The 47182-nt window shown below is 71.9% G+C and carries 39 protein-coding genes and 1 other RNA gene; 21 read left to right on the top strand and 19 right to left on the bottom strand.

Annotated elements, in window-relative coordinates:
• The 5 genes from ACZJYS_RS04980 to ACZJYS_RS04960 form a co-directional block, all read right to left on the bottom strand.
• Positions 1 to 730, bottom strand: a 730-nt coding sequence (locus ACZJYS_RS04980; RefSeq protein ID WP_493176238.1) for a TIGR00282 family metallophosphoesterase, incomplete at its 3' end; no start/stop codon positions are given.
• A gap of 6 nt (positions 731 to 736) precedes the next feature.
• On the bottom strand, positions 737 to 1348 hold the full coding sequence (locus ACZJYS_RS04975; RefSeq protein ID WP_493176236.1) for a 5-formyltetrahydrofolate cyclo-ligase: 612 nt from the start codon (positions 1346 to 1348) through the stop codon (positions 737 to 739).
• Positions 1335 to 1489, bottom strand: a non-coding RNA gene (ssrS, locus tag ACZJYS_RS04970) — 6S RNA. The genes ACZJYS_RS04975 and ssrS overlap by 14 nt, the downstream gene beginning before the upstream one ends.
• A 9-nt stretch (positions 1490 to 1498) precedes the next feature.
• A complete protein-coding gene (locus ACZJYS_RS04965; protein ID WP_109515259.1) occupies positions 1499 to 1828 on the bottom strand; it encodes a cell division protein ZapA in 330 nt (109 codons plus the stop codon).
• A 2-nt stretch (positions 1829 to 1830) separates the two neighbouring features.
• Positions 1831 to 2133 carry a hypothetical protein gene (locus ACZJYS_RS04960; protein WP_146201811.1) on the bottom strand — a complete coding sequence of 101 codons (303 nt, stop codon included), beginning with the start codon at positions 2131 to 2133 and terminating at the stop codon, positions 1831 to 1833.
• A 97-nt stretch (positions 2134 to 2230) separates the two neighbouring features.
• Here ACZJYS_RS04960 and ACZJYS_RS04955 point away from each other — a divergent pair, with 97 nt between their 5' ends.
• The 3 genes from ACZJYS_RS04955 (at position 2231) to thiE (ending at position 4453) form a co-directional block, all read left to right on the top strand.
• Positions 2231 to 2755, top strand: a complete 525-nt coding sequence (locus ACZJYS_RS04955; RefSeq protein WP_493176233.1) for a hypothetical protein — start codon at positions 2231 to 2233, stop codon at positions 2753 to 2755.
• A 116-nt stretch (positions 2756 to 2871) separates the two neighbouring features.
• Positions 2872 to 3795, top strand: a complete 924-nt coding sequence (locus ACZJYS_RS04950) for a class I fructose-bisphosphate aldolase (protein WP_379650191.1) — start codon at positions 2872 to 2874, stop codon at positions 3793 to 3795.
• A 1-nt stretch (position 3796) separates the two neighbouring features.
• Positions 3797 to 4453 carry a thiamine phosphate synthase gene (gene thiE / locus ACZJYS_RS04945; protein WP_109515255.1) on the top strand — a complete coding sequence of 219 codons (657 nt, stop codon included), beginning with the start codon at positions 3797 to 3799 and terminating at the stop codon, positions 4451 to 4453.
• A 28-nt stretch (positions 4454 to 4481) separates the two neighbouring features.
• Here thiE and ACZJYS_RS04940 read toward each other — a convergent pair whose 3' ends face one another.
• The 10 genes from ACZJYS_RS04940 to ACZJYS_RS04895 form a co-directional block, all read right to left on the bottom strand.
• Entirely contained in the window at positions 4482 to 4967 is a 486-nt protein-coding gene (locus ACZJYS_RS04940) for a cupin domain-containing protein (RefSeq protein ID WP_109515254.1), read from the bottom strand.
• Positions 4968 to 5039: 72 nt separating this feature from the next.
• Entirely contained in the window at positions 5040 to 6194 is a 1155-nt protein-coding gene (locus ACZJYS_RS04935; protein WP_493176230.1) for an ABC transporter substrate-binding protein, read from the bottom strand.
• A gap of 113 nt (positions 6195 to 6307) precedes the next feature.
• Entirely contained in the window at positions 6308 to 6997 is a 690-nt protein-coding gene (locus ACZJYS_RS04930; protein WP_493176228.1) for a glutathione S-transferase family protein, read from the bottom strand.
• 214 nt (positions 6998 to 7211) lie between these two features.
• Positions 7212 to 8198: an ABC transporter ATP-binding protein gene (locus tag ACZJYS_RS04925; protein ID WP_493176226.1), complete on the bottom strand. Its 987-nt coding sequence runs from the start codon at positions 8196 to 8198 to the stop codon at positions 7212 to 7214.
• A complete protein-coding gene (locus ACZJYS_RS04920; protein ID WP_493176224.1) occupies positions 8195 to 9217 on the bottom strand; it encodes an ABC transporter ATP-binding protein in 1023 nt (340 codons plus the stop codon). The genes ACZJYS_RS04925 and ACZJYS_RS04920 overlap by 4 nt, the downstream gene beginning before the upstream one ends.
• Complete coding sequence (locus ACZJYS_RS04915; protein WP_493176223.1) at positions 9214 to 10098, bottom strand: ABC transporter permease; 885 nt, start codon at positions 10096 to 10098, stop codon at positions 9214 to 9216. The genes ACZJYS_RS04920 and ACZJYS_RS04915 overlap by 4 nt, the downstream gene beginning before the upstream one ends.
• Entirely contained in the window at positions 10095 to 11099 is a 1005-nt protein-coding gene (locus ACZJYS_RS04910; RefSeq protein ID WP_109515248.1) for an ABC transporter permease, read from the bottom strand. The genes ACZJYS_RS04915 and ACZJYS_RS04910 overlap by 4 nt, the downstream gene beginning before the upstream one ends.
• Positions 11100 to 11159: 60 nt before the next feature.
• A complete protein-coding gene (locus ACZJYS_RS04905; RefSeq protein ID WP_493176221.1) occupies positions 11160 to 12719 on the bottom strand; it encodes an ABC transporter substrate-binding protein in 1560 nt (519 codons plus the stop codon).
• 49 nt (positions 12720 to 12768) lie between these two features.
• On the bottom strand, positions 12769 to 13533 hold the full coding sequence (locus ACZJYS_RS04900) for an SDR family NAD(P)-dependent oxidoreductase (RefSeq protein WP_493176219.1): 765 nt from the start codon (positions 13531 to 13533) through the stop codon (positions 12769 to 12771).
• Entirely contained in the window at positions 13530 to 14318 is a 789-nt protein-coding gene (locus ACZJYS_RS04895) for an IclR family transcriptional regulator (protein WP_493176217.1), read from the bottom strand. Before ACZJYS_RS04895 ends, ACZJYS_RS04900 begins: the two co-directional genes overlap by 4 nt.
• Positions 14319 to 14425: 107 nt before the next feature.
• Between ACZJYS_RS04895 and ACZJYS_RS04890 the strand changes: the two genes are divergently transcribed.
• From ACZJYS_RS04890 to ACZJYS_RS04875, 4 genes are all read left to right on the top strand, one after another.
• On the top strand, positions 14426 to 15169 hold the full coding sequence (locus ACZJYS_RS04890; RefSeq protein WP_109515244.1) for an SDR family NAD(P)-dependent oxidoreductase: 744 nt from the start codon (positions 14426 to 14428) through the stop codon (positions 15167 to 15169).
• Positions 15147 to 16397: an MFS transporter gene (locus tag ACZJYS_RS04885; protein ID WP_493176215.1), complete on the top strand. Its 1251-nt coding sequence runs from the start codon at positions 15147 to 15149 to the stop codon at positions 16395 to 16397. Before ACZJYS_RS04890 ends, ACZJYS_RS04885 begins: the two co-directional genes overlap by 23 nt.
• A gap of 194 nt (positions 16398 to 16591) precedes the next feature.
• Positions 16592 to 18823: a two-component system response regulator gene (locus tag ACZJYS_RS04880; RefSeq protein WP_109515242.1), complete on the top strand. Its 2232-nt coding sequence runs from the start codon at positions 16592 to 16594 to the stop codon at positions 18821 to 18823.
• A 7-nt stretch (positions 18824 to 18830) separates the two neighbouring features.
• Positions 18831 to 21404: an ATP-binding protein gene (locus tag ACZJYS_RS04875; RefSeq protein WP_109515241.1), complete on the top strand. Its 2574-nt coding sequence runs from the start codon at positions 18831 to 18833 to the stop codon at positions 21402 to 21404.
• A 63-nt stretch (positions 21405 to 21467) separates the two neighbouring features.
• Here ACZJYS_RS04875 and ACZJYS_RS04870 read toward each other — a convergent pair whose 3' ends face one another.
• Positions 21468 to 22427, bottom strand: coding sequence for a crotonase/enoyl-CoA hydratase family protein (locus ACZJYS_RS04870; RefSeq protein ID WP_109515240.1), 960 nt, complete (start codon positions 22425 to 22427; stop codon positions 21468 to 21470).
• A gap of 214 nt (positions 22428 to 22641) precedes the next feature.
• Between ACZJYS_RS04870 and ACZJYS_RS04865 the strand changes: the two genes are divergently transcribed.
• Entirely contained in the window at positions 22642 to 23211 is a 570-nt protein-coding gene (locus ACZJYS_RS04865; protein ID WP_109515239.1) for a sigma-70 family RNA polymerase sigma factor, read from the top strand.
• 85 nt (positions 23212 to 23296) lie between these two features.
• Here ACZJYS_RS04865 and ACZJYS_RS04860 read toward each other — a convergent pair whose 3' ends face one another.
• A complete protein-coding gene (locus tag ACZJYS_RS04860) occupies positions 23297 to 23704 on the bottom strand; it encodes a PRC-barrel domain-containing protein (RefSeq protein ID WP_109515238.1) in 408 nt (135 codons plus the stop codon).
• Positions 23705 to 23867: 163 nt separating this feature from the next.
• On the opposite strand from ACZJYS_RS04860, the gene ACZJYS_RS04855 reads away from it, so the two are divergent.
• From ACZJYS_RS04855 to ACZJYS_RS04835, 5 genes are all read left to right on the top strand, one after another.
• Positions 23868 to 24071: a hypothetical protein gene (locus ACZJYS_RS04855; protein ID WP_109515237.1), complete on the top strand. Its 204-nt coding sequence runs from the start codon at positions 23868 to 23870 to the stop codon at positions 24069 to 24071.
• A 184-nt stretch (positions 24072 to 24255) separates the two neighbouring features.
• Positions 24256 to 24546 carry a con-10 family general stress protein gene (locus ACZJYS_RS04850; RefSeq protein WP_245906048.1) on the top strand — a complete coding sequence of 97 codons (291 nt, stop codon included), beginning with the start codon at positions 24256 to 24258 and terminating at the stop codon, positions 24544 to 24546.
• Positions 24547 to 24608: 62 nt separating this feature from the next.
• Complete coding sequence (locus tag ACZJYS_RS04845) at positions 24609 to 24821, top strand: hypothetical protein (protein WP_493176210.1); 213 nt, start codon at positions 24609 to 24611, stop codon at positions 24819 to 24821.
• 19 nt (positions 24822 to 24840) lie between these two features.
• Complete coding sequence (locus ACZJYS_RS04840; protein ID WP_493176208.1) at positions 24841 to 25143, top strand: hypothetical protein; 303 nt, start codon at positions 24841 to 24843, stop codon at positions 25141 to 25143.
• A gap of 205 nt (positions 25144 to 25348) precedes the next feature.
• Positions 25349 to 25987, top strand: a complete 639-nt coding sequence (locus ACZJYS_RS04835; protein WP_181377962.1) for a PA2169 family four-helix-bundle protein — start codon at positions 25349 to 25351, stop codon at positions 25985 to 25987.
• 58 nt (positions 25988 to 26045) lie between these two features.
• Here the strand turns inward: ACZJYS_RS04835 and egtD are convergent, their stop codons facing one another.
• Both egtD and egtB read right to left on the bottom strand, forming a co-directional pair.
• Entirely contained in the window at positions 26046 to 26993 is a 948-nt protein-coding gene (egtD, locus tag ACZJYS_RS04830) for an L-histidine N(alpha)-methyltransferase (RefSeq protein WP_493176206.1), read from the bottom strand.
• A 5-nt stretch (positions 26994 to 26998) separates the two neighbouring features.
• Positions 26999 to 28195, bottom strand: a complete 1197-nt coding sequence (gene egtB / locus ACZJYS_RS04825; protein WP_493176204.1) for an ergothioneine biosynthesis protein EgtB — start codon at positions 28193 to 28195, stop codon at positions 26999 to 27001.
• A gap of 220 nt (positions 28196 to 28415) precedes the next feature.
• Here egtB and ACZJYS_RS04820 point away from each other — a divergent pair, with 220 nt between their 5' ends.
• The 8 genes from ACZJYS_RS04820 (at position 28416) to ACZJYS_RS04785 (ending at position 46893) form a co-directional block, all read left to right on the top strand.
• Entirely contained in the window at positions 28416 to 31658 is a 3243-nt protein-coding gene (locus tag ACZJYS_RS04820; protein ID WP_493176202.1) for a maltotransferase domain-containing protein, read from the top strand.
• Positions 31659 to 31661: 3 nt separating this feature from the next.
• Positions 31662 to 34946, top strand: a complete 3285-nt coding sequence (gene treS, locus ACZJYS_RS04815; protein WP_493176200.1) for a maltose alpha-D-glucosyltransferase — start codon at positions 31662 to 31664, stop codon at positions 34944 to 34946.
• A 3-nt stretch (positions 34947 to 34949) separates the two neighbouring features.
• Positions 34950 to 37115, top strand: a complete 2166-nt coding sequence (gene glgB, locus ACZJYS_RS04810) for a 1,4-alpha-glucan branching protein GlgB (protein WP_493176198.1) — start codon at positions 34950 to 34952, stop codon at positions 37113 to 37115.
• Between the two features lie 4 nt (positions 37116 to 37119).
• A complete protein-coding gene (gene glgX, locus ACZJYS_RS04805) occupies positions 37120 to 39252 on the top strand; it encodes a glycogen debranching protein GlgX (protein ID WP_493176196.1) in 2133 nt (710 codons plus the stop codon).
• Positions 39249 to 41015, top strand: coding sequence for a malto-oligosyltrehalose trehalohydrolase (treZ, locus tag ACZJYS_RS04800; protein WP_493176194.1), 1767 nt, complete (start codon positions 39249 to 39251; stop codon positions 41013 to 41015). The genes glgX and treZ overlap by 4 nt, the downstream gene beginning before the upstream one ends.
• Positions 41012 to 43054, top strand: coding sequence for a 4-alpha-glucanotransferase (gene malQ / locus ACZJYS_RS04795; RefSeq protein ID WP_493176192.1), 2043 nt, complete (start codon positions 41012 to 41014; stop codon positions 43052 to 43054). The genes treZ and malQ overlap by 4 nt, the downstream gene beginning before the upstream one ends.
• Positions 43051 to 45723: a malto-oligosyltrehalose synthase gene (gene treY, locus ACZJYS_RS04790; protein WP_493176190.1), complete on the top strand. Its 2673-nt coding sequence runs from the start codon at positions 43051 to 43053 to the stop codon at positions 45721 to 45723. Before malQ ends, treY begins: the two co-directional genes overlap by 4 nt.
• Before the next feature lie 135 nt (positions 45724 to 45858).
• Positions 45859 to 46893 (top strand): extracellular solute-binding protein, encoded by a 1035-nt coding sequence (locus tag ACZJYS_RS04785; protein ID WP_109515225.1) that lies wholly within the window; start codon positions 45859 to 45861, stop codon positions 46891 to 46893.
• Positions 46894 to 47182: the final 289 nt, after the last annotated feature.

The following is a 47182-nucleotide window of genomic DNA, read 5'->3' as shown; positions in this document are numbered from 1 at the left end:
ACACGCCGGAGAGGCTGGCGGGGCCTTCGGCCGGGGCCAGCTTCTCGCCCGGCACCTTCTTCCAGAAGCGCAGCGCCGCGCCGCCCTTCTGCATGCCGATCACGCTGTCATAGTCGCCGCACATGCCGGCATCGGTCATGTAGGCGGTGCCGTTCTCCAGGATGCGCTGGTCGGCGCTCGGCACATGGGTGTGGGTGCCCACCACCAGGCTCACCCGCCCGTCGAAGCTGTGCGCCATGGCCATCTTCTCGCTGGTGGCCTCGGCGTGGATGTCGATGAGGATGGCCTGCACCGTGCCGCCGGCGCCCAAGGTGTGCTTCGCCAGCTCCGCCTGCACGGCGCGGAACGGGTCGTCCAGCGGCTCCATGAACAGCCGGCCCATGGCGTTGATGACGAGCGCCTTGCGGCCGCCGGGCACCTCGACCACCGTGGCGCCGCGCCCCGGCGTGCCGGGCGGGTAGTTGAGGGGGCGGATCAGCCGCGGCTCGCCATCGATGAAGCCGATGATCTCCTTGCGGTCCCAGGAATGGTTGCCGAGGGTCAGCACATCCGCCCCCGCCGCCAGGAAGGCGCGCACCATGTCGGGCGAGACGCCGAAGCCGTGGCTGGCATTCTCGGCATTCACCACGACCAGATCGGCCTTCAGCCGGGCGCGCAGGCCGGGCAGCTCGGCGGTCAGGGCGTCGCGGCCGGAACGGCCGACCACGTCGCCCAGGAACAGGATGCGCAAAACTCTCTACCTCTCGGTGCGGATGAAGCCGGCCTCGGTCGCGATGCCGGGCAAGGGCTGGTCGTGGGGGCCGGTGGGCACCGCCGGCACCTCCTGCGCCGCATAGGCGACGCCGATGGCGCGCGCCCCCGGCAGGGCGGCCAGGGTGCGGTCGTAATAGCCGCCGCCATAGCCGAGCCGCGCGCCTAGCCGGTCGAAGGCCAGCAGCGGCACCAGCAGCACCTCCGGCATCACCTCGGCCTCGCCCGCCGGCACGGAGGTGCCGAAGCGGCCGGGCAGCAGCGCCTCGCCGAAGCGCCAGGGGCGGAAGAGGAGCGGCAGGCCGCGCCGCGGCGTCACCGGCAGGGCGAGCGGATGCCCGGCCGCCGCCAGGACACGCAGCAGCGGGCGGATGTCGATCTCGTCGCCCATCGGCCAGAAGCCGCCGACGCAGGCGCCGTCCGCCAGCGGGCATTCGCGCAGCACCACGGCCGCCAGCGCCTCGCCCGCGCCGCGGGCGGCGGGGCCGAACGCGGCGCGGCCGGCCAGCGCCGCCTGGCGCATCGCCACCTTGGCGGCGGCGAGCTCGGGCGGATCGGTCTCGGCAGGAGATGGGGAAAGGGAGTGCGGAGCCGCCATGGCCGTTGGCGTGTTATCCTCCTAAGGCCTGTGTAAACAGGTGGGCACCAGGTAACCGGACCAAGATCCGGTCAGAGCCAGCTCCCGGAGGATGCTTATTGGCCCCAGGGATAATGTACCTGACGCACCGGGCAGCTCCGCCACACACATTTAGGGATGGTCGAGCGAGGCCGCAATGCCCTCGATCCGCTCGGCGAGCCGGCCGAGGCGCTCGGCCAGCAGCGGGTCCGAGGCGGGGGCGGATTGCGCGCTGGCCGCCTTCAGCCGCGACATCTCGACGCGCAGATCGTGCAGCTCGTCCGCCAGCAGCAGCGCGGCCAGCAGCAGCAGCCGGCTCTCGCCGAACTGGCCGCCCATGGCGCGGATGGAGGAGACGCGGCGGTCCACATCCGCCGCGAGCGCGATCAGATGCCCTTCCTGGCCATCCTCGCAGGAGACGGGATGGGTATAGCCACCGACACGAACCGTGACCTGGGCCAATCTCAGCTCCCCTTGCTGCTGTCGTCTGCCGGCGGAGCGGAGGCGGGCATGGGTTCCGCCGCCTCGCCCGGCTCCGCCTCATCCTCGGGCAGGTGGCCGGCGGCCTCGCCTTCCACCTCGGCCAGGGCGGTGCGCAGGCGCACCAGCGTCTCGTCCAGCCGCGCGGAAAGGGCCGCCACCTCGTCCGGCGTCACGCCGGCGGACTGCGGCGGGCGGGCCAGGGCCGCCGCCAGCTTCTCGACCGCCTGTTCCAACCGTGTCGCCGCCGCGTTCACCGCATCGCTCATGCCGACGCCTTCACCCAAGCCGTGCCTCTCATGGTTTCAGGCTTTACGCGGCCCCCATGGGCAGGGTCAACGGATGCGGGGCAATGGAACGCTCTATGATGGGGATAGGCGGAGCATGGAGAGGCTGGCGGCATCACGAATGCGCGGGGTGGTGGTGCGCGATGCCGCCGGCGTGGCGCTGGCTCTGCGCGCGGCCAGGGGGCGCGGCCTGCACGGGCCGCTGCCGCTGCTCTCGCCGCCCGGCGCCGCCTCCTGGCTCGGCGCGCCGCTCTTCCTGGCGCTGATCCGCGCCGGCGGTGCGGCGCCGCCCGGGCTGGAGCCCCCGCTGGAACCCTGGCCGGAACCCTGGCCGGTGCTCGATTGCGGCCAGGCGCCGGGGCACGCGCTGGCCGCGCTGCGCGCCGGGGTGGCGGCGGTGGTGCTGGCGCCGGAATGCCCCGCCTTCCCCACCCTCGCCGCGCTGGCGCCGGGCCGCGTGCTGGCGGCCGCCCCGCCGGCGCTCGACCTCGCCCATGGAACGGCCGGGCGGCCGGCCACGGAGGAGCAGGTTGCCCGATGGCTCGCCGCCGATCCGGCGCGCAGCGCCGGCCCCGCCGCCGGCGGCAGCGGCCCTGGTGACAGTCCGGAGGCCCTCGGGTAAAGCCGGAACGGCCCCCGCCGACGCGCGGGGCGCCGCAACGGCCCGCCGCCGTGGGGCGCCTCCCGCGGCCTGGTCCCGCACCGGCGGCAGGGCGCCGAACGGAAGGAAGCACGGTCATGCAGCTGACGCCCCGCGTGAAGGAAATCCTCTCCTGGTACGAGAGCGACAATCCCGGCACCAAGGCCAACCTGGCGCGCATCCTGATGGAGGGAAAGCTCGGCGGCACCGGCCGGCTGGTGATCCTGCCGGTGGACCAGGGCTTCGAGCACGGCCCGGCCCGCTCCTTCGCCCCCAACCCCGCCGCCTATGACCCGCGCTACCATTTCGAGCTGGCGATCGAGGCGGGCCTCTCGGCCTATGCCGCGCCGCTCGGCATGATCGAGGCGGGGGCCTCCACCTATGCCGGCGCCATCCCGACCATCCTGAAGGTCAATTCCTCCAACAGCCTCTCCACCACCAAGGACCAGGCGGTGACGGCCACGGTGGCGGATGCGCTGCGCCTCGGCTGCTCGGCCATCGGCTTCACCATCTATCCCGGCTCCGAATACCAGTTCGAGATGATGGAGGAGCTGCGCGAGCTGGCCGAGGAGGCGAAGGCCGCCGGCCTTGCCGTGGTGGTGTGGAGCTATCCGCGCGGCCCGAACCTCGACAAGACCGCGGAGACCGCGCTCGACATCTGCGCCTATGCCGCGCACATGGCGGCGCTCCTCGGCGCCCACATCATCAAGGTGAAGCCGCCGACGGAAGCGATCTCGCTCGACGCCGCCAGGAAGACCTACGAGAAATCCCCGGTGCCGGAGATCGGCCAGCTCTCCGGCCGCATCCGGCACATCACCCAGGCCTGCTTCGGCGGCCGGCGCATCGTGGTGTTCTCGGGCGGCGAGGCCGGCACGGCCGAATCCATCGTCGAGATGGCGCGCGGCATCCATGCCGGCGGCGGCAACGGCTCGATCATCGGCCGCAACACCTTCCAGCGCCCGAAGGCGGAGGCGCTGAAGCTGCTGTCCGACATCATCGCCGTCTACCAGGCGGCTGCCTGAGATGGCGCCGGCTCCGGAGGCGGGCGGCGGCGAGCCGGGCTGCCGCCTCTATCTCATCACGCCGCCCGCGCTGGAGCCGGCGCGCTTCGCCGACGACCTCGCCCGCGCGCTCGACGCGGGCGACGTGGCCGCCGTGCAACTGCGCCTGAAGGATGTGGGCGAGGACGCGCTGCGGCGCGCCATCGACGTGCTGCGGCCCGTGGCGCAGTCGCGCGATGTCGCCTTCCTGCTGAACGACCGCGCCGACCTCGCCGTGCAGCAGGGCTGCGACGGCGCCCATCTCGGCCAGACCGATGGCGACCACGCCCAGGCGCGCAAGCTGCTGGGGCCGGAGCGGATGCTCGGCATCACCTGCCATGCCAGCCGGCACCTGGCGATGGAGGCGGGCGAGCTGGGCGCCGACTACGTGGCCTTCGGCGCCTTCTTCCCCACCGCCACCAAGCAGGCCGAGCACCGGGCCGAGCCCGAGATTTTGGAGTGGTGGACGGAGATGTTCGAGCTGCCCTCGGTTGCCATCGGCGGCATCACCGCCGAGAACTGCGCGCCGCTGGTGCGGGCGGGGGCGGATTTCCTGGCCGTGGTCGGGGCGGTGTGGAACCACCCGGACGGCCCGGCGGCCGGGGTGCGCGCCCTGAACGCGGCGATCGCCGCCGCCTGAGGCGGACCCGCGCCTAGGGGTCCGCGCCTCAGGGCCGGCGCGGATAGGCCTCGCCGGTGACGGGGCAGCAGGGCGGGTCCGGCAGCCGGGCGATGCGCGCCCGCGCCTCCGCCGCCTGCGCCGTGGAGGCCAAGCGCTGGTCCGGCTCCTGCCCTTCCGGATAGGCGCCCACCACCAGCAGGTCCTCGCTCTCCTCCACGCGCTGGTGCCCGGTGCCGGCGGGCAGCACCAGAACGTCGCCGGCGCTCACCGGCACCTCCGGCCCGCTCTCGTCGCCCAGCCGCACGACCACCGATCCCTTCACGATGGCTAGCGCCTCATGCGCCGTGGTGTGGAAATGCACATAGGGATGGATCCCGTCGCGCCAGGCGGGCAGCCAGCCATGTCCGGCGAGCAGCGCCTCCGCCCGTTCCACCTTGCCCTCGGGAAAGACCTTCCGGTGCACCTGGACGGGCAGCCGCGGATTGTTCGGGACCGCCTCCTGACTGGGCAGCCACAGGGTTTCGCTTTGCATCTGCCGGTCTCCGGTATTCCTTGCCGTTGCCAACGGGATCGAAGGCGCCCGAGTTGCGGAGCAGGGCCTTGGCTATTGCGTGAGCGCGCCCATCCGCCGCTCCCATTCCTGCCGCAGGCGCAGGGCCCAGCTTGGGTGCGGCTCCGGCAGGCGGGGCATGTCGGGCGGCGGCGGCGTGGCCAGCAGCGCCTCGGGGCGCGGCCGGGGTGCCGGCGGGGCCAGCCGGCCCAGCAGATGCGGGTCGGCCATGCGGGCCTGGGCCTCCGGGGAGAGCAGGAAATTGGCGGCCAGCATCGCCGCCTCGGGCTGCGCCGCGGCGCGCGGCACGGCCAGCAGCGCGGCATGGGCCATGCTGCCGCGCCCCAGCGTCTGGGCGCGGCTGGAGGGCGGCCATTCCCCCAGCCGCACCAGGCGCGGCAGCGCGATGGGATGCAGCGCCGGCATCAGGGCGATCTCGCCGCTCCGCAGCAGGCGCCGCAAGGCCGCGGCCCCTTCGGGGAAGGCCTGGCCCTGGCGCCACAGGAAAGGGCGAAGCGAGCCATACCACTCCCAGAAGGGCGCGGTGAAAAGGGTGAAGTTCCGGTCGGTGGCGGGGCTCTCCAGAAGGCGCGGATGCGGCACCAGCTCGTGCAAGGCCTGCAGCAGGAAGGCGGCGCCCAGCGCGTGGCGTGGCGTCGGGTGCGCCAGCCGGCCTGGCCGGGCCCGCGCCCAATCCGGCAGCGCCAGCATGCCGGGCGGCGGCTCCGGCACCTGCGCCGCATCGTGCACCAGCACCAGCCCGCCGCCATGCCAGGGCACGCCGAAGCCGCCTTCCGGCGCCCCGGGCGGCGGCGGCGCGGCGTTGGGCAGGGCCGAGCGGGCCGGCAGCAGCAGGTCCTGCTGCCGCAGGGCGAGCAGCGCGCCCGCATCCAGCGCCACCAGATCCACCCCCTCCCCCGATGCGACGCGCGAGACCGCCTCCGCCTCGTCGCGCAGCGGCACGATGTCGAGGCCGATGCCGTGGCGGGCCGCCAGCTCGGCCGCCATCCAGCCCAGGAAGCCCTCCAGGCCCGGATCCTCGGCAGTCAGGTGGAAGCGGAGGGTACGGCCCCAGGCGTTCTGGCGCAGCGCCTCCCACAACAGGGCGGCGGCCCCGTCGAGGGGGATCCCGGCGGCGGCGCGGCGGCACGGCAGCCCGGCGGCCAAGGCCGGGGGCAGGCCCGCCAGCAGGCCGCGCCGCGTGATCATGCCCCCGCCCCGGCGGAAAGCCGGGGAGCGCGGGAGCCTGCATTTCTGTTCCGCCTCAGCATGGGGCGGCGTAGATAGGATGGCGGAGCCGCTTTACCCAGCCCCGCCGGCCTTCAGGGCGCGCCGTGCGGCACGTGCCGGGCCAGCCCCCCGAACAGGTCCAGCATGCGCTCGCGCCAGGCATGGACCGCGTCCGAGGCTTCCAGAAGCGGGAATGACGACACGCAGCGCGCCCATTGGAAGCTTCCGAACACGGCATAGTCGCCATAGTCCGGCGCTGCACCGCCCAGGAAGGGCTGGGCACGCAGGATCACCCGCAGCGGTTGCAGGGCCGCGCGGAACTCGGGCAGCCGTGCTTCACGCCCTTGTGTCACCTGCTCCAGGGCCATGCCGAAGCGCGCTTCGCGGCTGGCGCGGAAATAGGTCCGGTGGCTTTCATCCAGCCATTGCGGGATGTCGCTGACGATCATCCGTGCCAGATGCAGGTTCAGCACCGTGTCGGCCCAGGCATTGATGAAGCGCACCGGCTGGCGCGCGCCGTTGAACAGCGAAGGGGCCTCCGGGTAGCGGTCCTCCAGATACTCGGCGATGGCCCAGGAATCCGCGACCACATGGTCCTCGTCCACCAGCACCGGCACCTTGTCCTGGCCCGAGAAGGCGATGGCCTGGCCTTCGGTGAAGCGCCAGGGAACGCAATCCGCCTCCAGCCCCTTGTGCGCCAGCGCCATGCGGCTGCGCCAGCAATAGGGGCTGAAGCGGCGCTGCGGGTCGGAGCCGGCCAGCTCGTAGAGTTCGCGCGCCATCGCCGCTCAGCCGGCCCGGACGCCGCGGCGCAGGGGCAGGCCGTGCAGCGCCCCCCCCTTCAGGCAGCGTGCGGCCCCAGGCTGGCTCGGCGTCATCGCGGAATGCGGTTCGGTCATCGCTGGCAGCTCCCACGCGGTGGCGCAGCGCCACTGCTCCGGGGCGGGACGCTACAAAGCCCCCTGCCCCGCGGCAAGCCGGCCCCGGCGGCGCGGGTCACGCGGCCCGCGCATCCCGCCCCGGGAAATGGCAGGCCGCCATCTGCCCGCCATGCGGCGCCAGCGCCGGCTCCTGCGCGGCGCAGAGTGCCGTGGCGCGCGGGCAGCGGGTGCGGAAGCGGCAGCCGCCCGGCAGCCGCCCGGCATCGGGCGGCTCGCCCTGAAGGCTGAAATTCTCGGTCACGCGCCGGCCGCCGATCTGCGGGATCGCCGCCAGCAGGGACTGGGTGTAGGGGTGCTGGGGGTCGGCGAAGAGCGCGGCGGTCGGGCCGATCTCGACAATGCGGCCGAGATACATCACCGCCACCCGCGTGCACATCATCCGCACCACCGCGAGATCGTGGCTGACGAAGACATAGGTGAGGTCGAAGCGGTCGCGCAGCTCGCGGAACAGCTTCAGCACCGTGGCCTGCACCGAGACATCCAGCCCCGAGGTCGGCTCGTCGAGGATCACCACCTTGGGGTGCAGCGTCAGGATGCGCGCGAGGCCCACGCGGCGCTGCTGCCCGCCCGAGATCTCGTGCGGATACAGTTCCAGATGCCCCTCCGGCAGCCCCACGGCGCGCAGGATCTCGCGCACCCGGGCACGGCGCGCGGCGGCGTCGAGCTTCGTGTGGATGACCAGCGGCTCCTCCAGCGAGCGGCCGATCTTCCAGCGCGGGTCGAGCGAGGCGCCGGGGTCCTGGTAGGCGTATTGCAGGTCCTTCCGGCGCTCGGTGCGGTGGCGCTTGCCGGGGCCGGCGAGCAGCTCGCCATCGAGCAGGATCTCGCCGGCATCGGGCTGCTGGATGCCCATCACCGTCTTGCCGAGCGTCGACTTGCCGCAGCCGGATTCGCCCACCAGCCCGAGGATCTCGCCCTTCTCCAGGGTGAAGGAGATGTCGTCCACCGCCTTCACCGCGCCCACCCGACGGCCCATGAAGCCACGGATGGGGAAGTGCTTGACGAGGTGGCGCAGCTCCAGGATGGGGCTCGTCGGGGTCATGCGGGCAGCCTCGGATGGTAGCAGCGCAGGCGGTGGCCCTCGGCCAGCAGCGTCTCCTCCGGCCGGGTGGCGCGGCACGCCTCCGTGGCGCGGTCGCAGCGCGGATGGAAGCGGCAGCCGGGCGGCTGGGCGAGCGGGCTCGGAACCTCGCCGGGAATGCCCGCGACATCGGCGCCTTCCCTGGGCAGGCTCTCCAGCAGGCGGGTGGTGTAGGGGTGCGCGGGGGCGGCGAAGAAGCGGTCGATCGGCGCCGATTCCACGTCCTGCCCGGCATACATCACCGTCACCGCGTCACAGATCTCCCAGGCGGAGCCGAGGTCGTGCGTCGTCAGCAGCACCGCCACGCGCCGCTCGGTGGCGAGGCGGCGGATGACGCCCAGGATCTGCGCCTGGATGGTGACGTCGAGCGCCGTGGTCGGCTCGTCGGCGATGACGAGGTCGGGCTCCGGCAGCAGCGCCATGGCGATCATCAGCCGCTGCCGCTGCCCACCCGAGACCTCGTGCGGGTATTTCCGCAGGATGGCGGCCGGGTTGGGCAGCTGCACGGCGGCGAGCATCTCCAGCACCGCCTCCCGGTCGGCCTTCCGGCGTGCGCGCGGATAGGGTTGCAGCAGGGTGGGCCAGCGCCCCTCTCCCTGGCGACGGGGAGATTTCCACTTCATCAGGTCCATCAGCTGCTCGCCGATGGTGAAGACCGGGTTGAAGCTGCTGAACGGGTCCTGCGGGATGAAGGTGATGGCGCGGCCGCGCAGGTCGCGCGCCAGGGTGGCGGGGTCCTCGCGCAGCAGGTCCCGGCCACGGAAGCTGATACGCCCGCCATCGATCTGCGCGCCGCCCGCCGGCAGCACGCCAAGGATGGCGCGCGCCAGCGTGGTCTTGCCGCAGCCGGACTCGCCCACCAGCCCCATCACCTCCCCCGGCGCGATGCGCAGGCTGGCGCCATCCAGGATGCGCGCCAGGCCGCGCTCGGTGCGGAAGCCGAGGGTGAGGCGGTCCACCTCCAGGAGAAGCCCGCTCATGGCCCGCGCCCGCCACGGCGGATCCGCGGGTCGAGGATGTCCCGCAGCCCGTCGCCCAGCAGGTTGAAGCCCATGACGACGAGGAAGATGGCGAGGCCCGGCGCCAGCGCATACCACCAGGCCTCGGGCAGGTATTCGCGGGATTCGGCGATGGTGCGGCCCCATTCCGGCGTCGGCGGCGGTGCGCCGAGGCCGAGGAAGCCCAGCGCCGCCGCCGTCAGGATGGTGGCGCCCATGCCGATGGAGGTGCGCACGATGATGGCCGAGGCGATGTTGGGCAGGATGTGCAGGATCATGACGCGCGGCGCCGAGGCGCCGAGGGCGATGGCGGCCTCGACGAAGGTCTCGTTCTTGATCGAGCGCGTCTCGGCATAGACCAGCCGCGCCCAGAAGGGCCAGTAGGTGGCGCTGAGCGCCAGGATGACGTTCTCGATCGACGGTCCCAGCGTCTGCGCGATGGCGATGGCCAGCACGATCTGCGGCACGGCGAGGAAGATGTCCGACAGTCGCATCAGCAGGTCGCTGAACCAGTTGCGGTAGTAGCCCGCCACCAGCCCGATCGGCACGCCGACCAGCACCGCCGTACCGACGGCGATGACCGCGATCAGGATGGTGATGCGCGCGCCGAACAGCAGGCGGCTGTAGATGTCGGCGCCCATGCGGTCGGTGCCCATCCAGTGCGCGGCGCCGGGCGGCGTCAGGCGGCGGGCGGTGTGGATCTCGTACACGTCGTTCGGGTGGGTGGCGAGCCAGGGGGCGAAGATGGCCGCCAGCACCAGCAGCAGGATCAGCGTGAAGCCGACCATCGCGGCGCGGTCGCGCAGCAGGCGCCGCGCGATATCCGCCGCGCCGGCGAGGAAGCCGTGGTTCGGCGCGCTCATCGCGTGCTCCGGGGGTCGATCAGCGTGTGCAGCACATCGACGATCAGGTTGACGATGACGAAGATGGCGCCGGCCCAGAGGGTGAAGCCCATCACCGCGCGGTGGTCGGACTGGATGATGGAGATGACGGCGAAGGCGCCGAGGCCCGGCCAGTCGAACACCGCCTCCACCACCACCGCGCCCGAGAGCAGCACGCCGAAGATCAGGCCGATCTGCGTCACGGTGGAGATCAGCGCGTTGCGCAGCACGTATTTCCACGTCACCAGCGCGCCGGGCAGGCCCATGGCGCGCTCGTAGAGGACGTAGTTGCTGGTGACGACCTCCAGCACGCCGGCGCGAGTGAAGCGGGCGATGGTGGCCGCCGCCGGCAGCGCCAGGGTAATGGCCGGCAGCGCGATGTGCCGCAGCGCGCCCCAGAACGATTCCCAGTCCCATTGCAGCAGCGAGTCCAGCAGCATCAGGCCGGTGACCGGCTCCGGCCCGAAGCCGTCGATCCGCCCGTTCAGCGGCGCCACGCCGATCTGCATGGCGAACAGGTACTGCAACTGGATGGCCAGCCAGAAGCTCGGGATGGCGAGGCCGGAGACGGTGACGATGCGCAGCGCGTGGTCGATGGCGCTGTTGCGCCGCAACGCCGAGACCACGCCGAGCGGGATGCCGAGGACGGAGGCCAGCAGCACGGCGGCGAAGGTCAGCTCCAGCGTCGCCGGCAGGCGGGTGGCCAGCTCCTCGGCGATCGGCTGCTGGCTGAACAGGCTGACGCCCATGTCGCCGCGCAGAAGATCCTGGAAGTAGGCCAGGAGCTGCACCGGCAGCGGCCGGTCGAAGCCGAGCTGCGTGCGCAGCGCCGCGATCTGCTCGGCCGTCGCGTTCTCGCCCGCCAGGATGGCGACCGGATCGGTCGGGATGACATGGCTGATGGCGAAGGTGATGACGCCCAGCCCGATGAGCGTCGGCACCAGCCACAGCAGCCGTGACAGGATCAGTTCCAGCCTTTTCATGCGGCGCCCCGGCAGGCCCCGGCGCGGGTGGGCGCCGGGGGGAAATTCAGGAAAGGCGGATCAGGCGAAATGCGCCCAGCGCATGTCCTGCCCGCTGCCCACCGGGCAGAAGCGGATGCCGGCGATGCGCTTCGAGTACGGCCCGAACCACTTGGTGTTGTAGATCCAGACGCCGGCGGCATCGTCGAACACCATGCGGGCCGCTTCCTCGTTCAGCCGCTGCCGCTCCTCCTGGTCGGTCGAGACCAGCGCGCGCTCGATGCGCTGATCGACTTCCGGGTTGCTGTAGTAGGAGACGTTGCCGCCGCCGAGGTAGCGGGAGCCGTAGAGTTCGCCGAGCCAATTGTTGGGGTCGGCGTAGTAGGTGCTCTTCCAGTAGGGCACCATGTCGTATTGCTGGTCCTTGTTGCGCATGCGCGAGGAGACGGTGGGCCAGGGCGCGGATTCGATGCGCGCCTCGATGCCGATCTTGCGCAGGTTGGCCTGGAACACCGAGGCCGCCTGCTCCGTCTCGCTGAAGCCCGCCAGCGTGCCGATGGTGATGGGCCGCAGCGGCGCCTGCACCTTGGCCAGCTCCGCCTTCGCCAGGTCGAGGTCGAATTTGTAGCCCTCGAGTCCCTGCGGCGCGCCCCACATGTTGTTCGGGATGATGGTGGGGTTTCGCACCACCGAGCCCTTCAGCACGTCGTTGATGAAGCCGTCATAGTCGAAGGCGTGCACCAGCGCCTTACGGAAGTGGATGTCGTTCATCGGTGCGCGGGCATTGTGGATGCAGAAGTGGAACACCCGCATCGATTCCTGTTCCAGGATCTGCACCGTGTCCGAGGCGCGGAAGCGGTCGATCTGGTCGGGCGTCATGTAGCCGTCCGTGCCGTGATAGTCGCCGCGGATCATGCCCAGCACGCGGGTGTTGGTCTCCAGCACCGTGCGGAACTCGATCTCGTCGAGGTATTTCGGCCCCCAGCCGGCGAAATGGTCGGGGAAGCGCTGGGCGATGAAGCCCACCGCCGGGTCGTAGCGCCGCAGGCGGAAGCTGCCGGTGCCGGCCACGTTGCGCGCCAGCCAGGCGCGGCCCCAGTCGCCGTCGCGCTCATTGCGCTTCACCAGCTTGGAATTCACCACCGTGATATCCGGCACCAGAGAGCCGAAGATGGCGGAGGGCTCCTTCAGCCGGAAGCGCACCGTGTGCGCATCGGGCGCCGTGGTGGCGCTGGCTTCCAGCAGCGGCCGGAACAGCGGCGCGGCGCCGAGGTTCAGCGCCAGGATGCGCTCGATGCTGTAGACCACGTCCTCGGCCGTCATCGGGCTGCCGTCGTGGAACTTCACGTCGCGGCGCAGCTTGAACACCCAGTCCAGCCCGTCGGCGCTGGTCTCGTGGCTCTCGGCCAGCCAGGGGATCAGCTTCGGCGGGTTGTCCACCCAGCGGTAGAGGCCATCGTAGAAGTTCAGGCGCACTGCCACGCGCGCGGTGTCGAACACCACATGCGGGTCCAGCGTGTCGAAATTGCTGTTGTTGGCGTAGACGAAGCGGTCGGCGGCGTGCGCCTCGCGCGGCATGGCGGCGGTGGCCGCGGCGGCGGCGGCAAGCCCGAGGAGGGGTCGCCGGGAGATCGGTATCATCACAGGCACCTTTCCGTCTGGTGGTTGCAGTCGTGTCGGCGCGCGGCCGTCAGGCGATGGGGCTTCCCGTCACCGGCAGCACCTGCCCGGTGATCCAGGAGGCATAGTCGGAGGCCAGGAACAGCACCGCATGCGCGATATCCTCCGGCTCGCCGAGCCGGCGCATGGCGATGCCCTCGACCATGGCGCGCTGGCCCTCGGCGCCGTAGGAATTCCACTGCCGCTCGTAATCGGGGCTGGTGCGCAGGAAGCCGGGCGCCACGGAATTCACCGTGATGCCGTGCGGCCCCAGCTCATGCGCGAGCTGCCGCACCAGGCCGAGCTGCGCCGCCTTGGCCGTGGCATAGGACTGGATGCCGGTGCGGCTGACGCCAAGCCCCGCCCGGCTGGAGATGACCACGATCCGCCCGCGTCCGGCCGCCTTCATCCCCGGCACCACGGCGCGGGCGGCGAGGAAGGCGCCCTTCAGGTTGGCATCCTGGATCGCGTCCCACTCCGCCTCGGTGACGTCCTCGAAGGGCTTCGGGCTCTGGCCGCGCACGCCGCCGGCGACATGCACCAGGATGTCCGGCGTGCCGGTCTCGCCGATCAGCGCGGCGATGGCGGCGGCATCGGTCACGTCCAGCCGGCGCGTCTCCAGGCTGCCGCCCCCGGCCGGCGCCACATGCGCGGGCAGCGCCGCCAGCTCCGCCTCCAGCACATCGGTCGCGATGACGCGGCCGCCACGTTCCGCGAAGGCGGCGGCGATGCCGCCGCCGATGCCGCGCGCCGCGCCCGTCACCAGAACCGTGCGCCCCGCGAATGCGATCCTCATGCCGCGGCACTCTCCACCGGGGACATGTGGCCCATGCGGAAGCTGAGCTGCCGCGCGGCGGCCACCACCAGCCCGATCATGCGCTCGCGGCTGGCCGCGTAGCGCGGCGTGACGACGCCGAGGTTGATCGCCGCCTCCACCCGCCCGCTGCGGGTCCGCACGGGGGCGGCGATGCCGGTGCCGCCGAGCACCATCTCCTCGTCGCTGATGGCGTAGCCATCCCGCCGCGCCGCCTCGATCAGGCCGCGCAGCGCGGCACGGTCGGTCACCGTGCGCGGCGTCAGCCTCTCCGGCTGCAGCCGCGCCAGATAGGCATCCACCACGCCGGGCTCGGCGTAGGCCAGCAGCACGCGGCCCATGGCGGTGCAGTAGGCGGGCATCTGCGTCTCGCGCGTGGTGTCGTAACGCACCGCCTGCAGGCTCACGAGCTTGGCGCAGCGCTTCACGTCCTGGTTGCGCATGCGCACGCCGAGCACGACGGTCTCGCCGCTCTCATCGCGCAGCTTCTCCATCACCGGCCTGGCGACGGCGACGAGATGCGCGGTGGGCCCTCCGCTCCAGCCGGGGCCGCTGCGGCAGGCGGGGTTCATCACGTAGCGGTCGCCTTCCTCGCGCAGCGCGTAGCCGCGCCCGACCAGCGTCTGCAGCAGGCCGTGCGTGCTGCTGCGCGGAAAGCCGAGTTCGAGCGCCACTTCCTTGAGGGAGACAGGCTCCGCCGCAGCGGCGAGGAACTCCAGCAACTCCAGGATCCGCCCCGCGGACTTCACTTCCAGATTCATGGACATGAATGCCAATCCCGTTGCTGAATGAGGTTCGTTGGCGGACAGTAGCGATGTCAAGGCAAAATGAACCCGGCGTCATCGAGCGGGGCGCCGTCGAGAGGGATGGTTCCATGAGCAAGCTTGCGATCGTCACCGGCGGCGCGCGCGGCATCGGGCGCGGCTGTGCCCTCGCCCTCGCGCAGCAGGGCTTCGACATCGCGCTGGTGGATCTGTTGTTGCCGGAGATGCAGCGCACGCAAGGCGAGATCGCGGCGCTCGGCCGCGAGGTCTCGGTCCACGAGGCGGATGTGGCGGAGTTCGCGCGCGCCGGCGAGGTCGTGGCGGCGGTGATGGAGCGGCATGGCCGCATCGACGTGCTGGTGAACAATGCCGGACGCGGCAACCCGACCGGCATCCTCGAGATCACCGAGGCGGAGTTCGACCGCACCATCGCGGTCAACCTCAAGAGCTGCTTCAACTACATCCGCCACGTGGCGCCGCTGATGAAGGCGCAAGGGTCGGGGCGCATCATCAGCATGTCCTCGCTGAACGCGCATTCGGGCGGTGTCACCGCCGCGGTCAGCCGCTTCTCCTACGCCGCCGCCAAGGCCGGCATCCTCGGCATGACGCGCGCGCTGGCCAAGGAGCTGGGGCCGGAGATCCTGGTCAACGCCATCTGCCCGGGCGTGATCGAGACGGAGCTGGGCAACAGCATCACCCGCGCGCGCGGGCCGGAGCTGGCGCGCGGCATCGCGCTGCAGCGGCTCGGCAAGCCGGCGGATGTCGCCAACATCGTGGCCTTCCTCGCCGCCTCGGAGCCCTGCTTCATCACCGGCCAGGACTTCGTCGTCGATGGCTTCCAGTACAACGTCTGAAGGCCCCGCCCGGGCGCCGGGGGCGGAACCACGCCCGGCCTGGGTCGCGGCGCTCGGCGTGGCGCTGCTGATGCAGACGGTGAGCGCCTGCCTCACCCGCGTCTTCCCGGTGCTGGCGCCGGCGCTGACCGAGGCGGCGGGCGTGCCGGAGAGCAGCATCGGGCTGCTCGCCTCGGTGGGCTCGGCCGGCACCATGCTCTGGCTGGTGCTGGGCAATGGCGTGATGGCGCAGCTCGGCGCCGTGCGCACGCTGCAGCTCGGCGCCGTTCTGGGGGTGGCGGGGCTGCTGCTGGCGACAGGCGGCGGCTGGACGGCGCTGCTGGCGGCCTCGCTGCTGATCGGGCTGGGCTATGGCCCCTCCCCGCCCGCGGGCAGCGACCTGCTGCGCCGCTATGCGCCGGCGCGGCACCGCTCCCTGGTGTTCTCCATCAAGCAATCCGGCGTTCCGCTGGGCGGGGCGGTCGCCGGCATCGCCGTGCCGCTGCTGCTGCAAAGCGGCAACTGGCGGTGGGCCTGCCTTGGCATCGCCCTGCCGGCGCTGGCCGCCACCCTGCTGTCCGAGGCCTTCCGCCGCCGCATCGACCCGCCCGGCCCGCGCTGCTTCTCGCTGCGCGCCGCGCTGCGGCCGGCGCAGATGGCGGCGCCCTTCCGGCTGCTGGCGCGGCGGCCGGCCCTGCTCGGCATCAGCTATGTGAGCCTCGGCTTCGCAGTGGCCCAGGGCAGCGTCTTCGCCTTTCTCGTCCTCTACCTGACGGCACGGCAGGGCTTCACCCTGGCCGAGGCGGGCACCGCCTTCGCCGCCATGCAGGGCGCCGGCGTGGCGGGGCGCATCCTGGTGGGCTGGCTGGCGGACCGGATGGGCTCGGCCCGCCGCATGCTGGTGCTGCTGGCCTTCGCCTCCGCCGCCGTCACCGCGCTGCTGGCGGCGGTCGGCCCCGCATGGCCGCCCGCCGCGGTGGTGGGGCTGAGCGCGCTGGGGGGCATCGCCATCGCCAGCTGGAACGGCGTCTTCATGGCCGAGGTCAGCAGCCTGGTGCCGGAGCAGCAGGTGGGCGAGGCCATGGCGGCCACCACCTTCGTCACCTTCATCGGCTATGTGCTGGGGCCGGCGCTGGTCGGCGCCTGTCTGGCGCTGGGCACCGGCTATGGGCCGGCCTTTCTCGCCGTGGCGCTGCTGCCCTTCAGCGGCGGGCTGGTGCTGCTCGGAACAGGCGCACGGCCGTCCTGAGCGGCGGCCCGAGTCGGGGCGGCGGGAGAACCGCCCGCCCTTCCGGCCACCATTGGTTTACGAACGCTCACGAAATGCACCGGATTGTGGATGCCTTGCTTCGTGCAAGATGCGGCCGGATCGTATAGCGTCACTCTCTCCCGCGCCCACCTTCAGTGGACGCAGCACGGCTGCAGGCTTAAAGATTCAAAGATATGGCAACGATCCTGATCCTGGACGACAGGACGACCAACCGGGACATTTTCGCCAGACTGGCCGTGTCGCTCGACAAGGATGTGAGGGTCGAGGCTTTCGGCGACCCGAGGCGGGCCCTCGATTGGCTGCGCGACAACAGCGCCGATCTGGTGGTCACCGACTTCCGCATGCCGGAAATGGACGGGGCGGAGTTCACGCGCCAGTTGCGCAGCCTCGGGCCCGGCTCGGGTGCCGCGGATGTGCCGGTGATCGTCATCACCGCCTACAACGACCGTGCCTACCGGCTGCGCGCCCTGGAGGCGGGCGCCACCGACTTCCTGCTCAGCCCCGTGGACCATTACGAGTTCATGACCAGGGCGCGCAACCTGCTGCGGATGCGCTGGCAGCAGCAGATCATCCAGCGCCGCGCCGCCTCGCTGGAGCAGGAGCTGGAGGACAGCGCCCGCAGCCAGGAGGAGCTGCTGCGCCACAGCCGCCGCGCCCTGGCGCAGGTGATCGACACCGTCCCGGCCATGATCAGCGCGGCCGACCGGCAGGGGCGCTGCGTCTTCGTCAACGCCTGGCAGGCCCGCTTCTCCGGCTCCACGCCCGATGCGCTGGTGGGCAACCCGGTGGAAGCCCTGTTCGGCCCCGAGCGCGGCCGCCGCTCCCGCGCGCTCGACCTGCTGGTCTTCGAATCCGGCGAGGCCCTGCCGGGCCGCGAGGAGGAGGCGGTGGACGCCGATGGCCAGGCGCGCATCTTCATCACCACCAAGGCGCCGCTGCGGGGCGCCCGCGGCGAGATCGAATCCGTCCTGACCACCTCGCTCGAGATCACCGACCGCAAGCATGCCGAGCAGCGGCTGGGCCACCTGGCCCACCACGACCCGCTCACCGGCCTGCCCAACCGTGCCTTCCTGCGCAACCGGCTGCGGCGGGAGCTGGCGCGCGGCCGCCGGGGCGACCACATCTTCGCCCTCCTCTTCCTCGACCTCGACCGCTTCAAGCCGGTGAACGACGTCTTCGGCCACCACCTGGGCGACGAGTTGCTGCGCGCCGTGGCGGAGCGCCTGCGCCACGTCACGCAGGAGAACGACATCATCGCCCGTCTGGGCGGCGACGAGTTCGCCATCGTGCAGACCGGCATCAGCCAGGCGGAGGAGGCCGCTACCCTGGCCGAGAAGGTGGTGGCCAGCCTGTCGGAACCCTTCCACTGCGGCGGCCAGACGCTGACGGTGGGCGCCAGCATCGGCATCACCCTCTACCCGCGGGACGGCACGGACGCCGCCGAGCTGCTGCGCAACGCCGACCTCGCCATGTACCGGGCCAAGGCGGAGGGGCGGAATGGCTGGCGCTTCTTCGCCGCCGCCATGGATGCGCGGGCACGCGAGGCGATGCAGATCGAGGCGGCGCTGCGCGAGGGCCTCGCCCGCGGCGAGTTCCTGCTGCACTACCAGCCCCAGGTGGACCTGCGCACCGGCCGCATCACCGGCGCCGAGGCGCTGCTGCGCTGGCAGCGCTCCGGCCAGACGCTGATGGGCCCTGGCCGCTTCCTGCCCGTGGCGGAGGAGAGCGGGCTGATCGGCCCCATCAACGAATGGGTGCTGGGCGAGGCCTGCCGCCAGGCGGTGCGCTGGCGCGAGGCCGGCCTGCCGCCGATCCGCATGGGGGTGAACCTCTCCCCCATCCAGTTCCGCCGGCAGGACGTGGCGGCGATGGTCCTGCGGGCTTTGGCGGAAAGCGGAATGAACCCGGCGCAGCTCGACCTCGAGCTGACTGAGGGCATCCTGATGGAGCAGGCGCCGGAGACGGCGGCCGTGCTGCAGACGCTGCGCACGCGCGGGGTACGGATTTCGGTCGATGACTTCGGAACCGGGTACTCTTCGCTGAACTATGTTAAGAACTTTCCGATAGACCGGCTCAAGATCGACCAGTCCTTTGTGCGCGGCATGACCACGGAGCCGAACGACGCGGCCATCGTGCGCACCATCGTGGAGCTCGGCCATATGCTGCGCCTGCAGGTGATCGCGGAAGGTGTGGAGACCGAGGCGCAGCTGCTGCAGCTGAAGGCCGAGGGCTGCGACGAGGTGCAGGGCTTCTACTACAGCGAGGCGGTGCCACCCGCGGATTTCGCCGAGCTGATGGGCCATCCCGTCGCCATCCCGCGTGCCAGCTTGGCGGCGGCCGCCCGGCCGGAGCTGCCGGAGAGCAAGGGCCAGGACGCCGGCCCGCAGCTGCTGCGCGGGCCCTGAGGGTGCCATGAGCGCCCCGCCCCCCCGGCGCGGCCTGCTGTCCCGCCTGCGCGCACGGCTGCGCGGCCGGCCGGACAGCGAGCACGAGATGAGCTTCAACCGCCTGGCCTTCGCGGTGATCATCATCCTCGTGCTGCTGGTGGACGGCTCGGCGGAGTCCCGCAGCGCGCTGCTGGTGATGGCGCTTTATGTCACGCTGGCGCTGGGCGTGCTGGGGCATATCCTGGTCTCCCCCGGCATCTCCCAGCCGCGCCGCCTCGCCGCCCTGCTGCTCGATTGCGGCTTCCTGTCCTGGCAGCTCTTCCTGGGCGGCGAGCCGGTGGCCATGTTCTGGCCCATCTATCTGTGGGTGGTGTTCGGCAACGGCTTCCGCTTCGGGCTGCGCTGGCTGCGCATTGCCATGGCCGCGGCGCTGGCCGGCTTCGGCGGGGTCATCCTCGCCACGCCCTACTGGTCCGGGCAGCCGCACCTGGCCGTCGGGCTGCTGATCGGGCTGATGATTCTGCCGCTCTACGCCGGCACGCTGATCCGCAAGCTCTCCCTCGCCAAGCAGCAGGCGGAGGAGGCGAACAGCGCCAAATCCCTCTTCCTGGCCAGCGTCAGCCACGAGCTGCGCACCCCGCTCAACGCCATCATCGGCATGGGTGGCCTGCTGCGCGGCACCAGGCTCGATGCCGAGCAGCAGGAGATGACGCGCACGGTGGACAGCGCCGCGCGCTCCCTGCTGGCGCTGATCGACGACATCCTCGACCTGTCCCGCATCGAGGCGGGGCGGATGCCGACGGATGACGCGCCCTTCGAGGTGGCCGGGATGCTGGCCGAGCTGCGCGCCCTGATGGCCAGCCAGTGCCGCGAAAAGGGGCTGCGCTTCTCCGTCCATGCCAGCGCCCGCACCCCGCTGCGGCTGCGCGGCGACCGGCGGCACCTGCTCGAGGTGCTGCTGAACCTGGCCAGCAACGCGGTGAAATTCACCGCGACCGGCGGGGTGACGGTGACGCTGGACGCCACCCCCGCCGACGCCACCGGCCGCCGCCTGCGCCTGAGCGCCGAGGTGACCGACACCGGCATCGGCATCGCGCCCGAGGCGCAGGAGCGCATCTTCGAAACCTTCACCCAGGCCGATCCGAGCATCATCAACCGCTTCGGCGGCACCGGGCTGGGCCTGGCCATCTGCCGCCGGCTGGTGCGGCTGATGGGGGGCGAGATCGGCGTCCGCTCCAGCCCCGGCCTCGGCAGCACCTTCCATTTCGACCTGCTGCTGGACCCGGCGGAGCCGGTGGCGCCCGCGAGCCTGGCGGGGCTGGCCGCGGTGCTGCTGGACCCGGCGCCGATCCGCGCCGCCGCGCTGACCGAGACGCTGGCCAGCCTCGGCATCGAGGTTCGCCACGCCGCCACCCCGGCCGAGGCCGCCACCCTGCTGCGCGCCCGGCCCGAGGGGCCGGAGGGGCGCTGCCTGCTGCTCACCTATGACGGCCCCGGCAACATCCTGCCGCCCGAGACGCCGGCGCATCCCCGCGTGCTGATCACCCCCCTGCCCCAGGGGCTGGCGCCGGAGCCGATGCGGCGCGAGCATGTCACGGCGCTGCGGCCCGAGGCCGCGCCGGACGAGATCGCCCATGCGCTGCGCCTGGCCCTGGCGCTCAGCCCCCGCCCCGCCGCGCCGGCGGAAGCCGCTCCCGCCGCCGGGCCAGAGGGCGCGGCGGCGCCGGGTTCCGCCCAGCCGGGCCCCGCCCAGCCGGGCACGGCTCAGCCCGGTGCTCCCATTGCGCTGCCGGGGCGGCGCCTGCGCGTGCTGGTCGCGGATGACAGCCGGGTGAACCAGCGCGTCGTCGCCAAGATCCTGGAGCGCGCCGGCCACGAGGCCCGGCTGGCCGATGATGGCGACGCCGCGCTCGACATGCTGGAGCAGGAGGCGGACAGCTTCGACCTGGTGCTGATGGACGTGAACATGCCGGGGCTGGACGGCATCGAGGCGACCAAGCTGTTCCGCGTCATGGCGCTGGGCCAGCCGCACCTGCCCATCCTGGCGCTGACCGCCGACGCCACGGAGGAAAGCGCCCGCCGCTGTGCCGAGGCGGGCATGGACGGGCATGTGATCAAGCCCGTGCAGCCGGAGGAATTGCTGCGGATCGTCGAGGCCAATGCCCGGCCGCCGCGCGGCGGCACGGCCGGGGCCGCGGCGCCGGTGGCCGACATCGCCTCCCATCCCCGCTTCCGCATGACCACCCCGGCGCTGGACACCGAGACGCTGGAGAATCTCCGCAAGCTCGGCGGCGAGGAGTTCGTGGACGGGCTGGCGCGGGACTTCCTGTCCGACGCGGCGGAGCTGATCGAGTCGATCTCCGCCGCCGCCATCGCCGGCGATGCGCCGCGCTTCCATGCGGAGGCGCACGCCCTGCGCAGCAGCGCCGCCAACATCGGCGCCGCCGCGCTGTGCCGCCTGTGCGAGGAGTGGCGCAAGATGGGGCGGGAGGCGCTGATGCGGGAGGGGGCGGAGCTCGCGCTGCGCGCCAGGGCCGAGCTGGACCGCACGCGCCGCGCCTTGCTCCAGGAAGTGGACCCGCAAAGTCACCGCGGCTGAGCGCCCCTCCCCTGGCGCGCAGCCCCGACCGACCCTGGCGGGCGCCCGTCCGGCGCGTTGCCTTCACTCCGCCGCGGTCGCGAGGCCGGGGGAGCCGATCCCGCCCAGGCGCCGCTCCTGCGCCGCCACCAGGCGGCCCATCTTCTTCAGGTCCGTCTCGCCGAGGTTCATCGCGGCGGCGGCCCACATCTCCACCACGTCGCGCAGCTCCTCCAGCGTTACCGGGTTCACCCGCCGGCGGGCGCGGTAGAGGGTGGTGTGCGCGTTGTGCTTGCGGCTGTGGCGGGCGATGTAGTCGCGCGCCGTCGCCTCGCCCTCGCCATCCTCGGACAGCACGTCCACCACGCCCATCGCGTGCAGCTCCTCGGCGCCGTAGAGGCGGCCGGAGGTGATCATCTCCTCCGCCCGCTTCCGGTCCAGCCGGCGCGAGAGGAAGCTGTAGGCGCCCATGCCGGGGAACATGTTGAACAGGATCTCCGGCAGGCCGAGCTTGGCGCTGCGCTCGGCCACGATCAGGTCGAAGGAGAGGGCGTGCTCGAATCCGCCGCCCAGCGCGTCGCCCTGCACCAGCGCCATGGTCACCATGGGCAGGCCGAAGGCGATGTGGTTGCGGTGGATGGCCTCGACGGCGATGTGGCCGTAGCGCACCAGGGAGGCATGGTCGCGCGAGCGGATGCGCTCGGCGAAATGGGCCAGGTCGCCGCCGAGGTTGTAGATGCCCGGCACCGCCGAGGCCATCACGAACCACTCGGACGGCGCCTGCCCCGCCGCCGCGTGCTCGGCGTGGAAGCGGGCCATGATGTCCTGCATGCGGTGCACGTCCTGCATCAGGGCCAGGGTGTAGCTCGGGCGGCCCTGCGGGCGCATGGTGCACCAGGCGGTGCGGGTCCCGGCCTCCAGCCGCAGCTCGAGGTTGTCGAGGCGCGCCTCCATCGGCAGCGGGCTGGAAGCGGCGCCCAGGGCGGCCTCGCGGCCGGTGGCGTTGCTGTCGGCCTGCGGAGCGGTGGTGCGATCGAAGTACATGCGGATTCTCCTGCGGGACGGCCGTGCCGCCCCTGTTGGACGAGACGCCCATCCGCCGACCGCCGGCAGATGTGAAGGCGAAGCTCGCTGGCGCCATCCTAGCGTCGTGTGGCGCCCGCGCGCCCACGCCGCATCGCGGCAGCTTCGCCCTCTTTCCGCAACTTCCCACGCCGGGGGGTGTTTCCCGTTTGTCTCCGCTGCAAGACAGGTCACAATGATTCAGATCGACGACGAGCTTCTCGGCTGTCTCCCTGATCTCCGCGCCTATGCACGTTCTCTGACGCGCAACCGTCATGATGCGGATGATCTGGTGCAGGATGCCGTGCTTCGCATCCTCCACGCGGCCGATCGTTACCAGCCAGGAACAAACTTCAAGGCCTGGGCGTTCACGATCCTCCGCAACCGCTTCCTCAACGAATTCGTCGCGAAGCGCAAAGCCACCCGGGAGTTCGACGAAGGGGAGATGGAGCGCGTGCCGGTCGGGGCACGGCAGGAGGACGGGCTGGAGCTTTCAGATTTCCAGCGGATCTTCCACCGGCTTCCGGAGGACCAGCGTTCGATCCTCACCCTCGTCGCCGGCTCCAACATGCCCTACGAGGATGTGGCGAGGGTGCTCAACTGCGCCGTGGGAACCGTCAAGAGCCGCGTCCACCGCGCCCGCTCCGCCCTGCTGGCATTGCTGGAGGAGGAAAAGCTGCAGCGTTCTGTGCCACAGCGCCGCATGGCGCTCCGTCCCAGCGCCCGCGCCCTGGCCGCCGAGGAACAGCGCCGGCTGAGCTTCTGAAACCTCCCCTGCTTCGGTCTGCCCCCATGGTCCCGCGTAGTCCGGGGCAGCGTGGAGGCATTTCCCTCCCCGTCCCCCGCCGGCCTCAGAGGCCGTCACGGGATCCGTAGGGCGAGGGGCCGTAATAGCCGCGCACACGGCCGCTCCACAGCTCATCGGACCAGTCCACCGTCTCGCCCGCCTTGTAGGAGGGCGCATCGGCCAGTTGCTCTTCCGTCACGTCGACCACGTATCCGCCCAGCCCGACATCGTAGCGGAGCTGGTTCCAAGGCAGCGGAAAATGCGAGCCGCCGAAGCCGAGGAAGCCACCGAAGGACAGGACGGCGTACTCGACCCGGCCCTGCACCTTGTCGATCATCAGCGTGTCGATCGAGCCCAGCCTGTTGCCGGAGGTGTCGTAGACCGCGGTGCCCTCTACCCGGTCGGAGGCAATGAGCGCGGCGCGATCCTGGCGGGCAGCGGCGCCGGGCTGATTCTGGATCGGTTCTGACATGGAAACCTCTCCCACTGGTTGTTTGTCTCGCGGGGAATAACGCGGCGGCCGGTTCATGGTTCCACCGCAACCTGCAACTCTGCCCAGGCCGAGGCTTTTTCCCCGCATCACGGGCGCATCCCTTTCGCGGGAGCATCCCGTCTGCCAGAGGAGTTCCACAGGTATGTCCGATACCAAGAATGACCCTCCCGCGCGCGAGCGGGTGATCGAGCCGCCGCCGGGACATCACAGCGCACCGATGCCGGACAAGCCCATCGACACCACCCAGGCGCGCCAGGGCGTCACCTTCGGCCACATGCGCTGGGTGCTGCTGATCTCGCTCGTGCTGGTGATCGTCGCCTTCGCGCTGGCCGCCGCCTTCAGCTGACCGAAGGCGATGGCTGCGGGACCAATCACAGGGAAGTTTTCGGGGGGAGTGGCCGAGCTGGCCCTGCAACCGGAACTTGGCCACGGCGGAGCGGTTGATGGCAAGCCTGGGCCAAGCGGTGCCGGGCTTCGTTGTCCACCTCCGGCCGTGTGGCAAGCCGCGCGGCTCCCGAAGGGAGTTTCCCATGTCCCAGTCCCGCACCGGCAGTGGCAAGCAAGGCTTCGCATCAATGGATGAGGCGAAGCAGCGCACCATTGCTTCCAAGGGCGGCCAGAGCGTGCCCGCCGCCAAGCGGAGCTTCGCGCAGGATCCGGCCCTTGCCGCCGAGGCCGGCCGCAAGGGTGGCCAGGCCGTGCAGGCTGCCGACCGGTCCTTCTCGCGCGATCGCACCCTCGCCGCGCAGGCGGGCCGCAAGGGCGGCCAGGCCACGCACGGCCGCACGCAGCAGAAGAGCCCGCCTTCCGACGAAACCTGAGACGCTGGCCGGCGCGGCAGCGCCGGTCCGCCCTCCCCCAACCGGCCCCGCAGGAGCCTTCCATGGCCATCGACAGCATCGTGCCCCTGACCACCCGTTCCGCCGCCGACAGCCCCTCCTACGCTCTGCGCGCCGCGCTGGCGGAGCGTCTGGCGTCGCATCGGCAGATGGCGCGGGAAGCCGGCGCGGTGCTGACGCAGCTGCGGCCGCGCCCCGAGGTGGAGCGCGACCGCGGCATGGCCCTGATGCCGGCCAAAGTGGCCAGCGCCGCCTGAACGGGGCAAGGAGCCAGACATGTCCAACACCCGCCCCCCGCCGCGTCCGCCCCATGGTGATGGCGAGGCCGAGGCCCCGGAGGGGCAGCGCGCGGCGAAGCAGGCCCAGCTGACGCCGGAAACCGGAGCCGGTGGCGTGGCGCCGAGGGACCCGGCCAACGCTCCCTCGGAACCCAGCCCGGAACCCCCCTCGCCCGGCACCTCGCACGAGCAGGACCCCGATCCGAAGCCCTTGCCGGAGGCGGCGCAGCGGCAACTGCCCGACACCCAGTACGGCAAGGCCGGCCCGATGAACCCGCCCCCCGAGACGACCAAGCCCTGAGGAGCGGAATCGGGCCGGCGCGCCTGCGGCCATGCCCTGTGCCGGGCCGGCAGGGTGCCGGGCCGGCAGGGCCTCCTCTTCGTCCGACTCCGGCCCTGCCGAGATCACGCTCGCGGGCGGGTAAGCTGGAACGATCGGCGGGTCTCGGGCGTTCTTCCGGCAGAGCGGCCGTGCCCAGCACGGCCCTGGAAGCTGGAGAACAGGCATGACAACAAGCGAAGATAAGATGGTCGCCGCCGCCGACGGGATCGAGCCCTCCGCCCTCAAGACCCTCAGCGCCTACCTGCATGACAGCCACCGCGGCTACGACCAGGGCCGCCGCCTGACCCATGACCGGTTCCTCCGTATCGAGTTCACGGAACTCGCGGAGAAGCGCGAGAAGATGGCGCAGGATGTGGACGCTCTGCTGCGGCAGCATGACGAGGCGCCGCGCAAGGGCGGCAGCACGCTGGGGGCCGCGCACCGTGCCTTCCTCGACCTGAAGGGTACGCTGTTCGGCCAGGGCCGGCTGCGGGTGCTGCGCGAGGTGGTGCGCGGCGAGGCGGCGCTGGAAGATGCGTATGACGAGGCCCTGGCCGCCGACCTGCCGATGGAGGCACGCCAGTTGCTGCAGCGCCAGCACCGCCAGGTGCGCGCCACGCGCGACCGCTATGCCGCCATGCTGGACCATGACGAGCCGCAGGAGCAGGCGCTGGCCCTGCAAGGCAGCGGGCTGGTCGCGCGCTTCAACCGCCTGACCCAGCCGGTGACGAGCAACCCGATCCTCTCCGCCATCGTCGTCACCGCCGTGTCCGTGCTGACGGCGCGGCTGCTGCGGAGCCGCTCCTCCCACCGCTACCGCTGAGCAGGATGCAGGGGGAAGGCAGCGCCTCCCCCCATCCGCCGGCCTCCCCTCCTGCGGCTCAGGCCGCCAGGAGGTGCAGGGAGAACAGGCCCTGCGGGTCCTGCCACACTGCCTCGGGCCGCCAACCCGTCTCGCGCGCCATGGCCTGGAAGGCCTCCGGTGCGCGCTTGTAGCTGTTCTCGGTATGGATGCTCTCGCCGGCGCTGAAATGGATCGTCTCGCCGGCCACCGAGACGGATTGCGCGGTGTCGCTGCGCAGATGCATTTCGATGCGGCTCTCCGCCACGTTCCACACCGCCTGGTGTGAGAACCGCGCCAGGTCGAAATCCGCCGCCGCCTCGCGGTTCAGCCGGTGCAGCAGGTTGAGGTTGAAGGCGGCTGTGACGCCGGCGGCGTCGTCATAGGCGGGGATCAGCACCGCCGGCGATTTCGGCAGGTCCACCCCGACGAGGAAGCGCGCCCCCTGCCCGAGCGAGGCGCGCACCGCGCCCAGGAAGGCCAGCGCCGCCTCGGTGTCGAGGTTGCCGATGGTGGAGCCGGGGAAGAAGCCCAGCAGCGGTGCCGGCAGCGGCGGCAGAGCGATGCGCCGGTTGAAGTCGCACACCTGCGGATGCACCGCGACGGCGGGGAAGCGCGCGCGGATCTCCCGCGCCGAGGCCTTCACGGCCCCCTCCGCGATGTCGAGCGGCACGTAGGCAGCCGGCGCCTCCAGGGCAGAGAGCAGCAATGCGGCCTTGGTGGCGGAGCCCGCGCCGTATTCCACCACCGAGGCGCCGCGCCCGATGCGTGCGCGCAGCTCCGGCCCCACCTGCCGCAGCAGCGCGAGCTCGGTGCGGGTCACGTAGTATTCCGGCAGGGTGGTGATGGCCTCGAACAGCCGGCAACCTTCCGGGTCGTAGAGCAGGTGCGGCGGCAGGGTCTTGTGCGGGGCGGCGAGGCCGCGCAGCGCGGTCTCGGCAACCAGCGGGTCGAAGGCGCTGGCCTTGGCGGTGGCGACGGCACGCATGCGGGTCACTGCTCCTCGGCGAGGCGGAGGCCGGTGAACTGCCAGCGCCGGTCGGGATGGAAGAAATTGCGGTAGGTCAGCCGCGCATGATCGGGCGGCGTGGCGAGCGAGCCGCCGCGCAGCACCATGGTGTTGATCATGAACTTGCCGTTGTACTCGCCCACCGCGCCCGGCGGCGGGCGGAAGCCGGGATAGGGGCGGTAGGCGCTGCCGGTCCATTCCCAGACGAAGCGGCCGGCATCCTCCAGCAGGCTGCGGCGGGCGGCGGCCTCCCACTCCTCCTCCGTCGGCAGGCGCTTGCCGGCCCAGCGGGCGAAGGCATCCGCCTCGTACCAGCTGACATGCCGCACCGGCGCCGCCGGATCGAGCGGGCGCAGCCCGCCGGGCGTCATCTGGCACCACTGGCCGCCGCGCTTCTCCCAGTAGAGCGGGGCTTCCCAGCCGCCCTGCTGCGCCGCGCCCCAGCCCTCGGCCATCCAGAGCAATGGCTGGCGGTAGCCGCCATCGGCGATGAAGGCACACCACTCGGCGTTGCGCACCAGCTGCGAGGCGATGCGCCCGGTGGGCACCAGCGCATCGTGGCAGGGCCGCTCATTGTCGAAGGCGAAGCCGGAATGCAGCGCGCCGATGCGCACGATGCCGCCCTCCAGCGGCTGCATCGCCGCGCTCTCGCGCGAGGGGGGCGCCGGCTCCTGCCAGTCCGGGATCATGGCGGGGCGCAGCGGGTTGAAGGAGAAGGCGTGCAGCAGATCGGTGATCAGCAGCTCCTGGTGCTGCTGCTCGTGCTGCAGGCCCAGCTCGACGAGATCGGCCAGCTCCGCCGTCGCGCCGCGCTCCAGCAGGCGCTCCATCGCCGCGTCCACATGGGCGCGGTACTCTCCCACCTCGCTGGCCGAGGGCCGGGTGAGCAGCCCCCGCTGCGGCCGGGCGTGGCGGGGCCCGACCTGTTCATAATAGGAGTTGAACAGGTAGGAGAAGCGCTCGTCGAAGGGGGTGTAGCCGGGGAGGTTGGGGCCCAGCACGAATTGCTCGAAGAACCAGGTGGTGTGGGCCCGGTGCCATTTGGCGGGGCTCGCATCCGGCATCGACTGGATGCACTGATCCTCATCGCTGAGGGCGGCCGCGAGGCGGTCGGTGTGCTGCCTGACCCGCCGCCAGCGCGCGGCGAGGACGACGTCCTCCTTCTCCGCGACGCTCAGCACCGGGATGCGTTCCGCCAGTGCCGGAAGTGGCCGGGATGGAAGTCTGGCATGGGCGCCCTCCCTCATCGTGGTTGGCCGGGCACACACCCGGCCTGAGCGCTAACGGTGCCGGCGCCGGGAGGTTGCGGGATTGCGGCCCTTCCTCACGCAACCTTGGGCGGCGCCCGGCGTTGCGAGCCCACAGCCTTCCACGCCACCGGCGACAAAGGACGCATCTCTCTTGCCTGATGCCGCTTTCCCCAACGCCATCTATTACATGAACCCCCTTGCCGTCGGACCCCTCACCGGAGCGATGGATCTCTGGAAGGAGGAGTTTGGGCGCGTCGCCGCGCTGGGCTTCGGCAGCGTGGCCCTGGCGCCGCCTTTCGAGCCCGGCCTGGAGGGCGACCTGTTCCAGCCGCGCGACCTCGCGCGGCTGCACCCGGCGCTGGGCGGCGGCGCGGCGCTGGAGGCCCTGCGCGGGCTGGCCGAGGCGGCACGCGCGCAGGGTCTCTCGGTGATCCTCGACCTGCCCACGGCCCGGATGGCGCGCGACGCCGTCCTGCTGCGCCAGAACCCGGGCTGGAAGGCCGGCGACCCCGACCGGGACGCGCCGCCGGACCCGCGTGGCCAGCCGGGGGTGGCGCTGGCTGATCCCGCGCCGGCCGCCCTGCGGTCGTGGTGGGCCGCCCGGCTCGTGGAATGGGCGCAGGCCGGCATCGCCGGCTTCCGTTGCCTTTCGCCCGGCGCGGGGAAGGCGTTCTGGCAGCCGCTGATCTCCGCCACGCGCGAGGCGGCGCCGGATACGGCCTTCATCGCCTGGGCGCCCGGCCTGCCGGCCGGCGCGGTGCCGGGGCTGGCGGGCGCTGGCTTCGACCTCGTGGCATCCTCCCTGCCCTGGTGGGATTTCTCGGCCGCGTGGTGGCCGGACGAGGTAAGCCGCCTCGCCCCCGTGGCGCCGCTGCTGGCGGCACCGGAGGCGCCCTTCGCCCCGCGCCTCGCCACCCGCCATGCAGACCGTGCCGAGGCTGGCCGCGCCGCGCTGCGCGCCCTGCGCTTCGCGGCCCTCTCCGGCACGGCCTGGATGCTGCCGATGGGCTATGAGTATGGCGCCATCCATCGCATGGGCCAGGGCGCTGGCGAGGCCCGCGATTTCGCCGCGCTGCGCCGCGCGCCAAGGCTGGACCTGACGGGGGCGGTGCGCGAGGCCAATGCGGAGCGTGCCCGGCTGCCCGCCGCGCAGGGCCGCGCCGCGCCAGCCCTGCTCTCCGCCCCGCACGCGCCGGTGGCGCTGCTGCGCGAGGCTGCGGACAGCCGGATGGTGGTGCTGGCGAACCCCTCCCTGCGCCACCCCGCGAAGCTCTCCGCCGCGCAGGTCACCGGATTGCTGCCCCGGCCGGGCAGCCTGCCGCAGAACGCCATCACCGCCGAGGGCCGGCTTGCGCTGGCGCCGGGAGAAATCCGCAGCATGCCGATCGACGACGTGGCCGATATCCAGCTGCCTCTGGCCGATGAGGGAGAGGCCGTCGGCCAGGCCATCTCGGCGCCCCGCATCGCCATCGAGGCCATGCAGCCGGCCGTGGACATGGGCCGCTTCCCGGTGAAGCGCCCGGTGGGCCAGGCGGTGATCGTCACCGCCGACGTGTTCACCGAGGGGCACGGCAAGATCGCCGTCCGCCTGCTCTGGCGCGCCGCCGACGCCGAGGGCTGGCGCGAGGTGCCGATGGTGCACACGGTGAACGACATCTACACCGCCGCCTTCGTGCCCGAGCGGGTGGGCCGGCACGAATACACGGTGGAGGCCTGGGTCGACCACTACGCCGCCTTCCGCGACGAGATCACCAAGAAGCATGCCGCCGGCGTGCGCATCGCGCTGGAGCGGCAGGAGGGGCTGATCCATCTGGAGAAGGCGCAGCCGCGCCTTTCCGGCGCCGAGGCGGAGGCGCTGGCCGGGCTGGTCGCGCAGCTCCGCAGCGCGGACGACGCGACGGCCGTGGCCCTGTTCACCGCGCCCGAGACGGTGCGGCTGATGACGCTGGCCGATGACCGCCCCTTCCGCGTGCGCGAGGCCCCGCGGCCGCTGGATGTGGAGCGCCGCGCCGCCGGCTTCTCCTCCTGGTACGAGATCTTCCCGCGCTCGCAGAGCGGCGACGCCAACCGCCACGGCACCTTCGACGACGTGATCCGCGCCCTGCCCCGGGTGCGGGACATGGGCTTCGACGTGCTCTACTTCCCGCCCATCCACCCGATCGGCAAGAAGAACCGCAAGGGGCGCAACAACACGCTGACGCCGGGGCCGGACGATCCGGGCAGCCCCTACGCCATCGGCTCCGAGGAGGGCGGGCACGACGCCGTGCACCCCGAGCTCGGCACCATCGAGGATTTCCGCCGCCTGCGGGACGCCGCCGCGCAGCACGGGCTGGAGCTGGCGCTGGACTTCGCCATCCAGTGCTCGCCCGACCACCCGTGGCTGCGCGACCACCCGGAATGGTTCGAGTGGCGCCCGGACGGCTCCATCCGCTACGCCGAGAACCCGCCGAAGAAGTACGAGGACATCGTCAACGTCGATTTCTACAAGCCCGGCGCCATGCCGGCCCTGTGGCTGACGCTGCGCGACATCGTGCTGTTCTGGGTGGGCGAGGGCGTCAAGCTGTTCCGCGTGGACAACCCGCACACCAAGCCCCTGCCCTTCTGGGAGTGGATGATCGGCGAGGTGCGGGCGCGCGATCCGGAGGTGGTGTTCCTCTCCGAGGCCTTCACGCGGCCGAAGGTGATGTACCGGCTGGCCAAGGTGGGCTTCGGCCAGTCCTACACCTACTTCACCTGGCGCAACACCGCCTGGGAGATGCAGCAATACCTGGAGGAGCTGAACCAGCCGCCTGTGCGCGACTTCTTCAAGCCGCATTTCTTCGTCAACACGCCCGACATCAACCCGGTCTTCCTGCAGAACAGCGGCCGGCCCGGGCACCTGATCCGCGCCGCGCTGGCGGCCACCCTCTCCGGCCTCTGGGGCGTCTACAACGGCTTCGAATTGTGCGAGGCGCGGCCCGTGCCGGGCAAGGAAGAGTACCTCGACAGCGAGAAGTACGAGATCAAGGTGTGGGACTATGACCGCCCGGGCAACATCACCGGCGAGATCACCGCGCTGAACCGCATCCGCCGGCAGAATCCGGCGCTGCACTCGCACCTCGGCGTCACCTTCCTGCGCTCCAACCACGAGGGCATCCTGCTCTACGTGAAGATGACGCCGGAGCGGGAGAACGTCGTCCTGGTCGCGGTCTCGATGGACCCGCACCAGGCGCTGGAGAGCCATATCGAGCTGCCCCAGTACGCGATGGGCCTGCCGAACGGCGCCGGCCTGGTCGCCGAGAACCTGATGCAGGGCGGTGAGGAGGTGTGGCAGGGCACCCACCGCCGCCTCCGCCTCGACCCGCACGCCATGCCCTTCGCCATCTGGCGCCTCCGCGCCGCCGACAAGGCCTGATCCATGCCGCGTAACGACAAGCCGCACATGCCGGAAGATCCGCTCTGGTACAAGGATGCGGTGATCTACCAGCTCCACATCAAGTCGTTCTTCGATTCGAACGATGACGGCGTGGGCGACCTGCCCGGCCTGATGGCGAAGCTCGACTACATCGCCTCCCTCGGCGTGGACGCGGTCTGGCTGCTGCCCTTCTACCCCTCGCCGCGGCGCGACGACGGCTACGACATCGCCGAGTACAAGGCCGTCCATCCCGAATACGGCTCGATGGCCGACATCAAGCGGTTCATCGCCGCGGCCCATGCGCGCAACATCCGCGTCATCACCGAGCTGGTCATCAACCACACCTCGGACCAGCACCCCTGGTTCCAGCGCGCGCGCCGCGCCAAGCCCGGCTCCGCGCATCGCGACTACTACGTGTGGTCCGACACCGACAAGAAGTACGACGGCACCCGTATCATCTTCCTGGATACGGAGAAGTCGAACTGGACCTGGGACCCGGTGGCCGGCGCCTATTTCTGGCACCGCTTCTACAGCCACCAGCCGGACCTGAACTTCGACAACCCGCAGGTGATGAAGGAAGTGCTCTCCGTCATGCGCTTCTGGCTCGATGCCGGCGTGGACGGGCTGCGGCTGGACGCCATCCCCTACCTGATCGAGCGGGACGGCACCAACAACGAGAACCTGCCCGAGACGCATGTCGTCCTGAAGAAGATCCGGGCGGCGCTCGACGCGCATGCGCCAGGCCGCATGCTGCTGGCCGAGGCCAACCAGTGGCCGGAGGACACGCAGCAGTATTTCGGCGATGGCGACGAATGCCACATGTCGTTCCACTTCCCGCTGATGCCGCGCATGTACATGGCGATGGCGCAGGAAGACCGCTTCCCGATCACCGACATCCTGCGGCAGACGCCCGAGATCCCCGAGAACTGCCAGTGGGCGATCTTCCTGCGCAACCATGACGAGCTGACGCTCGAGATGGTGACCGACAAGGAGCGGGACTACCTCTGGGAGACCTACGCCTCCGACAAGCGCGCGCGCATCAACCTCGGCATCCGCCGCCGCCTGGCGCCGCTGCTGGAGCATGACCGCCGCCGCATCGAGCTGATGAACTCGCTGCTGCTCTCCATGCCCGGCACGCCCGTGATGTATTACGGCGACGAGATCGGCATGGGCGACAACATCCATCTCGGCGACCGCGACGGCGTGCGCACGCCGATGCAGTGGTCGCCCGACCGCAATGGCGGCTTCTCCCGCGCCAACCCCGCCAAGCTGGTGCTGCCGGCCATCATGGACCCCGTCTATGGCTTCGAGGCGGTGAACGTCGAGGCGCAGTCGGCCGACCAGCACTCGCTGCTGAACTGGACGCGGCGGATGCTGGCGGTGCGGCGGCGCCACAAGGCCTTCGGCCGCGGCAGCTTCGGCTACCTGTACCCCGGCAACCGCAAGGTGCTGGCCTATCTGCGCGAGCACGAGGGCGAGACCATTCTCTGCGTCTGCAACCTGTCGCGCAGCGCGCAGGCGGTGGAGCTCGACCTCTCGCAATTCGCCGGGCGCGTGCCGGTGGAGCTGCTCGGCGGCACCTCCTTCCCGCCGATCGGGCAGCTCACCTACCTGCTGACCCTTCCCCCTTATGGCTTCTACTGGTTCGTGCTGGCCACGGAAGCCGCCATGCCCACCTGGCACACACCGGCCCCCGAACCCATGACCGAGCTTTCCACGCTGGTGATGCGCAGCGGCCTCAACGAGGTGCTGGCACCCGCCTCCCGCAAGGTGCTGGAGCAGGACGCCCTGCCCAAGTACCTCGCCAAGCGCCGCTGGTTCGCCGGCAAGGATGGCGGCGGCGCGCTGCAGCCGCGCCTCGCCTTCGCCGAGGCGCTCGCCGGCCGCACCGTGGAGGTGCTGCTGGCCGAGGTGGAGGTGCCCGAGGGCGAGGGCCAGGCGCGCTACCTGCTGCCCCTCGGCATCGCCTGGGAGGATGAGACGAGCGCCGCCCTGCCGCAGCAGCTGGCGCTCGCCCGCATCCGCCGCGGCCGCCGCGTCGGCGTGCTGACGGATGCCTTCGCGCTCGACGTCCTGCCCTGGTCGGTGCTGCGCGGCCTGCGTGAGAAGGCGGTGATGCCGCTCTCCGAAGGCGAGATCCGCTTCCTGCCCACCTCCCTGCTGGAGGGGATGGACATTCCGCAGGATGCGGAGATCCGCCGCCTCTCGGCCGAGCAGTCCAACTCCTCGCTGATCATCGGCGAGCACGCGGTGCTGAAGCTGGTCCGCCGCGTCACCGAAGGCATCAGCCCCGAGACGGAGATGACCCGCCATCTCACCGAGAAGGGGTTCGGCCAGACCGCGCCGCTGCTGGGCGAGGTGGTGCGGGTGACGCCGGACGGCACGCCGCGCACCCTCGTGGTCGTGCAGGGCTTCGTCCGCAACCAGGGCGATGGCTGGGGCTGGACCACCGACTACCTGACCCGCACCGTCGGCCAGATCGCCATGACCGAGGGGCCGGCGGGCGAGCAGGAGGACGTGTTCTCCAACTACACCATGTTCGCCACCGCCCTCGGCCGGCGCCTGGCGGAGATGCACGCGCTGCTGGCCGAGGAGAGCGAGGACGCCGCCTTCAACCCGGAGCCGGCCACGGAGAAGGATGCGCGCGGCTGGGCCAAGGGCGCCCGCACCCAGATCGAGGCGGCGCTGCGCGCGATCGGCGGCGTGAAGGACTGGGCCAGCCCCGAGGATGCCGAGCGCGCCGCCCGGCTGCTGGAGGGCAAGGCCGCGCTGCTGGCCGCGGTGGATGGCCTCGCCGCCGCCGCCGAGGGCGCGCTCAAGACGCGCATCCATGGCGACTTCCATCTCGGCCAGGTGCTGGTGGTGCAGGGCGATGCCTGCATCATCGACTTCGAGGGCGAGCCGGCCAAGACCCTGGCGCAGCGCCGCGCCAAATCCTCGCCGATGCGCGACGTGGCCGGGCTGCTGCGCTCCTTCGACTATGCCGTGGCCACGGTGATGCCGGAGCTGCAGGCTGCCGCGCCGGAAGGCGATGGCCGCCCGGCGGTGCTGCTGGAGGAGTTCCACAGCCGCGCCAGCGCCGCCTTCCTCGACGCCTACCGCGCCGTGCATGCCGAGACGCCGCGCCCCTGGGTGCGGCCGGAGGCGGAGACGGCGCTGCTCGACCTCTTCCTGCTGGAAAAGGCCGCCTACGAAATCTGCTACGAGGCCGCCAACCGCCCCGCCTGGCTGCGCATCCCGATGCGTGGGCTGGATGAGCTGGCGCAGCGCCTCCCGGCGAAGGACTGACGCATGGCCGAGACCACGCTGCTCCCCGAGGCCATCCACGCCCTGGCGGAGGGCCGCCATGGCGACCCCTTCGCCGCGTTGGGCCCGCATGACACCCCGGCAGGGCGTGTGGTGCGCACCATGCTGCCCGGCGCCACCGCCGTCTCGGCGGTGGCGGAGGATGGCACCCTGCATCCGCTGACGCCGCTCCACGCCACCGGCCTGTTCGAGGGCCCGGTGCCGGCCGGGAATTACCGGCTGCACATCGACTGGGGCGGCGTGGTGCAGGAGGCGGAGGACATCTACGCCTTCGGCCCGCTCCTCGGCGAGCTGGACATCCACCTGCTGAAGGAGGGCACCCACCAGGATATCGCCCGCTGCCTTGGCGCCCACCCGATGGAGGTGGAGGGCGTGCCCGGCGTGCGCTTCGCCGTCTGGGCGCCCAATGCCAAGCGTGTCTCGGTGGTGGGTGATTTCAACAGCTGGGATGGCCGCCGCAACCCGATGCGGCTGCGCCAGGAATGCGGGGTGTGGGAGATCTTCATCCCCCGCCTCGGCGTCGGTGCCGTCTACAAGTTCGAGCTGCTGGACCCGAATGGCAGCATCCTGCCGCTGAAGGCCGACCCCGTGGCCTGGCAGGCCGAGCCCGCCCCCGCCACCGGCTCGATCGTGGCCGATACCGCGGCCATCCGCGCGGCGCCGCGCGAGATCCCGCCCGGCGACCCGGCGACGCGCCCAATGGCTGTCTACGAGGTGCATGCCGGCTCCTGGATGCGCGGCGAGGGCAATGCTCCCCTCTCCTGGGAGGAGCTGGGCGACAAGCTGATCCCCTATGTGCGGGAGATGGGCTTCACCCATGTCGAGTTCCTGCCCGTCATGGCGCATCCCTTCGGCGGCTCCTGGGGCTACCAGCCGCTCGGGCAGTTCGCGCCGCAGGGCGATTTCGGCCCGCCGGAGCATTTCGCGCGCCTCGTGGAGCGCTTCCACGAGGCCGGCATCGGCGTGATCCTGGACTGGGTGCCGGCGCACTTCCCGACCGACACGCACGGCCTGGCCCGCTTCGACGGCACCGCGCTCTACGAGCACGCCGACCCGCGCGAGGGCTTCCACCAGGACTGGAACACGCTGATCTACAACCTCGGCCGGCGCGAGGTGCGGAACTTCATGATCGGCAGCGCGCTGCACTGGCTGGAGCATTACGGGGTGGACGCGCTGCGCGTCGACGCCGTGGCCTCGATGCTCTACCGCGACTACAGCCGCAAGCATGGCGAGTGGGTGCCGAACATCCATGGCGGGCGGGAGAACCTGGAGAACATCTCCTTCCTCCAGGAACTCTCCAATGTCGTCGCCGAGCGCTGCCCGGGCAAGCTGCTGATCGCCGAGGAGAGCACCGCCTTCCCCGGCGTCACCCGCAAGGCCAGCGAGGGCGGCCTCGGCTTCGACTTCAAGTGGAACATGGGCTGGATGCACGACACGCTCCACTACATGGAGCGCGACCCGATCTACCGGCAGTACCAGCATGGCAGCATGACCTTCGGCATGGTCTACGCCTATTCCGAGCGCTTCATGCTGCCGCTGAGCCATGACGAGGTGGTGCACGGCAAGGGCTCGCTGATCGGCAAGATGCCGGGCGACGAGTGGCAGAAATTCGCCAATCTCCGCGCCTACCTGGCCTTCATGTGGACGCATCCGGGCAAGAAGCTGCTCTTCATGGGCGGCGAGATCGCCCAGGTGCGGGAGTGGAACCACGACCGCTCGCTGGACTGGCACCTGCTGGACGACCCGCGCCATGCCGGCCTGCAACGCCTGCTGCGCGACCTCAACCGCCTCTACGCCACGCTGCCCGCCCTGCACGCGCTGGATTGCGACCCGGCCGGCTTCCGCTGGGTGGTGATGGACGATGCCGTGAACAGCGTGCTGGCCTTCCTGCGGCTGGGGCCTGAGGGCAGCGCGCCGGCGCTGGTGGTCTGCAACCTGACGCCGGTAAACCGCACGGCCTACCGCCTCGGCGTGCCCTTGGACGGCGCCTGGCGCGAGGTGTTCAACTCGGACGCGGCCATCTATGGCGGCGCCAATGGCGGCAATGGCGGCCGCGTGCAGGCGCAGGCGATCGCCTCGCACGATTTCGAGGCCTCGCTGGCGCTGGAACTGCCGGGCCTGTCCACGCTGGTGCTGACGCCGGAGGGCTGATCCCTTGCCCCTGCTCCCCGACTGGCTGCTGCCGGGCCGTCCCGACCCGCTCGGCGCCACCTGGGACGGGCTGGGGATCAACTTCGCCGTCTTCTCGGCCCATGCGACCCGGGTGGAGCTGTGCCTCTTCGATCCCTCGGGCCGCAAGGAGATGGCGCGCCTCCCCCTGCCGGAATGCACGGACGAGGTGTGGCACGGCTACCTGCCCGAGGCACGCCCCGGGCTGATCTATGGCTACCGCGCGCACGGCCCCTACCACCCGGAGCAGGGCCACCGCTTCAACCCGAACAAGCTGCTGCTCGACCCTTATGCGCGGCAGCTCTCCGGCACCCTGCGCTGGTCGGACGCGCTGTTCGGCCACCGCCACGGCCCCGGCCGCACCGACCTCAGCTTCGACCGGCGGGACAGCGCCGCCGCCATGCCGAAGGGCGTGGTGGTGGACGACGCCTTCAACTGGGGCGACGACCGCCCCCCCGCCGTGCCCTGGGACCGCACGGTGATCTACGAGGCGCATCTGCGTGGCCTGACCATGCGGCGGGAGGATCTGGTGCCCCGCGAGCGTGGCACCTTCGCCGCCCTGGCCAGCCCGCCGATGATCGAGCACCTGCTGAAGCTCGGCGTCACGGCGGTGGAGCTTCTGCCGGTGCAGGCCTTCCTGCAGGACCGCTTCCTGGTGGAGAAGCGCCTGCGCAACTACTGGGGCTACTCCCCCCTCTCCTACTTCGCGCCGGAGCCCGCCTATCTCGCCAGCGGCGGGCTGGACGAGATCCGCGTCGCCATCCGCCGGCTGCACGCCGCCGGCATCGAGGTGATCCTCGACGTGGTCTACAACCACACCTGCGAGGGCGATGGGCTCGGCCCCACCCTCTCCTGGCGCGGCCTCGACAATGCCAGCTACTACCGCCTGCAACCCGGCGAGGAACGGCGCTACATCGACGAGACGGGCTGCGGCAACACGGTGAACCTTGCCCACCCGCGCGTGCTGCAGATGGTGATGGACAGCCTGCGCCACTGGGCCACCGCCTACCGCGTGGACGGCTTCCGCTTCGATCTGTGCAGCACGCTGGGGCGGGAGGGCAACAACGGCTTCGACCCCGGCTCCGGCTTCTTCGACGCCATCCGCCAGGACCCGGTGCTCTCCCGCCTGAAGCTGATCGCCGAGCCCTGGGACATCGGGCCGGGCGGCTACCAGCTCGGCCACCACCCTCCCGGCTTCTCGGAATGGAACGACCGCTTCCGCGACGGGGTCCGCCGCTTCTGGCGCGGCGATGCGGGGCTGCGCCCGGATCTCGCCGCCCGCCTCTCCGGCTCCGGCGACCTGTTCGAGAAGCGCCGCCGCCGCCCCTGGGCCTCGGTCAACTTCGTCGCCGCGCATGACGGCTTCACGCTGGAGGACCTCGTCAGCCACGCGGAGCGGCACAACGAGGCCAATGGCGAGGAGAACCGCGACGGGCATGGCGAGAATTTCAGCACCAACTGGGGCGTGGAAGGCCCGACCGACGACCCCGACATCCTGGAGCTGCGCGGCCGGCTGAAGCGTGCCATGCTGCTGACGCTGCTCGCCGCGCACGGCACCCCCATGCTGCTCGGCGGCGACGAGTTCGGCCGCACCCAGCGCGGCAACAACAACGCCTATTGCCAGGACAATGAGGTGTCCTGGTTCGACTGGGCGCTGGCCGCCACCCCGGCGGGGCAGGAGCTGGCCGCCTTCACCGCCCGCGCCGCCGCGCTGCGCCGCCAGCACCCCACCCTGCGCAGCCCCGTCTTCCGCCACGGGCAGACCGAGCCCCTGCCCGGCATGCCCGACACCGCCTGGTTCGACGCCGATGGCGCGCCGATGACGCCGGAGCGCTGGAACGATCCGGAGGGCCGCGTGTTGCTGCTGCGGCGTGCCGGCCCGGCCCGCGGCGAGGGGGCGGAGAGCGAGGGGGTGGAAGTGACGTTGCTGCTGCTGAACGCCTCCGGGCGGGACCGGGTGGTGACGCTGCCCTCCCCCGCCCTGGCCTGGATCTCGGTGCTCGACAGCGCCGAGCCGGAGGCGCCCGGCCATCCGGTGGGCGGCGCAACCCTGCGTCTGGCCGCACGTTCCGCCCGTCTGCTGGTGGCATTGCCGCCCCTTGAGGATCATCCCGGATGACGCGACGCTTCTCCTACGGCCCCTCGCCCGATGCCGGCGGGCAGACCGGCTTCCGCCTCTGGGCTCCCGGTCAGCCGGGGGTCACCCTGGAACGCCGCGACGCCGAGTCGGTGCCGATGCAGGCCGCCGCCGATGGCTGGTGGGAATGCACCGTGCCGGCGCCGCCCGGCACCCGCTACCGCTATGCCCTGGGCAACGGCCCCACCGTGCCCGACCCCGCCTCGCACGCCCAGGATGGCGACGTGGATGGCTGGAGCGTGGTGGTGGACCATTTCGCCTATCGCTGGAAGCAGGGCGACTGGCGCACCCACCCCTGGCCGCAGAGCGTGGTCTATGAGCTGCACGCCGGGGCCATGGGGGGCTTCCGCGGCATCATGGCGCAGCTGCCGCGCCTGGCGGCGCTCGGCGTCAACACCATCGAGCTGATGCCGGTGAACGACTTCGCCGGCAGCCGCAACTGGGGCTATGACGGCGTGCTGCCCTATGCGCCGGACGAGACCTACGGCACGCCGGACGAGCTCAAGGCGCTGGTCGATGCCGCGCATGGCCATGGCCTCGCGGTGATGCTGGACGTGGTCTACAACCATTTCGGCCCGTCGGGGAATTACTGGCACAGCATCGCGCCGGACTTCTTCCGCAAGGATGTCAGCACCCCCTGGGGCGACGCGATCGACTTCCGCGAGACGCCGGTGCGGGACTTCTTCATCGAGAACGCCATCTTCTGGCTGACCGAGTACCGCTTCGACGGGCTGCGGCTGGACGCGGTGCACGCCATCCCGGATGCCAGCTTCCTGCCCGAGCTGTCCCGCCGCGTGCGCGAGGCCGCCGGCAGCCGCCGCGTCTATCTGGTGCTGGAGAACGAGAACAACGACGCCACGCTGCTGGAGCACGACTTCGACGCGCAGTGGAACGACGACGCGCACCACTGCCTGCACGTGCTGCTGACCGGCGAGAAGGATGCCTACTACGCCGACTATGCCGACCGCCCGGCCGGGCACCTGGCCCGCTCGCTGGCGGAGGGCTTCGTCTACCAGGGCGAGGAATCGGCCAATCTCGGCCATGCGCGCGGCAAGCCGAGCAGCCACCTGCCGCCCTCGGCCTTCGTCAACGCGCTGCAGAACCACGACCAGGTGGGCAACCGTGCCTTCGGCGACCGCATCTACACCCTGGCCCCTGCCGATGCGGTGCGCGCCGCGCTGCTGCTGAAGCTGCTGGCGCCGCAGGTGCCGATGCTGTTCATGGGCGACGAGTTCTTCTCCGAGCGCCCCTTCCTGTTCTTCACCGGCTTCCCCTCGGAGGATCTGGCGAAGGCGGTGCGCGAGGGGCGCCGCAAGGAATTCGCCAAGTTCGCCGCCTTCGCCGACCCGGAGAAGCGCGAGCGCATCCCCGACCCCAACGCCCCCGGCACCTTCGAGGCCAGCCGCCTCGACCTCTCGGAGCGCGAGAAGCCGGCCCAGGCGGAGGCGGAGCGCTTCGTCACCGACCTGCTGAAGCTGCGCGCCCGCCGCCTCGCCCCGTATCTGGCCGAGGCACGCTCGCTTGGCGCCGAGGCGCTGGGCACCCATGGCGTGCGGGCGCAGTGGCGGCTGGGCGACGGCTCGCTCCTGACCATCCTGGCGCAGTTCGGCGACACCGCCATCCCCGCCCAGCCCGGCCCCGGCACGCTGCTGGCGGAATCGCTGCCCGGCCTCGGCGCCGCGGTGGCCGAGAACGGCATCGGGCCCCGCGCCGCCATCGCCTGGCTGCAGGAGCCCGCGGCATGAGCCAGGACCCCGCCCTGCGGCGCCTGGCCCGCGCCGTCGGGCTGATGATCGACTGGGAGGACGCCAACGGCCGCAGGCACCAGACCACGCCGGAGACGCTGCGCAGCGTGCTGGGCGCGCTGGGCCTGCCAGCCGATGGCGAGGGCGCGCTGCGCGACAGCGCCGCACGGTTCCGCGCCGCGCACCGCGCCCTGCCGCCACTGCGCACGGCCGAACCCGGCATCGACATCCGCCTGCCGCTGCCGCCCGGACGCTACAGCCTGACCGCCGAGGATGGCACCCAGGTGGAAGGCATGGCCGAGGCCGCGCCGGGCGGCGCGCGCCTTGCCGCCCCCGCCCTGCCCGGCTACTACACGCTGGAACTCTCCGGCCAGGCCCTGACCCTGGCCGTGGCGCCCGCGCATGGCCACCGCATCGAGGATGCCTGCGAGGGCCAGGCCGCCTGGGGGCTGGCGGTGCAGCTCTATTCGCTGAAGCGCAGCGGCGATGGCGGCGTCGGCGACTACGCCGCGCTGCGCACCTTCGCCGCCGCGGCGGCGGCGCAGGGGGCCGATGCCGTCGCGATCTCGCCCGTGCACGCGCAGTTCAGCGCCGACCCCAGCCGCAGCAGCCCCTATGCGCCCTCCAGCCGCCTCTGGCTCGATGTGCGCCACGCCGATGGCGAGGACCTGCTGCCCGGCCTGCCGCCCTTCGGCGCGGAACTGGCCGCCGAATGGGCGCGGCTGGAGGCGCTGCCGATGGTGGAGTGGCCCGCCGTGGCCGCCGCCCGGCTGGCCCGGCTGCGGCAGGTCCACCGCGCCTTCCGCGAGGCCGCGCCCGGCGAGGCGCATGCGGCCTTTGTGCGCTTCCTGGCCGAGGGCGGCACCTCGCTCACGCGCCATGCCCGGTTCGAGGCGCTGCACGCCGCGCAGCTCGCCGCCGGCCCGGCGCGCTGGCACTGGCGCGACTGGCCCGCCGCCCTGCGCGACCCCGAGAGCCCGGAGGTGGCCGCCTTCGCCGAGGCGCAGGCCGAGGAGGTGGCGTTCCACGCCTTCGCGCAGTTCCTGGCCGACCGCGGCCTCTCGGCGGCGCAGCGCGCGGCGCGGGAGGGCGGCGCGCGCATCGGGCTGATCGCCGACCTCGCCATCGGCGTCGATGGCGGCGGCGCCGATGCCTGGGCGCGGCAGACCGAGTTCCTCTCCGGCGTCGAGATCGGCGCCCCGCCCGACATCTTCAACGCGAAGGGCCAGAGCTGGGGCATCACCACCTATTCGCCGCACGGGCTGACCGCCAACGGCTTCGCCGCCTTCCGCGAGATGCTGGGCGCCGCCTTCCGTAACGCGGGCGGCGTGCGGCTGGACCATGTGCTGGGGCTGCGCCGGCTCTGGCTGGTGCCGCAGGGCGAGGGTCCCGCCGCCGGCTGCTACCTGCGCTACCCGCTGGAAGACATGCTGCGGCTGGTGGCGCTGGAATCGCACCGCCACAAGGCCATCGCCATCGGCGAGGACCTCGGCACCGTGCCGGAGGGCTTCCGGCCGAAGCTGCAGAATGCCGGCCTCGCCGGCATGCGGGTGATGTGGTTCGAGCAGAGCGGCAAGTCCTTCAAGGACCCGGCGCGCTGGACGCGCGAGGCCGTCTCCATGACCTCCACCCACGACCTGCCCACCGTCGCCGGCTGGTGGGAAGGGCGCGACCTGCTCTGGCGCGAGACGCTCGGCACCACGCTGGAAGGCCAGGCCGAGACGCGTGCGGCGGAACGGCCGAAGCTGTGGGAGGCCTTTCGCAAGGCCGGCGTGGCCGAGGGGCCGGTGCCCGGCCCGGAGGCGGGGGCGCGGGTGGCCGATGCCGCCGCCGCCTATATCGGCCGCGCCCGCTGCGCCCTGGCCCTGCTGCCGCTGGAGGACGCCGTGGCGGCGGTGGAGCAGCCGAACATGCCCGGCACCATTGACGAGCACCCCAACTGGCGCCGCCGGCTGGACCCGCCGGTGGAGCGCCTGTTCCACGACCCCGCGATCGAACAGCGCCTGCGGGGCCTCGCCCGGGCGCGGAGAGCCCCATGAGCGACCACGCGCAGCCCCACCCGGCCGCCACCACCCACCCCCGCGCCACCTACCGCATCCAGTTCCACGCCGGCTTCACGCTGGATGACGCGGTGGCCATCGTCCCCTACCTGGCGCGGCTGGGGGTGAGCCATCTCTATGCCTCGCCGCTGCTGCCGGCCGCGCCCGGCTCCACCCATGGCTACGACATCACGGCGCATGACGCGATCAACCCCGCCCTGGGCGGCGAGCCGGCGCTGCGCCGCCTGGTGGCCGCGCTGCGCGCCGAGGGGATGGGGCTGCTGCTCGACATCGTGCCCAACCACATGGGGGTGGACGGCCCGCACAATGCCTGGTGGCAGGACGTGCTGGCCCGCGGGACGGACAGCGCCTACGCCCGCTTCTTCGACATCGACTGGAACTCGGACGACCCGACGCTGAAGGGCCGCATGCTGGCCCCCTTCCTCGGCCGCCCCTATGGCGAGGCGCTGGCGGAAGGCGAGCTGCGCCTGGTGAAGGAAGGCCCCACCGGCCTCGCGGTCGCCTATTTCGACAACCGCTTCCCCATCGCCCCGCGCGACGCCGAGAGCATCCTGGAGGACCGGGACGGCCTGGCGGAGCACGACACGAAGAGCCTGACCGGCGCCGCCCGCCTGCACGCGCTGCTGGAGCGGCAGAACTACCGCCTCGCCTGGTGGCGCACCGCGACGGACGAGATCAACTGGCGCCGCTTCTTCGACGTCACCGGCCTCGCCGGCCTGCGCGCCGAGGAGCCGGAGGTGTTCGACGCCACGCATGAGCTGATCCTGCGCCTCTACGCCGAGGGGCTGATCGACGGCGTGCGCATCGACCATGTCGATGGCCTGGCCGACCCTGGCGGCTATTGCCGCAAGCTGCGCCGCCGCATGGAGAGCGCCGGGCACCGCCGCCCGGCCGGGGCGCCGTCCGGCCCGCCCTACATCCTGATCGAGAAGATCCTCGCCCCCGGCGAGCGGCTGGAGACCCGCTGGCAGACCGACGGCACCACCGGCTACGACTTCATGGACCAGGTCTCCGCCGTGCTGCACGATACGGCCGGCGAGGCGCCGCTCTCCGCCCTCTGGCGCGAGACCAGCGGCAGCGAGGCCGATTTCCACGCCGAGGAGTTCCAGGCGCGCAAGCAGATCCTGCGCGACAGCCTGGCCGCCGAGCTGGATGGCTGCGCCCGCGCCCTGCACCACTTGGCGCGCGGCCATCTGCGCTCGCGCGATTTCTCCTTCAACGCCATCCGCCGGGTGCTGGCGCAGCTCCTGGTCCACTTCCCCGTCTACCGCGTCTATGTGCGCCACGGCACGCCGACGGCGCAGGATGCGGCGGTGCTGCGCCAGGCGGCCGAGGCCGCCCGCGCCAGCCTCAAGCCCACCGACCACGCGGCGCTCAGCCACCTGCTCTACTGGCTGGCCGAGGAGCCGGTGCGCGAGCGGCCACCGGGCGAGAGCCGCCGCGCCCTGCTGGTGGCGCGCACGCGCTTCCAGCAGCTCTCCTCCCCCACCGCCGCCAAGTCGGTGGAGGACACGGCCTTCTACCGCTACGGCAGGCTGCTCTCCCGCAACGAGGTGGGCTCCAACCCCGGCCACTTCGCCATGCCGCCGGAGACCTTCCACGCCCTGATGGCGGCGCGCGCCACGGAGTGGCCGCACGCGCTGCTCGCCACCGCCACGCACGACCACAAGCGGGGCGAGGATGTGCGGATGCGCCTCGCCGTGCTGTCCGAGATCCCCGACGACTGGGCGGCGGCGCTGCGCGGCTTCCTGGCCGAGAGCCGGGAACTGGTGCAGGACCTGCCGGACGGCCCGGCGCCCACGCCCGGCGACGCGGTGATGCTGCTGCAGATGGTCGTCGCCTCCTGGCCGCTGGGCCTGCCGGTGACGGACCGCGCCGGCATCGGGGCCTGGGTGGAGCGGCTTTCCGGCTGGCTGCAGAAGGCGATGCGCGAGGCCAAGCGCCGCTCCGGCTGGGCCATGCCGGACGAGGCCTACGAGCAGGCCACCGCCGGCTTCCTGCGCGGCGTGCTGGACGTGGCGGCCCACCCCGCCCTGGCCACGGGGCTGCAGGGCTTTGCCGCGCGCATCGCCCTGCCGGGGGCGCTGAAGAGCCTGGCGCAGACGACGCTGCGCCTGACCTGCCCCGGCGTGCCGGATGTCTACCAGGGCACCGAGTTCTGGGACGAATCCCTGGTGGACCCGGACAACCGGCGCCCGGTGGACTACGCCGCCCGCCGCGCCGCGCTGGCGCGGAATGCGGAGCCGGCTGGACTGCTGGCCGACTGGACCTCGGGCACGGTGAAGCAGGCGCTGATCCACCGCCTCCTGCTGGCCCGCGCCGAGGCGCCGGCGCTGTTCACCGCCGGGCACTACACCCCGCTGCCCCTGGAAGGGACGCAGGCGGGGGCGATGCTGGCCTTCCTGCGCCAGGAGGCGGGCGAGGCCCTGCTCGTGGCGGTGCCGCGCCTCTCCGTGCCGCTGCTGGGCCGCGGGGAGACCCTTTCCGTGCCCGACGCCGTCTGGGGCGACACGCGGCTGGTGCTGCCCCCGGCGCTCTCCGGCCGCTCCTGGCGCTGCCTGCTGACGGGCGCCTCCGTGTCCGCCGGGGATGCGCTGCCGCTCGCCGGCCATCCGCTGCCGCTGCGGGTGCTGCGCGCCGCGGGCTGAGCCCGGAAGCCGGGGCGCCACCGCCCCGGCTTCCCCATTCCGCGCCGGGAGGCCGGTCGCGGCCTCCGGATTTTCTTGCGAACCCTTCGCAATTCAAATAGGCATCGCGGCAACACGGAACCACGAGGAACCGCCATGCTCCGCCGGAAGATTCTCGCTGCCCTGTCGGTGCTCGCCCTTGCCGCCCCTGCGGCGGTGCGGGCGCAGAACGCGGGGGAGATCAACCTCTACTCCGCCCGCCACTACGACACGGACCGCGCCCTCTACGACGCCTTCACCCAGGAGACCGGCATCCGCGTCCGGCTGATCGAGGGTCAGGCGGACCAGCTGATCGAGCGCATCCGCAACGAGGGCGCCAACAGCCCGGCCGATGTGTTCCTCACCGTCGATGCCGCCCGCCTCGCCCGCGCCGCCCAGGCCGGCATCCTGGCGCCGCACGGCTCCGCGGTGATCGACGAGCGGGTGCCCGCCGGGCTGCGCGACCCGCAGGGCCTCTGGTTCGCCTTCAGCCAGCGCGCCCGCCTGATCATGTACGACCGCGAGAAGGGCCGCCCCGAGGGGCTCAACCGCTACGAGGATCTGGCCGACCCGCGCTTCAAGGGCATGCTCTGCACGCGCAGCGGCGCGCATCCCTACAACACCAGCCTCGGCGCCTCGGTCCTGATGGCCGACGGGCCGCAGAAGACGGAGGAATGGGCGCGCGGCGTGGTGGCCAATCTCGCCCGCCCCCCGCAGGGCGGCGACCGCGACCAGTTCCGCGCCATCCCCTCCGGCCAGTGCGGCATCGCCATCGCCAACAGCTACTATCTCGGCCAGTACGGCCGCTCCGACAAGCCGGAGGACCAGGCGCTGTTCAAGCGCATCGGCGTCATCTTCCCCAACCAGGGGGAGGGCGACCGCGGCACGCATGTGAACATCTCGGGCGGCGGGCTGGTGAAGTCGGCGCCGAACCGCGCCAACGCCATCCACTTCCTGGAGTTCATGACCACGCACAAGGCGCAGGAAGCCTTCGCCCTCGGCAACATGGAGTATCCGGTGGTGGCCGATACGCCGCTGCACCCGGCGCTGGCCGCCATGGGCAAGTTCCGCGCCGAGCCGGTGAACGCGGCCGGCAATCTCGACAAGACGCCCGAGGCCCTGCAGATCATGCAGCGCGCCGGCTGGAACTGAGGGAAAAGTAACGCGGCCGGGCGAGGGATCTCCCCCCTCCCCTTCCTTTTCCGCTCGATGAACAGGGCGCTCCTTCGGGGGCGCCCTTTTCTTATGGCCAAGCCCAAGGTTGACGGGGCGGGCCTGATCTGTTCCCACCCTGTCGCGCATTCTCCTTGCCAGCGTTCAGGGTCGTCATGTCCGCTTCGCCGCTTCCCCTGTTTTTCTCTCCCCTTCCGCGCTCCCGGCCCGGAGACGCGGCATGACCGGCGGCACGCCCTCCAGGCCCGCGCCCCGGCGGCGCTCCCCC

It is taken from the genome of Roseomonas sp. TS2 (assembly GCF_058833935.1).
This window is presented reverse-complemented; position numbering and strand designations above follow the sequence as displayed.

Bases quoted from the DNA above. Each gene is read 5' to 3' on its own strand.
- ACZJYS_RS04975 (WP_493176236.1), bottom strand. From the start codon at position 1,348: ATGGCGGCTCCGCACTCCCTTTCCCCATCTCCTGCCGAGACCGATCCG.
- ACZJYS_RS04955 (WP_493176233.1), top strand. From the start codon at position 2,231: ATGGAGAGGCTGGCGGCATCACGAATGCGCGGGGTGGTGGTGCGCGAT.
- ACZJYS_RS04950 (WP_379650191.1), top strand. From the start codon at position 2,872: ATGCAGCTGACGCCCCGCGTGAAGGAAATCCTCTCCTGGTACGAGAGC.
- thiE (WP_109515255.1), top strand. From the start codon at position 3,797: ATGGCGCCGGCTCCGGAGGCGGGCGGCGGCGAGCCGGGCTGCCGCCTC.
- ACZJYS_RS04940 (WP_109515254.1), bottom strand. From the start codon at position 4,967: ATGCAAAGCGAAACCCTGTGGCTGCCCAGTCAGGAGGCGGTCCCGAAC.
- ACZJYS_RS04935 (WP_493176230.1), bottom strand. From the start codon at position 6,194: ATGATCACGCGGCGCGGCCTGCTGGCGGGCCTGCCCCCGGCCTTGGCC.
- ACZJYS_RS04930 (WP_493176228.1), bottom strand. From the start codon at position 6,997: ATGGCGCGCGAACTCTACGAGCTGGCCGGCTCCGACCCGCAGCGCCGC.
- ACZJYS_RS04925 (WP_493176226.1), bottom strand. From the start codon at position 8,198: ATGACCCCGACGAGCCCCATCCTGGAGCTGCGCCACCTCGTCAAGCAC.
- ACZJYS_RS04920 (WP_493176224.1), bottom strand. From the start codon at position 9,217: ATGAGCGGGCTTCTCCTGGAGGTGGACCGCCTCACCCTCGGCTTCCGC.
- ACZJYS_RS04915 (WP_493176223.1), bottom strand. From the start codon at position 10,098: ATGAGCGCGCCGAACCACGGCTTCCTCGCCGGCGCGGCGGATATCGCG.
- ACZJYS_RS04910 (WP_109515248.1), bottom strand. From the start codon at position 11,099: ATGAAAAGGCTGGAACTGATCCTGTCACGGCTGCTGTGGCTGGTGCCG.
- ACZJYS_RS04905 (WP_493176221.1), bottom strand. From the start codon at position 12,719: ATGATACCGATCTCCCGGCGACCCCTCCTCGGGCTTGCCGCCGCCGCC.
- ACZJYS_RS04900 (WP_493176219.1), bottom strand. From the start codon at position 13,533: ATGAGGATCGCATTCGCGGGGCGCACGGTTCTGGTGACGGGCGCGGCG.
- ACZJYS_RS04895 (WP_493176217.1), bottom strand. From the start codon at position 14,318: ATGTCCATGAATCTGGAAGTGAAGTCCGCGGGGCGGATCCTGGAGTTG.
- ACZJYS_RS04890 (WP_109515244.1), top strand. From the start codon at position 14,426: ATGAGCAAGCTTGCGATCGTCACCGGCGGCGCGCGCGGCATCGGGCGC.
- ACZJYS_RS04885 (WP_493176215.1), top strand. From the start codon at position 15,147: ATGGCTTCCAGTACAACGTCTGAAGGCCCCGCCCGGGCGCCGGGGGCG.
- ACZJYS_RS04880 (WP_109515242.1), top strand. From the start codon at position 16,592: ATGGCAACGATCCTGATCCTGGACGACAGGACGACCAACCGGGACATT.
- ACZJYS_RS04875 (WP_109515241.1), top strand. From the start codon at position 18,831: ATGAGCGCCCCGCCCCCCCGGCGCGGCCTGCTGTCCCGCCTGCGCGCA.
- ACZJYS_RS04870 (WP_109515240.1), bottom strand. From the start codon at position 22,427: ATGTACTTCGATCGCACCACCGCTCCGCAGGCCGACAGCAACGCCACC.
- ACZJYS_RS04865 (WP_109515239.1), top strand. From the start codon at position 22,642: ATGATTCAGATCGACGACGAGCTTCTCGGCTGTCTCCCTGATCTCCGC.
- ACZJYS_RS04860 (WP_109515238.1), bottom strand. From the start codon at position 23,704: ATGTCAGAACCGATCCAGAATCAGCCCGGCGCCGCTGCCCGCCAGGAT.
- ACZJYS_RS04855 (WP_109515237.1), top strand. From the start codon at position 23,868: ATGTCCGATACCAAGAATGACCCTCCCGCGCGCGAGCGGGTGATCGAG.
- ACZJYS_RS04850 (WP_245906048.1), top strand. From the start codon at position 24,256: ATGTCCCAGTCCCGCACCGGCAGTGGCAAGCAAGGCTTCGCATCAATG.
- ACZJYS_RS04845 (WP_493176210.1), top strand. From the start codon at position 24,609: ATGGCCATCGACAGCATCGTGCCCCTGACCACCCGTTCCGCCGCCGAC.
- ACZJYS_RS04840 (WP_493176208.1), top strand. From the start codon at position 24,841: ATGTCCAACACCCGCCCCCCGCCGCGTCCGCCCCATGGTGATGGCGAG.
- ACZJYS_RS04835 (WP_181377962.1), top strand. From the start codon at position 25,349: ATGACAACAAGCGAAGATAAGATGGTCGCCGCCGCCGACGGGATCGAG.
- egtD (WP_493176206.1), bottom strand. From the start codon at position 26,993: ATGCGTGCCGTCGCCACCGCCAAGGCCAGCGCCTTCGACCCGCTGGTT.
- treS (WP_493176200.1), top strand. From the start codon at position 31,662: ATGCCGCGTAACGACAAGCCGCACATGCCGGAAGATCCGCTCTGGTAC.
- glgB (WP_493176198.1), top strand. From the start codon at position 34,950: ATGGCCGAGACCACGCTGCTCCCCGAGGCCATCCACGCCCTGGCGGAG.
- treZ (WP_493176194.1), top strand. From the start codon at position 39,249: ATGACGCGACGCTTCTCCTACGGCCCCTCGCCCGATGCCGGCGGGCAG.
- malQ (WP_493176192.1), top strand. From the start codon at position 41,012: ATGAGCCAGGACCCCGCCCTGCGGCGCCTGGCCCGCGCCGTCGGGCTG.
- treY (WP_493176190.1), top strand. From the start codon at position 43,051: ATGAGCGACCACGCGCAGCCCCACCCGGCCGCCACCACCCACCCCCGC.
- ACZJYS_RS04785 (WP_109515225.1), top strand. From the start codon at position 45,859: ATGCTCCGCCGGAAGATTCTCGCTGCCCTGTCGGTGCTCGCCCTTGCC.